The sequence below is a fragment of the Microtetraspora fusca genome (genome assembly GCF_001570365.1).
GTDB lineage: Bacteria > Actinomycetota > Actinomycetes > Streptosporangiales > Streptosporangiaceae > Microtetraspora > Microtetraspora fusca.
In genome coordinates, this window is the sequence record NZ_BBYK01000039.1 from 455,493 (window position 1) to 502,516 (window position 47,024).

The window sequence follows — 47,024 nt, forward strand, 5'->3', positions numbered from 1 at the left end:
AACTGACGGACCGGCTCGACTGGCCAGAGTGCCGGGCGTCCGCGCTCAGTGCGCTCGGCAACCTGCACCTTGAGCGGGGCCGGCTTGAGCGTTCGGCCGGCTGCTACCGCCAAGCCCTGAGACTGAACCTGGACCGCGGAAACGTGGCGCTACAGGCAGTGAACCTGGCCAACCTCGCAGTCGTGGCCCTGCATGCGGGGAACCTGGAGCAGGCCGTGGCGTACTGCGAACACGTGCTGACGCGATACGACATGGCCGGTTCGGGTGGGCACCCCGCCGTCCTCAACACCCTCGGTCACGCCTGCCATCTCCTTGGCAGGTCCGAGGAGGCACTCGGCCATTTCGAGCATGCTCTGGAGATCTACCGAAAGATGGGGAACTCCGTTGACCAGCCTCTCGTGCTGGCCGCCTGCGCCACCGTGCACCGTGACGCCGGACGCCGGGAGCAAGCTCTGCGGCAGGCCGAGTCGGCCGTCCACGCCGCGTGCGGCGCCGGGGAACGGATTCAGGCCGGCGTCCTGGGCGATCTCGGCTCGGTGCACCGGCACTTCGGGCGCCTGCCGTCCGCGCTCCGGTATCTCCAACAAGCTCAGGCTGCGGCAGAGGTCGTCGCTGACCGGTTGCTGGGCACGTGGATCCGGATCGAGCTCGCCGCGACCCGCCTCGCGGCAGGCGACGTCGCCGCGGCCACGGCCGATGCGGAGCATGCTTTGGCCCTGGCGAAGGACGCGGGATATCGCCTGTGGGAAGGCCGGGCGCTGCTCGTCCTCGCCGAGGCCGACCTCATTCTCGGAAGGGTCGAACGAGCCGCGGAACGCGCCGCATCGGCGCTCGCTCTGCACCGCGAGACCGGCCACAGCCTCGGCCAGGGACAGGCTCTGCTGCTGCTGGCCGACGCCGCCCGCCGGGGCCGGGCCGATTCTTGTCGTTCCGCCTCCTACCAGGCCGAGGCGGAACGCATCCTCACCGAGATCGGGTCGTTCCCGGGCCTCTCTTGTCACCGATCAGAAGCCGGGACATGAACGGCATCAACCCCTTTCCCTTGGCCCGAGGAGTGGATCTGGCCCGGTCGGCACACTTATCCGGACGGCTGAGGCGTACAAGCTGACCGGCGCCATCTTCACGACCATGCGGCTGAAGACCCTACGCGGTATGGCGACCGTGCCCGCGTGGCGTCTGTACTTCTCGAACCTTGCTGGCCCGATTGACCACGTCGCGGTCGACGCCCGCCTCCTTGGCGCTCTGGCCCTACCTGACGCCTGTGAAACTCCTTTGCGGTGCTTGATGTCGCGTGGATAGCGTGGCCGTTCGTGACTCCGACCCTTCGCACCGAGCGCCTTGTCCTGGACCCCTACACACCCGAGGACGAGGAGGGTTTCGTCGCCCTCTTCCAGGACACGCGGGTGACCCGATGGATAGGCGACGGCCCCGCTTCCGAGGCAGAGGACCGGGCCCTGTTCGGGCGGATCTTCACGAAGGTGTACGCCCAGGACCTGTTCGACGTATGGGCCGTGCGCCGGGACGGACTGTTGATCGGACATGCCGAGATCAAGCCGACCGATCAGGTCCAGGGCCACGAGATCGTCTATGCGCTGACGCCCACGGCATGGGGATCCGGCCTGGGCACAGAGCTGGCGGAGGCGATCGTCGCCTACGGCTTCGACGTTCTGGGGCTGGCAGAGGTGCATGCCACTGTGGCCGCGGAGAACACGGCCTCGCTGGCCCTGCTGGAGCGGATCGGTTTCGAGCACGTCCGGGACATCGTCGAGGACGACGGCAGCATCACCCGCGTGTTGACCCGTCGTTCAGTTCGACGGTGACCGCCGCGCCTTCGCTCAGCCGATAGAGCCGGCACCTGGGGCGGTCAGGCAAGGCGAGCCACGTGCAGCACGAACGCCGCGTCATTTCAGCGCGTCGAGGCCCGCGTAGGCGCGGCACTCCGCGTGTGTGCTCGGCAGATTCCAGGCCCGCAGGATCTCGATGAAATCGCCCCAGCGCCACGTCTCGGGACCCAGCTCGGCCAGGACGCGTACGACCCGCTGCCGCGGCTCGGTCAGCTCCTCGAACGGCGGCAGCGGACGAGGCGCGGCTTCCTCGAACGTGAGCCGTAGCGCCGCCGTGGCCATCGAAAAGACCGCGATCTCCGAGCTACGCGACAGGCCCTCCAGGACGGCGTCGACAGACTCTGCCGGCAAGCGGACGTCCAGCGCGGCCAGCGTCTGCGACGCGTAGGCGCGCCCATCGCCCTCCATGAAATGCACCCCGGGCACCACGTCCGCTTCCGGCGGGTCGATGCTGGCCGACGCCAGCGCGCCGATGACGTCAGGGTCGAGGACGTCGAGCCGGGCGAGGGCCACTGCGGCGGCCCAGCGCAGCAGCGGCTCGGGTCCGCTGAGGTGCTCGCGCAGCCGCGGAATCAGCTCAACGTCCGACAGCAGCCCGGCGGAGATGATCGCGTTGGCGACGACGCCGGTGACGGTCTCGGATCCGAGCAGGGGCCGGAGCGCGTGGATGGAATCGGCTGCTTCCTCCGGGAACCAGCCCAGCAGGTACGCGGTGGCGGACCGGATCTCCGGATCGTCGTCACCCAGCAGCCGGCGAAGCCCGGGTACCTCGGCTCGGACCGCGTCGTAGACGCCCAGCTCGTCCTGCGCGTATTGGAGCTCTGCGGCGTGGTCGTACCAGTCCCGCCGCACGCTCCGGGCCCGCCGCTCGCCCTCGTCCCGGGCCGCCGCGACCCACTCGACGATCTTGCGTAGCTCCTCTGCCGGGTCGGCGGCGCTCATCCGCTCGACCTCGGCCCGCCAGCCCGCGATGTCGACGCCGCGTGGCAGGTGCGCCTCGTCGTATCCGATCGCGACCGAGGCGAGCAGATGCACGATCTCCTGCCGATCGGGTGTCGCCGGATCCACGGCGAGCCGGGCCAGGAACGGCACCGCATACGCGGTCGCCTGGTATCGGCTGCCCTGGTGGAAGATGTTGCCGTACAGCTCGGACACGGCGCGTTCGCGCTCGTCGTGAGACTCGGAGCGCAGCGCCCTCAGCAGTCCCGGGACGTCGTCCGCGGGGCCGTAGGCGTGACTCAGCGCCGCCCAGTCGATCTCATCCAGCCCCGCCAGGACATCGCGATCACCCATGGCGTGCAGTGTGCCAGCCGCCACCGACAATGCCTCACCGCGGGGATTCTCCTGCTCAGGCCGGGCCGAGCAGGTCCCAGCGGTTTCCGGCGATGTCCAGGAACACGGCGACCTGTCCGTACGGCTCGCTGCGCGGCGAGGTCACGAACTCGACGCCCGCGGCGACCATCCGCCGGTAGGCGGCGTCGAAGTCGTCCACGCGGAGGAAGAACCCCACCCTGCCGGCCACCTGGTTCCCGACGGCCTTGGCTTGCCGCTCTCCGTCGGCGCGGGCGAGCAGGATGCCGGTCTCCGCGCCCGGCGGGCGGACGACGACCCACCGTTTCGGACGGCCGTCGTTCGTCAAGGAGGGCGAGTCCTCCACCAGGTCGAAGCCGAGGACGCCGACGAAGAACTCGATGGCTTCGCCGTAGTCGTCGACGATGATCGCGACTAATTCGATCTTCACCGTCAGATCGTACGGGAGCGCGTCAGGAGCGGAAGGTCAGGCCGCCTCGCGGGAGCCGACGGCTCCGGCGCGGATGCGCGCCACCTGCGTCGCGAGGGCGTCCACGTCGAACGGCACGGCCGCCGACTCGAACTCCTTGCCCAGCGCGTGCAGCATGTCCATGCCGTCCCAGCTCGCGGCGAACTCGTCGTCGATCGGCTGCATCAGGTCGGCGAGCGCGTTCTCGGCACGGTTGCGCATCACGAGGATCCGCCACTGCCCGAGGAAGCGGCGGAAGTCCGCCAACCGCTCGCCCGCGACGGCGACCTCGGAAACGATCGCGTGCAGCTCCTGGTTCACCTGCTGCGCCCGCGCCGACATCTCCAGGACGCTCTCGTGTACGGCGTCGCAGAGCAGGGGCACCTCGCTGAGCGAGGTCGACGGCGCGAGGCCGTCCACGACCTCGGCCGCGAACGCGGCGACCATGTCGCTGTGCACGCTGGCCAGCGCGATCCGGAACCGCAGGTCCGCGATGTACGAGCGCAGCGCGGTGAGCCGGGGCACCAGCCGCTCGAGCGTGTCCACGGCGGTGCTTGTCGGCGTGGCCATCACCCGGGCGACGTTGTGCAGGACGGGGGCGGTGTCGGCGACCCGCTCGGACGCGGTCTGCGCGGCGGCGACGGTGTGGTCGAGCCTGCGGGACATGTCGAGCACCTGGGTGGACGACCGCAGGAGGCGATCGCTGAGCAGGCGGTAGCTCTCCAGTCGCTCCACCAGGTCGGTGAGCATCGCATCGAGCGCGCCGGCCCCGGCGAGCACCTCCGCGATCGGCCCGCGCGCCTCGGGGCGGGCGTACGCCGACGAGGCGAGCCGCCCGCGTGCCGCGATCTCGCCGGCCAGCGCCTCGGTGAGGAAGTCGTCGTGCGAGCGGAACCCGAGCTCGCCCAGGTGCTGCTCGAGCTGCCTGATGCCGACCACCGCGACCTCACGCCGGTTCATCCCGTGGCGTTCGGCCGCTTCGGCCTCGACGTCGGCGACGTACTTGTAGATCCGCTTGACCTCGTCGAACAGCTCGGACCTGGGGGCCATCCGGACCGAGAGGAAGCCCTCCGCCGAGGGCGTCATCGTGGCGAAGACCCAGTAGTTGCTGCCGTCCTTGGCCAGGTTCTGCACGTACGCGCCGGCCGGGCGGCCGGAGAGCAGGCGGTCCCACATCAGCCGGAAGACCCCGGCCGGCATGTCGGGGTGGCGCACGATGTTGTGCGGGGCGCCGGTCAGCTCGTCGAGGGAGAACCGGGAGGTCCGCACGAAGACAGAGTTGCCGCTGCGGATCAGACCGCGCCGGTCCGTGGTGGAGAAGAAGAGCTCCTCCGAACCGATGAACTGCTCCGCCCCTGTGGGCATGCGAAACTCGCCAAGACTCATGGTGACCTCCCCGATCAGCGGAGAGACTATCCGCGGGTGATCGGGGTCCCGAAACCGGCTACGCGATCAACGTCCGCCGGTCGGTGCGGCTCGTCCGACCGTCCCTATGCGGCTCGTCCGACCGTCCCTATGCGGCGGGGCCTGGCCGGGTACGCGTGGTGCGGACGCCTCTATTCGCGGGAGCGTCGAAGGGCGACGGCTATTCCTCCGGCCTCATTTCCGCTGTGAAACCCGTTTCTCTCAGCCGGCTCGCACGCGATCGTATTGCGGGGTCACCTTTCCCGTCTGCCCCAAATCGCGACCCTGATGGTGAGGACGACCAGGGCGACCGTCAATGTGACGATGACCAGCAGGATCGTCCCGATGAGGGTGGTTTCCACGGGGTCGAGATCGCTCACGGTGGACTCTCCTCACGTCACTGTGGGACTCCCCGATCCGCTCGCGATGATGGCACGCTCCACGCGTATTGGGGGTGGAATTCCGCTAAAACCGGCAGGGCATCGGGAAACAAGGATGTGCGGAAGCGGCGAATTCGTTCGAGAGCGGGGACGGGATCCCGCCCAGCCGTGAGCGGGATCCGGCCGGTCGGCTGCGTGATTCCGGGCACGGGTGCGCCGATCAACGTACAGCCGGGCGAATACGGCCTGGTCGCATGGGTAGCCGCCTCACCTGACGAACGGGCACGGCGAGGGGAATGGGCCATGACGCGAGAAGATCCTCGGCCGGATTCACACGGGGTGCCGGAGAGTCCCACGCAACTGCCCAAGAGGTCGTGGCTCGCCGTGCTGAAGCGCACCGCCAAGGAGTTCCAGCGGGACAAGGTCACCGACTGGGCCGCCGCGCTGACCTATTACGCGGTGCTCTCCCTCTTTCCGGCGCTGCTGGCCATCGTGTCGTTGCTGGGCCTGTTCGGCGCCTCCGCGACGCGGTCCGCGACGGCCGACCTCACCGCCCTGGCCCCCGGTCCGGCCAAGCAGACCCTCGGGCCCGTACTGCAGGCGCTGCAGAGCAACCACCAGGCGGCCGGGGTGGCCACCGGCATCGGCATCGTCGTGGCCCTGTGGTCCGCTTCGGGCTACGTCGCGGCTTTCATACGCGCGACCAACGCGCTGTACGACATACCTGAAGGACGCCCCCTGTGGGTCACGTTGCCGCTGCGCGTCGGCATCACCGCGATGCTGATCGTGCTGGTCGTGATCGGAACGTTCGCCGTGGTCTTCACCGGCGGACTGGCGGACAAGGCCGGTCAGGCGCTGGGAATCGGCGAGACGGGGGTCGCGATCTGGAACATCGGCAAGTGGCCCGTCCTGGTGATCCTCGTCGCGCTGGTGCTCGCCCTGCTGTACTGGATGGCTCCCAACGTGCGGCAGCCGCGCTTCCGCTGGCTCACCCCGGGCAGCCTGCTGGCGGTGATCCTGTGGATCGTCGCATCGCTTCTCTTCGCCCTGTACGTGGCGAAGTTCGGCTCCTACAACAAGACGTACGCCACGCTGGCCGGGGTGGTCATCTTCCTGATCTGGTTGTGGATCACCAATATCGCCGTCCTGCTCGGCGTGGAGCTCGACGCCGAACTGGCGCGTGAACGCTTCATCAAGGCCGGCCACGCCGCCGACGAGACTCCGTACGTCGATCCCCGGGGCACTCGGAAGATGAAGAAAGAGGGATGACGCCCGTTCCGGCCCGGCCCAGGTGGTACGACACAGGCCCGGAGGGGCGGACCTCCGAGCCTGTGCCACGTGACTCCGTGGGCCTGATCGGCCCGTCACCCGTCAGAAGGGTCCTGTGTCGCCGAAGTCGTCCCGCTTGCCGCCGGGACGCTCCCCGCGTGACTCCCCGGGCCTCAGGTACCGGCGCAGGCGTGCGCGCAGCGGTTCCCGCGTCCTCTGCTCGGGCTGGATCGGCTCTCCCACCCGACCGGTCTCTCGGGGACCTGTCACCGGCCCGCCCGCCGTCTCTCCGGGGCGTATGGTCCCTTCGGGACGGGTGGCCGTTTCACCTCCGAGGCCACCGGCCAGGCGCTCCCGCTCCTGCTCGCCCGCGGTGTGGGCCCAGCCACGGCCGGGCTCGTTGGCCTGCTCCCAGCTCATGTCGTAGTAGCGGTAAAGCTCGCGCTCCTGCTCCACGGACAGGTGGCCGCCGGCGTCCACGTCGACGTGAGGCGCGCCCTTGACGCGCTCCTTGTCGTACGGGACCTCCACATGGTCTTCGACCAGGTCGGCGTTACGGATCGGGACGAACGTCTCGTGCGTGCCGAACAGCCCGGTCTTCACGCAGAGCCATTCCGGCTGCCCGGTGTCGTCGTCGAGGAAGACGTGTTTGACCTCGCCGAGTCGCTGCCCGCCGGTGCCCTGGACCGGGATGTCCAGCACCCGCGGGATCTGCTCCTGGGTGATCATCTTCTCCTCCGTCCTTCGCTGTCCCCATCGGCCCTACCGCTGACTGTTGACGGGAAACCCGACTTACAGGACGAACCATCTAAAACTTCTGTCGCTGCTCGTGGGGGTCCTCGTCACGGACAGGGGGCGCAGCGGGCACGCCACTTCGCGCATTGCGTCCGGCTACGGGAGGGGCAGGTGTGGGCCGGTGCCCTGAAAGAGGCGTTCGGACAAGGACGGGAGGCGTTCGGACGAGGACGACACGATGCACGCCATCGCCGTGAACCGGATGCAATGCTCATGACGGGCCAGCAGGATCGAATTCCGATTGAATCCCTCGTGAGCCAGGGGGCATGATTCAGGCGCTCTGGCCCCTGCTGAGCCGGCTCCGCGTCGAGCGTCGCCGTGCGCCGAGTTACCGTCGTCGAACCGACCACCCTGATGCGAAGGAGCCATGTGACCGACCAACTGATCTCCGGCTTTCCCGTCCGCCTCCTCGCTATCGACGATCTCCCCGCCTGCCTGGCCCTGGCCCAGGACCGCGAATGGTCTCCCGAGGAGCACAAGTGGCGGCTGCTGTTCGAGGTCGGAGACGTCTACGGCCTGGACGATCCCGAGGGCGGGCTGGCCGCCACGGTGGTGGCCACCAGGTTCGGCCAGGAGATCACCGCGATCGGCATGATGCTCGTCGCCAAGCGGTGCGAGCGGCGCGGCCTCGGCAGCGCTCTCCTCAGGCACGCGCTGGACCGATCGGGGACGGCGAGCGCCTGGCTGACCGCGACCGCGTACGGGCGGCCCATGTACGAGCGGCTGGGCTTCCGCGCGATCGGTGAGTGCGCGACATATGTGGGCGAGCCGACCGGCCTCTCGCGGGACGGGTCACGGCCGGCCGAGCCCACCGGCCTCTCCCGGGACGGGTCACGGCCGGCTGAGCCGACCAGCCTTGCCCAGGACGCGTCCCGGCCGGCCGAATCGACCGGCCGCTCCCGCGGTATGTCGCGCCCGGCCGAGCCGACGGACCTGCCCGCGATCCTCGCCTTGGACGCCGAGGTCTTCGGCGCGCCCCGCGACGCCCTGCTGACCCGGCTGCAGACGTTCTCCGAGCGATTCCGCGTGGTGGACGGGCCGGACGGCGGCCTCGCCGGGTTCGCCGGCGCCTGGCGCAACCTGGGCGAGACGGTGCTCGGCCCGGTGGTCGCCCAGGACGCGGCCACCGCGCGTGGCCTGCTCGCCGACCTGGCCCGCGAGGCCGAGGGCCCGGTACGGGTCGACATCGACACGATCCAGCCCGAGCTCATCGCCTGGGCGAAGGAGCACGGCCTGTCCTGCACCTTCTCCACCACGATCATGGAGTACGGCGCGCCGCTCCCGACTGACCGCAGTCGCCTGTTCGGCCCGGTGATGCTCGCGCTCGGCTGATGGGCCCCTCGCGGGTGAGGTGGCCGCCGATGCGCTCCCTCACTCGTACGGCTCCACCGGGCGTGGGATCGCGGTGACGTCGGTGGCCACGAGTTCGGGAGCCACCGTCCCGTTGGGGATCTTGTCGGACTTGGGACGCACCCATGTGCCGGTGACCTCGACCCACGTGTCCACCGGCGGCTGGGCGGCCTTGAGTACGGCGACCTTCAACGGGATGCCGTCGGCGGCGCAGCAGTTCAACTGGATGCGGGTGACGTACCACCGGTCCTTCTTCTTCGACGGCACCACGAATCCGGTGAGCCGGACCCGCTTGCCGGTGAGGGAGTAGGTGGAGTCCGCCCACGCCCGGCCGATGAACTCTCCGATCGGCATCGCGGTCACGGTCTCGTCGGCGAGCGGGGCATAGGTGTCCGACGTGACTGGCGGGCGCGGCGGAGGCTCTTCCGACCGGGCCGCGAACGCGCCGAGCGCGGGCGGCGCGATGAGGAAGATCGCGAACACCGGCAGGCAGAGCAGCCAGGCCACGCGGGGGCCGCGGGAGTGGTCGTGCCCGTCGTGGTGCGCGTTCTCGTGAGCGTCGTGCCGAACGGCTTCGCCGTGCTCGTCGTATCGAGCGTCGTGCCGGTCGTCGTGACTGCCGCGTCCGGCATGACTCCGATGCGCGTACTCCTGTTCCGTGAGGTACGGCTTGCGCCACTCCTGGATCAGACCGGCGACCCCCAGCGCCAGCACCACGGCGCCGGCCGCGACCAGGAACGGGTGAAAACCGGGCTTCACGTAGTTGAGGTAGGTCGTGGACAGCAGGGTGATCCGCAGGACGGCCCCGCCGAGGAACACCATCACCAGGCTCTGCGACATGCGGTTCACAGCAGGAGACCTCCGACGGCGACGCTCACCAGCACCGCCAACACGAACGTCACGGGGACGAACCGGGCCGCGAACGCGCGCCCGAAGGTCCCCATCTGGAGGGCGATCAGTTTCAGGTCCACCATCGGCCCGACCACCAGGAAGGCCAGCCGCGCCGTGGGAGAGAACGCCGTCAGGGACGCCGCCACGAAGGCGTCCGCCTCCGAGCAGATCGACAGCAGGACGGCGAGCAGCGCGAGCACCACGACGGAGAGCACCGGCACGTCGGCCACCGTCGTGAGCAAGGAGCGCGGCACCACGACGTTGAGCGTCGCGGCGGTCAGGGCGCCCACGACCAGGAAGCCTCCGGCGTGGAGCAGGTCGTGCTGCGCCGCCTCGCGGAACGCCTGCCACCTGGAGCCGGCGGGCGCCGTGCGGGCGGGGACGCGCAGCCAGTCGGAGCGGCCGAAGCGGAGCCACAGCCACCCGACCAGGACGGCCACGACGAGTGACGCGACGAACCGGGCGACGGCCATCATCGGCTGGCCGGGGAAGGCCACCGCGGTGGCCACCACGACCACCGGATTGATCGCGGGTGAGGCGAGCAGGAACGCCAGCGCGGCGGCGGGCGTGACGCCGCGCGCCATGAGGCCCGAGGCGACCGGAACCGACGCGCATTCGCACCCGGGAAGGACCGCGCCCGCCGCCCCCGCCACGGGGACCGCCGCGTACGGATGCCGGGGAAGCGCGCGGGTCCAGAACGAGGCCGGGACGAAGGCGGTGATCGCCGCGGACAGCAGAACGCCGAAGACGAGGAACGGCAGCGCCTGAACCGAGATCGCCACGAAGATCGTCGCCCAGGTTTGGAGCGAGGGGAACGCCAGCAGGGGAGTCAGGACGAAGTGCCCCGCGATCAGCAGGACGACGACGGCGGCGAAGATCCACGGCATCGCGGAAGGGGCCGCCGATCGGCGTCCCCACTCTGAAGGGGGCAACTCCGTCGGGAGATCGGCGAGGGTCCGGTCGGCCATGAGGTCATCTTGGCAGGGCCGCCGCGTGGTGCTGACTGTCCTGTGGACAACCGCGCAGCTGGGCCGGTTCAGCCGATTCAGAGCTGGTTCAACAGCCAGCGAGGCCCGGTGAAGGAGGCACCGAGGGCCTCGATCCGGCGGCGCAGCTCGCGGTCCGCCGTGACGACGAGCACCTTCTCCCAGCGTTTCGCGTCGCGTACGAGTGCCACGATCGCGTCGTCCCCGCTGCCGGACGCTTCGACGATCGAAACGCCGCCCGTGACACCGGCGAGGACGCCACCCGGTACGCCCGCGATACCGTGCGGGCCATCACCCGAACGCCCGGTGCCCTCACCGGCGGCGCCGCGGGCCACGCCCTCGACCACGACGGTCATCCGGGGGAACCACTGGGCCAGGTCGTGCGAGCCCTCCGGAGGGCGGCGCAGGCCGCGCGCCGCGAGAACGCGCAGCTCCCCGATCAGCCGGGCGGCCGCCCCGGCCCGGTCCCGCCACCAGCCGTGCTCGGCCCGCGCGCCGATGATGTTGGCCGCGTCCAGGATGACGATGAGGGGAGCCAGCGCGGGCCGTATCAGCGGCCAGGTCTCGGCGAACCCGGGATGCAGCTTCCTGGCGCCGACCTCGTCGGCCGCGATCCAGCGCATGTCCGTGCTCTCGCCGTTCGCCGGGGAGGCGTCGAGCAGCCCCGCTGCCTGGGCGATGACGGTCTGGAACGACCAGCCGCCGTGATCGTCGAGGTAGACGCCCTGGATCCGGAGCTGGTCACCGGTCAGCGCCGCCTCCTCGCGGGCTTCGCGCAGCGCCCCGCTGATCGCGTCCTCGTGGCTGTCGCGGGCGCCGCCGGGCAGCCCCCACGTGCCGCCGTGATGGCTCCACCAGGAGCGTTTCTGCATCAGGACGTACGGCATGCCGTCCTGGGTGTGGTGGACGGCGAGCAGGCCGGCGGCGCCGTGGACGCCCCAGTGCCGGTGCCCGCGGTCGCACAGTGCCCAGCCGTCCCCGTCGTTGGCCGCCATCACCCGTCTGCCTCGCCGTCTCGGCGGCTCACCACTGATCGGCGGGCACGCTCGCGCCGGAGGCGAGGTCGAAGAGGACCGCCCCGTCCTCGATCCGGATCGCCTGCATCTGCGTCACCAGCCCGACGTCCCTGAGCCGGAGCACGGCCTCGTGCGCGTTCTTCGCGTAGTGGTAGCGGTCCGCCGAGGAGAACTCCGGACTCGCCCGCACGCAACGGACTTCGAAGCGGTCCGCTGGCCACAAGCGGAAGGTGGGGCCTGAATTGTTCCAGCCAGACATGTGGTGCTTCTCCTGTCGCGCCTTCGTGAGACGAGCTGTCGTGATCCCCTGACATGGCCGGCCCGTTGGAACGTGACTGGCCCGATTGCCGATCGTTATGAAGTGGTAAGCGATCCTTCCCGTTTCCCCCGCCATATCCGTTAGCGTGTGAGCCCTCGCTCGCGATTCCCGGCGGCTCCGGGGGTCGCGAGTTCTCATAGCACGAGACAGGAGCTCGCCCCTTTCGGCCGGAGGAGCGGGCGTACGCGTGTCTCACCCGAGGGTGCTCCGCTCGACGCCATCGCAGTGTCAGTCCCCTCCGCATCCGGCCGGACTCCGGCGGCGGCCGGGCCAGACGTCAGCCTGACACGCCTGGTCCCGCTCGCACCAGTGCGATTCACTGTGCGGGCCGCAGCGCGGGTTACCGCGCGGGCCGCCCACCTGCTTGGAGCCGGCCGCCTTCCCGCCGGGGCCGGGCCGCCTACCTGCCCGGCCCCGACGGGAAACGCCGAATCCGGCGCGTCCGATCCGTACCCCCGACGGCGCGGTCCGACGCCCATGATCGCCCTTCCACCGCACCGGTCGCGGGCCGGCTAACGGCCGCTCTTCGAGAAGTGCTGGAGGTCCTTCGCCCCGCTCCAGTAGCCGCCCCAGCCCCAGCCGATCGCGGCGAACGCGCGGACGACCCGGTCGCCCGGATTGATCACGCCCGGCTTGTGCAGCGGGCGCTTGACGTACGCGTCCGCGTTGCGGTGCGCGTTCGACCCGTCCGCGTATATGTACGGGTTCTCGCGAGGGTTGAGGTCGAGGGCCCGGCCGTACGCGTGCTCGGACCAGCTCGTCGATCCCGTGGCGCTCCTGCAGTTGAACGCCGAGGTGTTGCCCGCGTCGATCGAGTCGTAGTCGCTGCCCTTGTACGCGTCCACCGGCTCCATCTTCCTGATCGGGAAGCGGTAGCCGTACAGCTTCTTGAAGACCGACACGACGTCGTCGGCGACGTCCTTGTTGACGACGAGCCGGCCCGTGTGGATCTTGCCGTCGAATCCCCAGTGCGGCATGGTGATCATGCGCAGGTCGCTCACCTCGACCGGACAGCCCGGCCGCCAGGAGTAGCGCACCTGGTCCCGCGTCACCTTCGTCACCTGGGCCGAGAAGGGCGGGGCGGACGGCTTCTCCGTCCCGCTCGGACTCGGGGTCGGTGACGGCGTGCCTTCAGAAGGGACCGCGCCCGGTGACTGCGATGGGTTCTCCGAGGGGCTGACCGTGACCGGAGGGGGCGCCGCCGCCCTGCCCGCGACGCTGCACGCCGACACTCCGGCGATGGCCAACAGCACTGTCGCTGATCTGCGGAAACGTGTGGTAGCCATACGTCAGCGTAACCCGGCCCCGCGGAGGAGGTGGAGCCTCTGGCCGACTCCGACAACAAGGCGAGGCGCCGTCCGGGTCGCGCAGCAGGGCGTGAATTGTCAGACATGACCTAGGGTGGCCCCGTGCTTCCCGAGCTGCGCTTCGGCGGGCTGGCCGTCCCCACCCACGGCTTCTTCGTCGGCCTCGGCGTGCTCGTGGCGGCTGTCGTGTTCGTCCTGGAGGCGCGCCGCAGGGGCGCGCTGCACGAGGACTCGCTGGTCGCGGTCGCGGGCGCCCTGGTGGGCGGCGCGATCGGCATGCGCCTGTCCGGCTGGGCCGAGCACCTGGACCCGCATCTGAACCCCAGTCTTCTCGAAGCCTGGATGTTCGGCTCGCGCAGCATCCTCGGCGGCCTCACCGGGGCCTACGTCGGGGTGCTGATCGCCAAGCGCCTCGTCGGCTATCGCGGCAAGACGGGCGACCTGTTCGCCCCCGCCGTCGCGCTCGGCATGGCGGTCGGCCGTATCGGCTGCTTCCTCACCGAGGCGCCGGGCCGTCCCACCGGCCTTCCCTGGGGCGTTCACGCGTCGGCGTCCGTCCCCGAGTGTCCGGGTTGCCTCGCCGGGCAGGCCATGCACCCGTCCTTCCTGTATGAGGTCGCCTTCCAGCTGGCCGCCTTCTTCGCCCTCGCCTGGGCCCGCGACCGGGTGCGCCGCCCCGGCGAACTGTTCACGCTGTACGTCGGCGCGTACGCGGTGTTCCGCTTCCTCGTGGAGTTCACCCGGGCCAACGAGACGGTCTGGCTCGACCTGACCCGGCCGCAGTGGTTCCTCCTCCCCGGCCTGGTGCTCGTGTTCATTCGGCTGCTGTACGGCTATCACCGTGGTTATTACGACATGCTGGTACACAAGAGGGACAGCCGGACGCACAGAGGACAGGAGGAGGGCGCCCCCCAGGCCCCGCAGACACGATGACCACTCCCCCCGAGCCTGCCGGCGAATCCCCGAACGAGCGGGACCCACAGCCACCTCCGCCGCCCCCGCCACCTCCCCAGGGCCCGTTCTCCGGGCCCCCGGGTCCGCCGGGGCCGTACGGACCGCCGCCCGGCCAGGGCTGGCCGCCACCGCCTCCGCCGCCCCCGAAGACAGGAGGGGTCGTCGTCGCCACGGCCTTCGCCGGGTTCGCGGCCTTCATCACGATCGATTTCGTCGGCGTGGTGCTCACACTGGCCATCGCCGGGAGCGGCAACGGGGAGATCGTGGTCGGTATCGGCGCCGCGATCCTCGCCTTGATCGCGCTCGGCGGCGGCCTCGCGCTCATCCTCCTGCGAAAGCCCTGGACCAAGGGCCTCGGCCTCGGCCTCATGATCGGCTGGGCGCTCGTCTCCATCGTGTCCGCCGGCTTCTGCACCGGCGTCAACCCGAGCCTCTACGCTGGCGGAACACTTTGAGCGGTATGCCCCTGCGCGGTGATCGCATCCTGCGCTACGTCAACGCGTTCTGTCCCCTCTGCCATGAGGAGGACCCGGACCGTCCGCTCGACCTGGTGCCACGCCTCTCCGGCTGGCTGGCCGCCCGGAACGGCCGGGTCTACCTGGAGCGCGGCTGCCGCACCCACGGCATGGTCCGCACCATGTACGACGAGGACCCCGAGATCCTCGCCTATCTGGAGGAATGGACCGCTCCCACGAAGGCCCACATCCCCGACGTGCCGGGAAACTTCGCCCCGATCCCCGAGGCGTACCTGCAGGGCCTCCCCGAGATGCAGACCCAGCACACCTGCATCCTGCTCGAGGACATCGCGGAGACCTGCAACCTCCGCTGCCCGACCTGCTTCACGGATTCCTCGCCCGACCTGCGCGGAGTGGTGCCGGTCGACGACATCCTGGCCAGCGTGGACCAGCGGCTCGGCCGCGAGAACGGCCGCCTCGACGTCCTCATGCTGAGCGGGGGCGAGCCGACCCTGCACCCCGCGCTGCCCGAACTGCTCGCTGCGCTGGTGACCCGGCCTGTCACCCGCATCCTGATCAACACCAACGGCGTCCTCGTGGCCAGGGACGACGCCCTGCTCGACCTGCTGACCGAGCACCGCGAGCGGGTCGAGATCTACCTCCAGTACGACGGCGTCAGCGCGGAGGCGTCCCGCCACCACCGGGGCGGCGACCTGCGGCGCTTCAAGCAGGAGGCGCTCGCCCGCCTCTCCGAGCGTGAGATCTTCACCACGCTCGTGATGACCACCGCCCTCGGTGTGAACGACGGCGAGATCGGCGACGTCGTACGGCTCGCGCTCGACACGCCCTACGTCGGAGGCGTGTCGATCCAACCGCAGTTCGGCTCCGGCCGTTCGGGCGTGATCGACCCGATGGACCGGCTCACCCACACCGGCGTGCTGAAGCGGCTCGGCCCGCAGACGGACGGCCTGGTCACCTGGCGGGACCTGACGGCGCTGCCGTGCTCGCACCCGCACTGCTGCTCCGTCGGCTACATGATCAAGGACGACTCCGACCGGTGGCGCTCCCTCACCGCGCTCATCGGGCACGACCGCCTGAAGGAGAACCTCGGCCTGGTCTCCAACCGGATCGCCGACTCGGAGATCCCGCGCGAGCTGCGTCTCGCCGTGCAGGAGTCGCTCCTCGGGCTGCTGTCCGAGCAGTCGTCGCTGTCCCATCCCGAGATCGGCAACATCTGGCGCGACATCTGCGAGAACTGCGACCTCGGCCTGTCCACGCTGCTGACGCTCGCCTCCTCGGTGCTGCCCGGACGCAAGAAGCGGCTGCGGCGGCTGCTCGGCGAGCGCGTGGTCCGCATCACCGTGAAGCCGTTCATGGACATGTCGACCATGATCGAAGAGCGGCTGACCCAGTGCTGCGTGCATGTCGGTACCCGCTCAGGGCAGCACCAGTGCGCGCCGTTCTGCGCCGTCCAGGCGTGGCCGGCGCTCGCCCGCCAGCGCCTGTCCGCCACCGCCTCAGTGGACGGCGGCGTACGGCTCCCGCTGGTGGAGATCACATGAAATCGGCAGAGACGAGGGGAGAGATGCCAGGAGAACGGAGGCCGCCGCTGACCGGGGTGGCCTACGAGGAGGCGATCGCGGCCCAGGCCGCCGCCAACGGATTCACGACCGACGGATTCACTTCCAGCGGATTCGGGGCCAACGGGTCCGGGACGCACCGGACCCGGGTGAACGGGGCCGGGGTGAACGGAGCCGGGGTGAACGGACACTCGCCCGGCGAACCGGAGGCGAACGGGTTCACCGCCACCTTCGCCGAGGACGGTACGGGAGACGGTGAGTCCGGCGGGTACGGCAATGGGACCGGCGCGCACGGAGCGGGCGGCCCGAGGCCGGGTGGGCCGTGGCCGGGTGGGCCGCGACCGACCGCCCACAGCGGCAGGAGCGGGCCCGTCATCGTGACGCCGTTCGATCCGCTGCGGCTGTGCGTCTACGCGACCGTGGCCCTGCTGGGCTGGGTGCTGGGCCCGTTCGCGGTGATCGCCTTCGCCGGGGTGGGGTTCGCCGGGTATGTCCGGGCCCGCCGCGCCGGGCTGGTGCGGAGCAAGTGCCTCCTGCGCGACACGCGGCTGGTCCTGGCTTATCTCGGACTGATCGTCGTCGCCGCGATCGCCGCGATCGTGCTGAAGTTCTTCACCTAGCGGTACGGCAAAGCGTCGTTCCCCGGCGTGGCTTTTCCGGGAAGACGTCGCGCACATGTTCGAGGGAGCGCTACAGTCTTGGGCATCCGATCGAACATGGGTTCGGTCGCCGACTCTGCAGGTGAGGTGTGCCATGGCGCTGCTCGCGGCACCGCTGGCGTCTCCGCGGCGCGCGCCGGCCACCTCCGGGCGATGTGTCCCGCTCCGGCCGGGAGCGACACGCCGTAGCGCTTTCTACGGAAATCTACGGCGGCCGCTATATCCGGTCATAAAGTCCGAGAGCGTGGACCCCGTGCGCAACCCCTATGCCCCCGGTGCGGGGCAGCGCCCACCCGAGCTCGCCGGGCGCGATCGTGAGCTTCAGCAGTTCGAAGTCGTGTTGGAGCGGGTGGCCCGCGGCCGGCCGGAGCGGAGCATGGTGCTCACCGGGCTTCGCGGCGTCGGCAAGACCGTCCTGCTCAACACGTTCAAGTCGATGGCCATGCAGCGGCTGTGGGGCACCGGAAAGATCGAGGCCCGGCCCGACCAGTCGATCCGCCGCCCGGTCGCCGCGGCGCTGCACATGGCGATCCGGGAGCTGGCGCCCCGGCACCGCGCCCCGGACCGCATCGAGGCGTTCCTCGGCGTGCTTAAGGCCTTCGCGATGCGCGACCCGGCGGCGGCCAAGGGCACCTCGCACTGGTCGCCCGGCATCGACGTCCCGGCGTCGCGCGGCCGGGCCGACTCCGGCGACCTGGAGATCGACCTGACCGAGCTGTTCGTCGACGCCGCCGGGGTCGCGACCGATCTCGGCGTCGGCATCGCGCTGTTCATCGACGAGATGCAGGACGTGCCGGCCGCGGACGTCTCCGCGCTCTGCGCCGCCTGCCACGAGCTGTCGCAGAACGGCGGGCCGCTGATCGTGGTCGGGGCCGGGCTGCCGCACCTGCCCGGCGTCCTGTCCGCGAGCAAGAGCTACTCCGAGCGCCTGTTCCGCTATGCCCGCATCGACCGGCTGGACCGGGAGGCCGCCGATCTCGCCCTCATCGCCCCCGCCGAGCGCGAGGACGTCGAGTTCACCCCCGAGGCCCTCGACGCCCTCTACGAGGCGGCCGACGGCTACCCCTACTTCGTCCAGGCGTACGGCAAGGTGGCCTGGGATCTCGCCCCGCGCAGCCCCATCACGGCCGACGACATCAAGGTGTCCGCGCCCGAGGCCGAGGAGGAGCTCGCGGTCGGCTTCTTCGGCAGCAGGTACGAGCGCGCCACGCCGGCCGAGCGCGACTACATGCACGCGATGGCCCAGCTCGGCGACGACCCGGTGCCCACGGCCGACGTCGCCGAGGTGCTCGGGCGCAAGCCGTCGAGCCTGTCGCCGGCCCGGGACAGCCTCATCAAGAAGGGCCTGATCTACAGCGCGGAGCGCGGTGTGATCGCCTTCACCGTCCCCCATTTCGGGAGGTTCCTGCGTGCGCAACCGCTGTAGCGACCCCCGCCATTGACCTCTCTACGGCTTTCTAGAGGGGAAGCTAGAGAGCCGTAGAGAGCTGAATTCACTCATTCCCATTGCGGAATCTAGGGCTGTCTAGCGTGTAGCCGATACAGGGATAGATTCCGCTAGCGGCTCGATCGGGTTGCCGTCCTGCCCCACGACGGCGACCCGGACCGTCGGCCGCCGGCCGCTCATATGGACGGCGAAGACGACGTCGGCCCCGCCCTGACCGGGAAAGACGAAGAACCGCCAGCACAGCTCGCGCCACGAGTCGTCCGGCTCGCCGGACTCGAGGACGGCGGCGTGGGTCCGCCAGGCCGCGCTTGCCTTGAGCCGGGCCAGCGCGCGGCCGGGCGGCACCGGCCGCTCCTCACAGGGGGCCCGGTGTCGCAGCCGCGACATGATCTCCTCCACCTCGGGCGAGAGCGCCAGCAGCAGTGCGAGGTAGCCCGCCGCCCAGGCCGCCGCGGTCCAGGACACCCCCGCGACCAGGTCGGCCACGCCGACGTCCGCCGCCGCGACGGCCACCGCCATCCCGGTCAGCACCGCCGTACGCGCGACCGAGCGCAGGCCGACCGGCGTGGAGCTGACCTCGCCGAAGCAGCCGCACCCCACATCCGGCCGGCGGCGGCGCAGATCCCACAGCACGTATGTCGAGATCGCGAAGAACGCGACGGTGAGCAGGCGGGCGACCACGAGATCGGCGGCGAGCTGACCCGCGACCAGCGCGAACTCCCCGACGGCGCAGGCGAGCATGGCCGCCTTCCTGAACCGCTCCGGCACGAGGACGGCGGGGCCGAGCCGGCTGAGCGTGTCCTGCCCGCCGCCGTCGTCTCCGGCGGTGAACAGCTTGGCCACGCCCCCCATGATCAGGAGCAGGGTCAGGATGGGCAGGGCGGCCACCGCCGCGGTCACCAGCACACGTCACCTCAATCCGACCTGGGCGTTGAAGCAGCCCTTGGTCAGGTCGCCACCGAGTCGTACGTACGAGAGCGGGGACAGTTCGACGATCCGTCCGCGCGGAGAGGTGTCACAGTCGACGCACCGGTCGCAGAAGCGGCCGGCCATGCAGCCGCAGGCCACGATCGGCACCGCCGTCGACCGTCGGCCGCAGACGTTCCGGACGAAGAGCATCGACCCCAGTGAGAGGTACGGCAGCCGGGCGCACGGGACGACGCCCTGGTCGCAGCCGGTGTCGGAGCTCTCCAGCATGGGATAGGCCGCGCCGTCGTCGTCGAGGTCGGACCACACGGCGGTCCCGGAGATCCTCGACTGAGCCCCGCCGAATGCCGGAGGCGGCGCGGGCGTCGCGTTGGCCCGGTACGGCGGCTGCGACGTGGCCGGGACCTGGGCCAGGGCGGTGCCGTCCTGGATCGTCCCGATGGCGTCGAAGAGATAGCCGGGCTCCAGCTTCGGGTGCCGTACCAGGAGGCGGCCGGTGGCCTGGTACGGGATGACGACCGAGCGGCGGCCCCGGTGCGGGCCGCTGTCGATCTCGACGGTGAGGTCGCGTCGGCCCCTGACGTCGAGGATGGTCCCGGTCATCCGGGTCATGTCGGCCCATACGCAGTCCGCGACTCGCCCGGACCGCGTCCTGACGATCACGCGGGAGCCCAGGGGCAGCCGGTCCGGAGGGACCGGGCCGCCGCGCCAGGCGGTGGCCCACGGCGCGATGACGAGGCGCTCCTCCTGGCCCTCGTCGTCCTCTATCACCAGGAGGTGGGGTGTGGTGTCGAGGATCCGGCCGCTGAGCGCGTCCAGCGCGGGGCCGTCGTCGTCCTCAGCCGGCTGGGGCGGCTGCGCGGTCCGGCCGAGGGCGGCCGCGGACAGCAGGTGCCGGCGCTCGACCCGCGCATGCGGCATGGGAACTCTCACCCGCCCAGCGTCACATGAGACCGATGACCGATAGGGACGCATTCGAGGCCGATGGTGCTTTCGGGAGCAATATTCCTCCACTCGGTGGAAGCTGTTGTCTCCTGATTTCCCCCAACCGGGCCGTCCGATGGCGACGAGGGCCGAACCGGTCCGCCACCGATCTGCCGTCTCTTTGCACTTGACGGTACGAAACCTGGATGGCGGTTCAGCCGGATCGCGGGTCCCAACTGCGATTCTGGCGACGGAAGCAGCCTCTCCACGGCCGGACCGGTGATCGTTTTATGGGGAATCATGAGGAGTTCCGCGAGTATGTCGTGACGCGCGGGCCGGCACTGCTGCGCGCCGCTCACCAGCTCACCGGGAACCCCTCTGACGCCGAGGACCTGCTGCAGGCCGCGCTGGCCAAGACCTATGTCGCCTGGGACCGGATCCAGGACCGCTCCGCGCTCGACGGGTACGTGCGCCGGGCCATGGTGAACATCAACATCTCCTGGTGGCGGCGGCGCAAGCTCCAGGAGTTCCCGTCCGAGGAACTGCCCGAGGTCCCCGTCCAGCCGGACGCGCGGCACAACCACGAGGAGCTTGAGCGGGCGCTCGAACGGCTCCCGGTGCGGCAGCGCACCGCGATCGTCCTCCGTTACTACGAGGACATGACGGAGCCCGAGATCGCCAAGGCGCTGGGCATCAGCATCGGGACCGTCAAGAGCACGGTGTCGCGGGGGATGGCCAAGCTGCGCGGGGACATGGCGGTCCAGCACTCGCTGAACTGATCCCTCCTTCCGGTTACTCGACCTTGGCCGGCTCGGTGACCCCCGCCGTGGCGCAGGGCCGTACGACGTCACGGATGAGGCGGAGCGTGGACAGGAAGTCGGCGAGTTGCTCGGGGGGGAGCAGGCCGGTGAACCACGTTTCGATGTCGTCGAGGTGCTGGGGCAGCACGCCGAGCAGCCGCTGCCTGCCCTCGTCCGTGAGCACCGCGTACGACGCGCGGCGGTCGCTGTGGCAGGCGCGGCGGACCACGAGGTTCTCGCGTTCCAGCCGGTCCACCACGCGGGTGATCCCGCTCGTCGAGAGGGAGGTCTGCGCGGCGAGGTCGCTCATCCTCAGGCCGTGTTCGGGAGATCGGGCGAGCCTGATCAACGTCTCGAACTCGACGTCGGACAGCCCGGCGCCCGCGAGAGCGGGACTCATCTTCTCGGAGATCCCCGCCATGACCTCGGCGAGCAGTCCCATCGCGGTGAGCCGGGGATCATCAAATGGGCTCATAAGTAGGCAGTCTACCGCGTCTTAGTTGACATGCGGAATATTCCTCCGGTAGAAAGTTGTTCGCTCAGACATCCACACGGCAAGTACATCGGGAGACCAGCATGAGCATCCGTGAGTGGGAAGGCATCAAGATTCCGACGGCCGGCGCCTTCGCCCTGGACGTCGCACACACGCGCGTCGGGTTCGTCGTCAAGCACATGATGGTCAGCAAGGTCCGGGGCAACTTCGCCGAGTTCGAGGGTAAGATCACCATCGCCGAGAACCCGCTGGAGTCGAGCGTCGAGGCCGTGCTCAAGGCCGGAACCATCCACACCGGCGTCGGCGACCGGGACAACCACCTCCGCAGCGACGACTTCCTCTCCGCCGAGAAGTTCCCCGAGATCACCTTCCGGAACAGCCGGGTGACCGAGCACTCCGGCGACGAGTTCGTCCTCGTCGGCGACCTCACGATCCGTGACGTCACCAAGGAGGTCAAGCTCAAGGTCGAGTTCGGCGGCGCCGCGCAGAACCCGTGGGGTCAGGAGATCTTCGGCTTCAGCGCCGAGACCGAGATCGACCGTGAGGACTTCGGCCTGACCTACAACCAGGCCCTGGAGACCGGCGGCGTCCTGGTCGGCAAGAAGGTCAAGATCGAGATCGAGGGCGAGGCCGTACGGCAGGCCTGAGCGTTTCCCCAGCCTTACACACAGCCCTTGTCCACAGCCTGTGGACAAGGGCTGTGTGTTTCTCACCTGGTCGAACCGTCCCCGATGCGATCGGCCGCCCACGCCGCCACGATAGGCGCGGCGGGGGTGCTCGATCGGCAACGGGTATGGCAGGCTTGCCCGGTTCGAGCGTGGGGCCAGGTCGGCGGGGCAGGCGGTCGAGAGCGGACCGTGATCAATCAGAGCTCGTTTCGCTTTGCTGGCTGGCACAATCGCCGGTACTCTGTCTTGAGCCAATCGGCAACCAGGAGGCTTCGCCTAGTCAGGTCTATGGCGCCGCACTGCTAATGCGGTTTGGGTTTACCGCCCATCCGGGGTTCAAATCCCCGAGCCTCCGCAGGTCAGAGCCCCTCTCGCGACTTCAGCGAGGGGGGCTCTTTCGATCTCCACAGGCGCCGTGGTTGCAGTTTGGGTTGCAGTTGCTCTCAGGACTCGCCCCACAGGGCAGCCCCCAGGCACCGCGGCTTGCACGGCCAGCGGTGCCACTCCTTGCCGCACTCCTGGAGATCGTCGCAGCCGTGCCGCCAAGGGGACCGCTGCGCCTGGTACCAGGCTTTGATCACGCCGGTTTCGAGGTCGACGAAAGACCAACGGAGACCGAGCGCTTCGCCCTGCCGGATGCCGAGAGCCAGGGCGACCGACCACCGGGCGGCGTTCCTGCGCGGCTTGGCGGCCTCCAAGATCTTCCGTGCCTCGTTGCGGGTCAGCGGTGCGAGGTCAGGGTCAGCGGCGACCGGTGCGAGGTCAGGGTGGCGACGTTCCTCGTGACCTTCCCCCGGCGCATGGCGATCTTCAACGCACGCGACAGGATGCGATGGACCTTGAGAACCGTGCTGGAAGAGCGGCCCTGTTCGAGCATCGTGGCGTACGCCTTGTCCAGGTGCTCCGGGGCGAGCCGGTCGAGGCGATGGCGGCCGAGCAGCGGAATGATCCAGTGGCGGGTTTTGGACCGGTAGTCCTCCAGCGTCCGAGGTGCCATCTTCCCGGAGGCGACGAGGCGATCACAGATCTCGTCGAGGTACTCCGTGATCCACTCCGTGACGTTGGGAATGCGGCCCGGCTTGCTGACGTGCCCAGCCTCTCGCTTGCCCTCCAGTTCGCGAACCCTGCGGGTGACCTCAGCTTCCGTCTTCGCCATGCGGTGGCGACGATCGGGGGAGCCGTCCGGCTTGATGCCGATGGTGACCCAGCCGTGCCAGTAGCCGTCGTTGCCGAGATAGATGGAGGAGCGGCCGTTCGGCTTGCGGTCGGCCACTATGCCACCTCTTCCAGGTGACGCGGTGGTGCGGCCGAGGACGGTGCCGCGCATCCCGGTTCGGTTGATCTCGTCGTCCAGGTCGCCTATCGCGGCGTCCAGGTCGGTGGTGTCCTCGCCGGCCTTTTCCGCCTCATCCCGCCAAGCTTGGGCGTCGGCGCGGAGTTCGACGAGGTAGCGCTGATAGTCGTCGGCCTCGTCGGGGGTGTTGACCGGCTCGTGGTCGAGGTGCCAGCCCTCGCGGCACTGGGCCATCCGAAGCTGGCGGTTCCGCTTGGCACACGGAGGGCACTTGCTCTCCAAGGTCGCTCCGCACGGCACGTCGATGGTTTCGACTTTGCCGGTATAGGTGTCGAGCGGCCGCAAGGCGATGGGGCGGATGCAGACGTCGTACTGTTTGGCGATCTCTTCGACGACCTCGCGGGCGAGTGGTTGGGCCATGCGCAGTGCGCGGGGTGTCGCCCGGTTGGTGGGGTGGGAGGAGGGGCTGGGGGAGATCGCCTGGTCTCCCCCAGCCTGGTTGGCGTCGGTGGTGTCGGTCAACTGTCCTCCTTTCCGATCTCGGGGAAGGTGAGCGCGGTCTGTCCGCATTCGTGGCACTCGATCAGGCTGCGTACGGGGTCGAGCCACAGCACGTCGAGCAGGCCGCAGCCGGAGCAGCGCAGGCCGTGAAGGAGGTGAGCCAGGATCACGGGGCCACCTCCCCTATCACCGGCACGCGGGTCGTGATGGGCATGGGGCTCGGGGCCATCGCCTGGTCCGGGACCAGCACGGTGTCTACAGCCTGTGCGTACTCGGCGACCATCGCGCGGATGTCGTCATCGGAGACGTATGCGGCCCGCACCGGATCCGGCGAGGTCTCCAGTCGGACGTATCCGACGCCCGCCCCGAGTTCGGGAACCGGTGAGATGTGGTCAGCCAGTGCACCGCGATCACGTGCGCCATCACCGAGGACCATGTCCACCTGTTCGGACTCATCGAGCCGGAGCGCGATCTTGCCGGGGAACGGCGGTACATGTCCGCGGACACGGCTGCGGGCAGGCTGTCGCCGCGACCAGGATCGAGGTCTTTTTCTCTCCTGATCTATCGGGGTCGGCGGTGTGATGCGCAGGAACCCTTGCGGCCTTACGCATGTAAGGATAGCGTCTGCAGCAGCCTTACAGGTGTAAGAGACGAGCGGCCCGCCGCGGCGACATACAGGGGGAGAAGTGTCATGAATACAGCCAGGCGAGCAACTAAAATTGCCGGCGCACTAGTCATCGTGGGCATGGTCGTCGGCGTGTTCAGTGTTGTTCCCGCCATAGAGGAGCCGCACTATCTCGATCTCATTTCTGCGCATGAGAGCCAGATCATCATCGGCGCAGCTTCTCAGTTCATCATGATCCCCGCCTATGTCGGGTTTGCGTTGTACCTGTACCCGACATTGAGAATGGCGAATGAAGCGCTCAGTCTGGGCTTCCTTGGATTCAGAATGATCGCAGCGACGTTCCATCTCGCAGGTGTGATTCTCTTACCATTGTTCCTGGTGCTGGGTCAGGAATTCACTCAAGCCGGCGCTGTGGGCGCATCTCACCTCGGAGCCTTGGGCGAGTTGTTGCGGACGGCGCGCGACCTGGTCAATCATGTCGGCGTGATCATCTCGCTGAGCCTCGGAGATCTCCTGCTGTTCGCCATTCTATATCGGTGGAGATTTGTCCCTCGCTGGCTGTCTGTATGGGGAATCCTTGGGGCTGTATTAGCCATGTTGGCGAGCTTCTTGGTGCTGTTTCGTGTGACTGACGTCGTCACGCCGCTCTACCTGGCCATGAACGCACCACTAGCCCTACAAAGCTTGGTCCTGGCCGTGTGGCTGATCACAAGAGGCTTCGATACGGAGGCCTTGACTGCGGGGGCTGAGCGGCGAGGAGTTGGCGGTGCTGCCTGACAGCGCCGCCGGCTAAGCCCTCGCGGAGGCGGGCCAGGCGCGGCCGTGCGGATAAGCGTGCCGGATAAGCGTTGCCGGGGTTGCGTCCACGACCACCAGGCGGTGTTGGTCCAGGTGGAACGGATGGGGACGGCCGTGATCCGAGCTGCTGATGCGGTTTGGGTTTACCGCCCATCCGGGGTTCAAATCCCCGAGCCTCCGCAGGTCAGAGCCACTCTCGCGACATCAGCGAGGGGGGCTCTTTCGATCTTCGCAGGCGCCGTAGTTGCAGTTTGGGTTGCAGTCAGTCGTCATCGCCCGAGAGCTGGCCCCATGCGGGTCCTTCGCCTGTGGACTGGTGACATGGGCGCTCCGTCGTGATCTCACGAGGATGCCCGCGGATCTCCTGAACGACGCTAACCCTGGTGATAGATCTCTGGGAGGGGTGCTCGCTGTGGTGCTCGCTGCCTCTTACGGCGCAAATCGCCAGGTTTCAGGAGCCGCTTGAGGTCAGCACGTCCGGCACCGGCACGCCGAGGTGATCGAGCAGAGCCGCGAGCTTCCTGTCGAGCTCGATGCCGACCTCGGTGATCGCGGGATCTCCGAAGCTGGAGAAGCGGGTGCTCGGCTGGTCGACGGCGAACCAGGTTTCGCCCTGCGCGTCTTCGTAGATCGCGGTGCGGAGCGGGGCGTACAGAAGGATGGCCGGATTGTGGTGGAACATCCGCTGGGCGATCGTGTGGTTTCCCATCAGGTATTCCATGCAGCGCCGCCGCTCCCCGGCCAGCCGCAGGAGCGGGCCGAAGTCCTGGCTCCAGTACGTGATGAAGTCGTGGGGCGCGTTTTCGGCCGTCGCCCGCACGACGGCGTCCCAGCCGGCGTTCTCCTCGACCAACCGGCCGAAGCGTTCCGTCTCGAACTGGGGGACGGCCTCCTCGTAGCGGGCGCGGAAGGAGTCGTATGGTTCGCCGACGGCGATGGCCAGGCGGTTCACCTCATGCGGGACGCTCTCGATCTTGGGGTGTGTCGGCCGGGCCATGATTCCTCCGTGGTGTTCACTGTCGAACCGGGGAAACACGTACCTCCCCACTTCGCGGCCCGGTGACGATCCGGAGCCGGTCAGGGGTGCAGATGTCAGATGCAAAGGTCGTGCTGGCAGTGGTCCCACATGGCCGATGCATCACTTGGGGCATGTCCTCGTCAGGCAGACGTGGCCGTGTTTCTCGCAGTCCTGTGGACAGTTGGGGTCGTGCTTGTGGGTTTTGCATCGCGGCTTACACGGCCAGCGGTGCCACTCCTTGCCGCACTCCTGGAGATCGTCGCAACCGTGCCGCCAGGGGGAGGGCAGTGCCTACCGTTCCACTCAACGAGCGGAAAACAGCTCCCAGCCCGACAGCAGCCGCGCAATAGCATCCGAGCATGGACACGCCGCCTGATCTCGACCGTGCGTTGGACGCTCTCTACGCGGCCTTCTCCCGGTACCCGCTTCCAGCCAAGACCGACGTGTGTGACCACTGTGTGTCAGCTGAGCGGGTTCGTGCGGCGCGTGCGGCACCACTTCGGATGCTAACCGCATCTGCGCTGGAGCCCTACGCCTGGAATGGCCTGTCCACATGGGGAGACGTCGAGGAGTTCAAGCACTATCTGCCCCGGTTAATGGAGCTGCTCATCCTCGAAGAGCTCGACGGCCTGCACGCCCCCTCCTTGATGCTGCGACTCGGCGTCAGGTGGCACAGCTGGAGAAAGATCGAGCAGGAAGCCATCACCGCCACCATCGACGCATGGTGGCGGCACACCCTGAACCACTATCCACGCGACGTCGACGTCATGACGATGATCGAAATTATCGCTGACAGTCTGGAGCTGGATCTGGCTCCCTACCTGGCCGAGTGGGAATCGAACACCACCGAGGCGGCGGCCCGTCACATGGCGTGGCTCATGCACGACTTCACTGTCAGCATCGCCCGCAACACCGAGTGGGATGCGCTCCTGGACAACTGGATCAGGGGGCCGGCTCCCGCGGCGATCCTGGAGCGCGGATTCTTCTCCGCCAGCTCACCGGAAGCGGCCCAGAAACTCTCCGACGCGCTTGAGACCCACCGCATCTGGAGACGACACTGACCCGCCATGAAGGCGCCTCCGGCGGGGGCGCTCTGGCTCCGGGATGCCGGGCCTGTTCTCCGACCGTCGGCGACCTGACTCTGACGGCGAGTTCTGACACTTCCTGAACTTCGGCGGGATTTCGGTACTCCAACCGATTGATTCCTCGCAGGAGAAAGGGAGAACTCGCGTGAAGAAGGTCCTGATGGCCACATTCATGACCGGGCTGGCGCTCGCCACGGTGGGCGCGGGGACCGCCGTCCAGGCGTCCACCGTCTCCTCCACCAGGCCCTGGGCGTACATCGACGATGGACACGGTGGCGTGCTGGCCGAGGCCGAGTTGATGGGCAAGAACACGATCATCATCTGCGACCGCTCCACCGACCACCGCTACGCCATGGCGAAGGTTCGCTACAACGGCCACACCTACCAGTACGCGAACTACTACAAGAACCAGGACTGCATCGAGCAGAAGACGAAGAACATGGCCCACGGCAAGATCGAGCTTTGGGCGTGTGTGAGCAAGCCGTACAAGGTCAAGTTCGCCCGCTGCGGGGCGAAGACGACCGTGGTGCGCCCGTAGTACTGGGCCGGTCGGCTCCTGACGGGAGGCCCGCTGCGCCGAACCGGGACGCGGCGGGTGAGCGGTCACCGCGCCGCTTGGGCGGCCGCGACGAAGCCGGCCCGGCGCCGCTCACCAGGGCGGGCGACGCCGGGCAGGAGGTTCAGCGAAGGACGTGAGGCGCTTCGCGCGAGCATGGCACTCACGCCGGCGCCGTCGCCGGTTTCCCGAAGCGGAGACCTACGGGGTCGGACCCTCCGTTGTGGTGACAAGGCCAAGCAGGGTGGCGGCGCCTGCGGCCTCACCGTTGCCGCCGTTGCCGCCGCGGGCGTTGTTGTTGTTGCCGCCGGCGATCGCGCCGCCGTTGCCGCCGTTGCCGCCGCGGGCCGCGACGAGTTGGGCGAGAAGGGCGGCAGCCGGGATGTCGAAGCCCCGGTCCTCCTCCTCCCTGACCTCACGCTCGCGCCGCACCTCCGGCTGGCGGATCTGGATGTTGTTGATCACGTTCTGGCGCTGACGCTGGTGCTGGCGCTGGTCGTCGCGCTGCTGCTGGTGGTCGCGGTTGTGGTTGCGGTTCCAGTTGCGGTTGCGGCTGCTGCTCCATCTGGGGAAGCTGACCGACGGTGCCACCGCGACCGGCTTCGCCACCGGGGTCGGTGGGGGGATGTAGCCGCCGGCCTGGACGATGGCGGCGCTCGCCGCGGTGGCGGTGGTGGCGGCGCCCAGCGCGACCGCCCCACCGGTCAGCGCAGCGCTCACGGCGAGCAGCCCGACGAGACTCTTGAACGTTGGCATAGCGATTCTCCCCCGAAAAGAAATCGATTCCTCTGGACGCTCGGGCATCTCCGCCATCCGTGCGGAAGAATGCTCCGGATAACCCCCGATGGGGCTATTTCCGTATCGTCTGGATCTCCAGAACCGCGAGACGACAAACACCGCTATGCCTTTCTTAGGCAGCTCCTGTCGTGTCATTGATGCCCGTCGGTGCACCGGCTCCCGCAGGCTCCGCTTGCGGATCGGGTCGCATTGGAGGGGGTCGGCCCGCCTCGATTATCCCCCGCTATGTAGCTATTTCTTCCGTTCGCCAGAATTCTCGCTGCTTCAAATGTTATGACTATAGGTCATAACAAATCATGACATCGTGGCCGTCGTCGACTCGCGGGGCGCGGTGAGCCCCCGATCGGGGACGGTGAACGTGGTGATCTACAACGACATCGTCAGCCCATCGCCTTCGATCAGATGCGATGTGGAGTACACGTCCTGGCCGTGGGACGGCGGCATGACCGCGAGCATCGGGATCACCGACACCGGCCCCACGACCATCGCCTGGATGGCGGCTCACGGGGATCGCATTGATTGGCCGTCTGGCCGCGCAGGCCGCGAAGTACGATCGGTGAATGACCGAAATGACCGAAACCACGCCCGGCTGGCTCTCTCCTGAGGAGCTGGAGTCCACCCGCGCGCGGATGCCGATCCTCTACGTCGACGCCGTGCCGGTACGCGTCGATGACGCCGGAGTGGTCACGCGCGTCGGCCTGCTGCTGCGGATCGGGTCGGACGGGACGGTCAGCCGCGCTCTCGTGTCCGGCAGGGTGCTCCACCATGAGCGGGTGCGTGACGCGCTCCTGCGTCATCTGGAGAAGGACCTCGGCCCCACCGCGCTGCCGCGCGTTCCCGCGTCTCCGCAGCCGTTCACCATCGCCGAGTACTTCCCGACGCACGGCGTCACGCCGTACCACGATCCGCGGCAGCACGCGGTGTCCCTCGCCTACGTCGTGCCGGTCGTGGGGGACTGCCGGCCCCGGCAGGACGCCCTCGATCTCGTCTGGTTCACCCCCGAAGAGGCCGCGTCGCCGCTGGTCCAGCAGGAGATGACCGGCGGTCAGGGCGTGCTGCTCAGGCAGGCCCTCGCGTACGTCGGCTGCCTTCCCTGACCCGCGGCCGATCATCGGCGAGATGACCGGCCGCGCCGTCACGCGAGGTCAGGTACGGGGACGCCGCCGGAGGAAGCGCCAGCCGACGAAGGCGAGTGCGGCGGTTCCGGCCCCGGCCGCGCCCGTGTAGATCCCGACGGGCGTCCGGTCGTCCTTCAGGGTGCCCGGGGTCACGGTGACCGGCGACGGAGTGGTCGTGGCGGCCGGCGCCCGCGTCGGCGTGCCGAGGGCGGTGAGCAGCGCCTTGCTCAGGCGCGCCCCGCCCTGGCCGTTCTCGTCGCGCACGATGCCGTCCCGCGGGCGGAGCGGGCCGGTGCCGGGACGCACCACGACGTTCCCGGAGCACAGCGAGGTGTACAGCGGAACGCCCGGATCGGTGTCGAACAGGCCGCTCTTGCCCGCGGAGGCGAACACCAGGTAGCGCGAGCCGACGGTGAAGTTGACGCCGCACGCGGCGCTGTCGGCGTTGGTGGCGACCTCGTACGTCGCGCTCGGCGTGCCCTTGTAGATCTGGTCCGCCCGGAAGGTGAAGACGAGCGGCGGCGGCGGGCCGAGCGGGTCGCCGCCCTCGACCCGGCGCACCGCCGTCACCGTCCCGGTGAACACGGAGGCCGAGCCCTTCATCAGCTCGGACGGCGGGCGCAGCGCGCACGAGCAGGCGCACGCGGCGGAGGGGGTGAACGCGACCGTCCCGATGATCAACAGGAGGACGGCGAGCAGTCGGTGTGTCATGCCCCTATCACGTATATGCTCGCCCGCCGGTTCGGCGGCCGCCACGCTGGTCGCCCCCGCGTACGGCGATGCCCGGGGCAGGGAGGCCCGGCCCCGGGCATCGCACGGCGGTGAGCCGCCCCCTTACGGCTTGCGGCCGAGGCCGCCGAACTGGAACACGGAGCGGTCCTGGAAGCTGGTCTCCGGCTCGGGGCGCCACCTGGGCAGCGACACCAGGCCGGGCGAGAGCAGCTCCATCCCGGCGAAGAACTCCTCAAGCTGTTCGGGCGTACGCAGGGTGAGCGGGGTGGCGTTGCTGGCGTTCCACTTGGCCGCCGCGTCGTCCATGGAGGCGCTGTGGACGCTGTGCGCGATCGCCATGTAGCTGCCGGAGGGCAGCGCGTCCCGCAGGGCGCCCACCGCGGCGTGCGCCAACTCGGCGTCGGGGACGAACTCCAGCACGCCCATCAGCATCAGCGCGATCGGGCGGGAGAAGTCGAGGGTGCGCGCGGCCTCCTCCAGGATGGGCTCCGGCTTGCGCAGGTCCGCGTCGATGTACGCGGTGGCCCCGTCGGGGGTGCTCTGCAGCAGCGCCCGGGCGTGGACCAGCACGATCGGGTCGTTGTCCACGTACACGATGCGGGCCTTGGGGTTGACCCGCTGGGCGACCTCGTGGGTGTTGTCGGCGCTGGGGATGCCGGTGCCGACGTCGAGGAACTGGTCGATGCCGGCCTCGTCGGCGAGGTGGCGGACGACGCGCCCGATGAACTGGCGCTCCGCCCGGGCGTTGACCGGCAGGTCCGGCATGACCTTCACGATCTCGTCGCCGACCTGGCGGTCGGGGGCGTAGTTGTCCTTGCCGCCCAGCCAGTAGTCCCAGACCCGAGCCGAATGCGGGACCGAGGTGTTGATGCGGGCCAGCACCTCGTTGTCGATCTCCCGGGATTCCCCACCCATCACTGCCTCCTCATCGGCGTCACAGCACACACGCCCAGGAGATCAACTTAGACGATTTCGGCTTGCCAGGCGGGCAAATCGGAACAGATCAGGGTATTTCACCGCATTGCCGTCAAGTTGTACGACTGGGTGGTGTCGAAGGCACGCTAACCCGAGTAAAGGAATCCGAAGCGTGAGCATGGCGATACAAAGGGTGAAGTAGGGAAATCGCCGGGGTACAGGTGACCTATCTTCCACAACTCGGTTGGAGGGACCATGGGTCGCTTCGGGGTTGTCCGTATCGGCGTGGCGTGTGCGGGCTTGGTAGCACTCGCCGCCTGCCAGTCCAATGAGTCCAACACGGCGGCGAAGGCGACGCATGCCAAGGCGGCGGCGGCTTCCGCGGAGCTGACGCGGAAGGCGAACATGGCCGCCGCCGCCAAAGTGAAAGCGAACGAGCTGGGCAACATCCCGGTGATCATGTATCACCGCGTCACCGACAAGCCCGGAGGCACCGACGACCGCACCCCCGCCCAGTTCCGGGCCGAACTGGAGCGTCTCGCCTCCGAGAACTACGTGCCGATCACCGCGGCCGAGTACGTCAGCGGAAAGATCGATATCCCGGCGGGCACGCACCCGGTCGTGCTGACCTTTGACGACTCCTCGCCGTCGCAGCTCACCCTGGACGCGATGGGGACGCCGCAGCCGAACACCGCCGTGGGCATCCTGCTCGACGTCTCCAAGAAGCACCCGGGCTTCCGGCCGGTCGCCACCTTCTTCGTGATCCGCGACATGTTCGGGAAGTTCACGCCGGAGGAGCGCGCCCAGGTCCTCGGCTGGCTGCGCGACAACGGGTTCGACATCGGCAACCACACCCGTGACCACCTGAACCTGCTCGGGAAGTCCGAGAAGGAGGTGACCGAGCAGATCGCCGCCGGCCAGAAACTCATCAGCGATCTGGACAAGAAGGTCCAGGTCCACACGCTGGCCCTGCCGTACGGCAACCAGCCGCGGGACAAGCAGTGGGCGCTGCACGGCTCCGCGAACGGCGTGCGGTACGACTACCAGGGGGTGTTCCTGGCCGGCTACACGCCCGCGCCCTCGCCCTTCACGAAGGAGTTCAACCCGGTCGGCATCCCGCGGATCAGGTCGATGGACAAGAAGGGCGACTGCGTCAAGTTCTGCTCGACGGCCTGGCTGGACGAGCTCAACGCCCACCCGGACGAGCGCTACACCTCGGACGGCAACCCCACGACCGTGGCGTTCCCGAAGTTCAAGACGCCGTTCGTGGCCAAGAACGTCACCACCAACGCCCTGCCGTACTAAAGGTCGTGGGCCTGGCGGCGGCCCTCCTCCAGGAACGCCGTGACCGCGTCGGCGCCGCCCAGCTCGGATATCGGGCGGGCCGCGCCGAAGGGCATGTTCCAGAACCCGCCCGGCCTGGGCCGCCAGGGGCCCACGTAGGCGTACGGCTCCTCGATGTCGGCGTTGCCGAGGGAGACCCCGTAGTTGACCTCGTCGCTGGTGACGCCCAGGTCGAAGTGCTCGGGCCACAGCACGGGGATCAGCTCGGGGTCGAGGTGGCGCAGCGCCGTCTCGCCGATGGCGAGGCAGTCCGCGATGTATTCGGCGGCGGCCGGATCGACCTCCACGGGCTCGTCGGGCTGGACGCCGGACCCGCCCCGGTAGAGCCCCTCGGGGGCGCCCGCCCGGACCCCGGCCGCCTCGGCCAGCCCGGCGAACGTGACGTCCCGGAGGGGGAGGCGCAGTCCGTCGCCGGTCACCAACGTGTCGCAGTCGATCCGCAGCACGGGCGCGGCGATCGTGGCGAAGCCGCCGGAGACCGGCCGGAGCCGGATGGTGCCGCTCAACCGGTACTGCGGGCCGGCCAGCACCAGCTCGGCCACACCGTGCAACGCGCGCCGCGTTCGCGGCAGATCCTGGACGTGCATCGCGGTCTCCTCCTCCGCTCGGCCGTACCCGCTGCGCCGCAGGGGGATCGGTCGGGGGAGTGTCTTCCACGCGGAGTAGGGTTCCTAACGAAACCATAACAGGGCAGTGATTACCTGCCGGGTGATCCGGCAGTCCGCTCGCTACGCATGATGGGGGGCGGGCCGATGAAGACCAGTGAGCCCGTGTGCGAGCTTCATCTCCGGATGGTCGGGCAGTTGCACGATCTCGTGTTGCGTGTGCACCGACCGACGCTGACCGAGGACGAGGTGGCCCGCTGGATGCAGTCGGGCGCGGTCGTCCGGCTGGAGGTCTCCGAGATGGGCACCCAGGTCGCGCACAGCATGCTGGTGAATTTCGGGAACGTCGGGTTCGCCTGGCTGCAGCCCTATCGCGGAGGACGCGGCCTGAGCTTCTGAGCGCTCACTCCTCCATCCCCTTTCCGAGATGCGCCGGTCCGTGCGGGTCGGCGCAGTGGTCCGGGTGCGGGTCCTCCGCACGCCCGATGGACAGGACGTCCGGCGACGCGTGGTCGACCTGGAGCGTCGTGTGCTCGATGCCGTACTCCTCGCGCACCAGACGCTCGGCGGCCAGCCGTACGGCGTGGCAGTCGGCGCCGGGGGCGACGAGGATGTGCGCGGACAGCGCGGGATAGCCGGAGGTCACCTCCCAGACGTGCAGGTCGTGCACCTCGACCACGGTGTCGAGGGCGGCCGTCCTGCGCCCGATCTCGGCCGGGTTGATCCCGGTGGGCGCCGCCTCCATGAACACCCGCGCCGACGCGCGGACCAGCCCCCAGCCGGCCTTCAGCATCAGGGCGGCGACGAGCAGCGCGGCGACGGCGTCGGCCCGGTTCCACCCGGTCACCCAGATGACCACGCCGGCGATCGTGGTCGCGATGAACGCGTAGAGGTCGTTGAGTATGTGCTGGAAGGCGCCCTCGACGTTGAGGCTGGCCCGGTTGGCGCGGGTGAGCAGCCAGGTCGCGGCGATGTTGACGCCGATGCCCGCCAGGCCGGTGACGACGACGTAGACGCCCGCGACCGTGGGCGGTGCGATCAGCCGCCGGGCCGCCTCGTAGACGAAGTACGCGCTGAGCAGCAGCAGGGTGATGCCGTTGATCTGCGCGGAGATGATTTCCGCCCGCTTGAGGCCGTAGGTGAAACCGCCCTGCGGCGGGCGCGCCGCGATCCGCATGGCGACCAGCGCGAGCACGATGGCGATGGCGTCGGTGAGCATGTGCCCGGCGTCGGAGACGAGCGCGAGCGAGTGGGCGATGAGGCCGACGGCCACCTCGGCGACCATGAATCCGATGATCAGAAGCAGCGCCGCCGTGAGAAGGCGCCGGTCGGCCGTGGCGCTGACGCCGTGCCCGTGCCCGTGTCCCTGACCGTGGCCGTGCTCCGCCATCGTACGGATACCTCTCGTTTTGTCCGCTATGCGAGCGTAGCTCGCGGGCATGGAAATAATCGAGCCGTTGTCAACGATTTGTAAGTTAACGACTACAGAACGTGAGCATCATAGGTCGTATGGCAGTCGGCCTTCCCAACGCGCTCGGCACAGCGCTCCTGCTGATCACGATCTTCGACCCCCGGCCGGGGCGCACCCAACTGGCCACCACGTCGTCCTGTCCCGCTCCGAAGGTGGTGTCCCATCGGGGGTACGGGGGCGACGAGAACACGCTCTCCGCCTTCGCGCACGCGCTGGACGAGGGCTCCGGCCGGGTCGAGCTCGACGTGCACTTCACCCGCGACCACCACCCCGTGGTCATGCACGACGCCACGGTCGACCGTACGACCAACGGATCGGGGCGGGTCGCGGACATGACACTGGCGCGGTTCCGCGCGCTGCGCACCGCGGGCGGCGAGCGGCCCCCGACCCTCGCGGACGCGCTGCGGCTGGTCCGGGACCGCGGCGGGCGGGTCCTGGTGGAGCTCAAACAGGTCCCGGACGCTCGTGACCTGCGCGAGCTGCGCGAGATCTACGCCACGCTGGACGCGCGCCGGTGGGCGAGCCTGATGTCCTTCTCCGCCGCCGCGCTGCGGGCGGTGCGCACCATCCCGGCCGCTCACGGGTTGCTCTCGTCCACCGCGCCCAGCCCCTCGGCCACCGAGGGGCTCTCCTTCGTCGGCGTACGGTACGACCGCCTGACGCCGGCGCGGGTCCGGGAGTACCAGGCGGCCGGCCTGTCCGTGTACGCGTGGACCGCCGACGACCGAGACGCCTGGCGGCGCCTGGCCGGCTACGGCGTGAACGGTGTCGTGACCGACCGGACGCCCGCCTATCTGGCCTGGGCGAGATCCGTCTGCTCGGTCCCGATCACGGATTGAGCAGGACCTTGATCGCGCCGTCGCGCTTCTTCTGGAAGATCTCGTAGCCGTGCGGCGCCTGGTCGAGCGGCAGGCGGTGCGTGGCGAGGTCCATCACGCCGAGCGGGTCCTTGTCGTCGTTGACCAGCGGAAGCAGCGTGTCGATCCAGCGCTTGACGTGCGCCTGGCCCATCCGCAGCGTGATGCCCTTGTCGAACATGCGCAGCATGGGCATCGGGTCGGTCATGCCGCCGTAGACGCCGATGATCGACACGGTGCCGCCGCGCCGTACGGTCTCGATCGCGTGGTGGAGCGCGGAGAGCCGGTCGACCCCCGCCGTCTCCATCAGCGGCGCCGCCATCCGGCCGGGCAGCATGCCGGTGATGGTCTGGGCGATCTTGGCGAATGGGGAGCCGTGCGCCTCCATGCCGACGGCGTCGATCACGGAGTCGGGGCCGCGGCCCGCGGTCATGTCGCGGATGGCCTCGGCGACGTCGGTGTGGCTGCCCGCGTCCACGGTCTCGACGCCGTGCCTGCGCGCCATGGCGAGCCGCTCGGGGACGCCGTCCACGCCGATGACGCGGTGGCCGAGGTGCCGGGCGATGCGGCAGCACATCTGGCCGATCGGGCCGAGGCCGAAGACGGCGACGGTCCCTCCCTCGGGGATGTCGGCCCAGTCGACGGCCTGCCAGGCGGTGGGCAGGACGTCGGAGAGGTAGACGTACCGCTCGTCGGGAGGCCCCTCGGGCACCTTGATCGGACCGAAGTGGGCCTGGGGGACGCGTAGGTACTCCGCCTGCCCGCCCGGCACCTCGCCGTACAGCTTGGTGTAGCCGAACAGGGCGGCCCCCATCCCGTGGTCGCGGCACTGGGTCGTCTCGCACTGCGCGTAGAGCTGCCGATCGCACATGAAGCAGTGCCCGCAGGAGATGTTGAACGGGATGACCACCCGGTCGCCGGGCTTGATGTTCTTGACGTCGGTGCCGACCTCCTCGACGATGCCCATGGCCTCGTGGCCGAGGATGTCGCCCTCCATCATGAACGGCCCGAACAGCTCGTAGAGGTGCAGGTCGGAGCCGCAGATCCCGGTCGTGGTGACCCTGATGACGGCGTCCGTGGATTCCTTGAGCGTCGGGTCGGAGACCTCCTCGACCCGTACGTCGCGTTTTCCGTGCCAGGTGAGTGCCTTCATGCGGCCCCGCTAACCGCGCCCTTCGCCGCCAAACAGGACCAAGGGCGTTCTTTGCGAGAAAACGCCGCAGGGTCGCCCTGGCGTCAGCGGTCCGTGGACGGCGCCGGATCGCCGAGGGGCGTCAGCCGGAACCCCGTGACGACCTCGGGACGGATCCGGATCACGTGGTCCATGTTGCCGAAGACCCACGGCCGCAGCATCTCGCTGTACCGCTCGATCTCGCCCCGGTCCCTGACCAGGCGGGCGGTGCCGACGACGATCACGCTCCAGCCGAGGTGGTCGTGCGGGTCGATCGCGTCCGCCTCGTACGCGACCACGGTGCCGTCGCCGTCGGCGGCGGCGGACGTGATGGCCGCGCCCAGGTGGGTGCGGATGATGATGTCGCCGTTGTCGAGGATGTGGTTGACCGGCCGGATCGCGGGGAGCGCGTGCAGGGTGAACACCACGCGGCCCATCGCCACCGAGGCGAGCAGCCGCAGCGACTCGTCCTGGGGGAGTTCCCGGAGTTCTCGTTCGTTCATGCCGGATCGCCGCGATTCACGAGATCCACCATGCCATTGGTAACGGCATGTCCCGCTAGGGACCAAAGTCCCGGAGTAAGGGTCATTCCTCCCTCACCGATGCGATCGGGCCGAAGGTCCCTGCGGGCCGGGACCTCGGGGCCGCCGAGCCCGAGCCGTACGGCACTGCCGCCGATCCCGCGGTCACGGTGCACTTAAGACAGCACAGACAAAAGGGAAAGGGGCTCACGATGGCGATCACGGAGCGGCGCGGCCGGCAGGACACGCATGTGGTCCCGGGACCCGGCGCGCACGCCATGACGGCGCGCAGGCCGGTGGAGTACGTCTGGGGGATCGCCCGCATGGCGATCGGCTGGATCTTCCTCTGGGCCTTCCTGGACAAGCTGTTCGGCCTGGGGTTCGCCACCCCCGGGAACAAGGCATGGATCAACGGCGGCAGTCCGACCACCGGATTCCTCAAAGGGACGGCCGAGAACACGCTGGGCGGCTTCTTCTCCTCGCTCGCCGGGCAGGGCTGGGCCGACTGGCTCTTCATGATCGGCCTGGCCGGGATCGGCGCCGCGCTGATGCTCGGCGCGGGCGTCCGCGTCGCCGCGATCACCGGCGGCCTGCTCCTCATGCTCATGTGGGCGGCCGAGCTGCCCCTCGCGACCAACCCCTTCCTCGACGAGCACGTGATCTACATGGTCGTCCTCGCCGGGCTCGCCCTGGCGAACGCCGGTGACACCCTGGGCATCGGCCGCTGGTGGGGCGGCACCGCGCTCGTCCGGCGGTACCCCATCCTCAAGTGACCGAAGTTACGTCCCCCTCATCCGCCCGTCCTCGCGAAGAGGACGGGCGGTGTGCTATGCCCGGAGTGGTACCACTTTGAGAGGGTAGAGATGGCGGACACCGAATCAGGATCGTTTCTTCCGCGAATGCGGCTGGACGATCTGCTGGCCGAGCTGCAGAACCGGCTGGAGGCGGTGCTCGCCACTCGCGACCGCGTCCACTCGCTGCTGGAGGCCGTGGTCTCGGTCGGCAGCGAGCTCGACCTGGAGAGCGTGCTCCACCGCATCGTCGAGTCCGCCACCGCCCTGGTCAACGCCTCGTACGGCGCGCTCGGCGTGATCGGCGAGGAGAGCACGCTGGTCCAGTTCGTCCCGGTCGGACTGTCCGAGGAGGAGATCGCCAGGATCGAGCACTGGCCGCACGGGCTCGGCCTCCTCGGCCTGCTGATCAAGGACCCGCAGTCGCTCCGGCTGCGCGACATCGCCGACCACCCCGATTCGTACGGCTTTCCGGCCGGGCACCCGCCGATGCGCTCCTTCCTCGGCGTCCCCATCCGCGTCCGCGACGAGATCTTCGGCAACCTCTACCTGACCGAGAAGCGCAACGGCGAGTTCGACGAGGAGGACGAGGCGATCGTCACCGCGCTCGCCACCGCCGCCGGTGTCGCCATCGAGAACGCCCGGCTGTACGAGGAGACCCGGCGCAGGGAGGCGTGGCTGGAGGTCTCCTCCGAGGTGACCACGAGCCTGCTGTCCGGGGCCGACCCGCACGACGTTCTGGTGATCCTGGCCCGGCGCACCCGGGAGATGACCGACGCGGACGTGGTGACGATCTCCTTCAGCGTGGCCCCGGACACGCTGCGCGTCGAGATCGCCGAGGGGCACGACGCGGAGGAGCTGCTCGGCATCGAGCTGCGCGCGGGCGACACGGTCGCCGGCCAGGTGCTGCGCAGCGCCGAGCCGCAGATCGCCGACATCAGGACCTGCCCGGACGCCCACGCGGGCGCGCCCAAGTCCGGCCCCTCGCTGTCCGTCCCCCTCGGGAAGGGGCGGAACGTGCGCGGCGTGCTCGGCCTCGGCAAGCGCACCGGACGCCTGCCGTTCAGCTCCGCCGACCTGCGGATGGTCCAGGCGCTCGCCGGCCAGGCCGCCGTCGCGCTGGAGCTGGCCGAGGCCAGGCAGGACGCCGAGCGCCTCGGCCTGCTTGAGGACCGCGACCGCATCGCCAAGGACCTGCACGACGTGGTGATCCAGCGGCTGTTCGCGGCGGCGATGACGCTGATGAGCGTCGTCAGGCTGGTGGAGAAACCGGAGGTCAACGGGCGCATCCAGCACGTCGTGGACGAGCTCGACGCCACGATCAGGCAGATCCGCTCCACCATCTTCGCGCTGCACACGCCGCGTGAGGACAAGGCCGCCACCGTGCGCGGCCAGCTCATGGACCTGGTGGAGTCGGCGCGCGGCCACCTCGGCTTCATGCCGGGCGTCCTCCTCGAAGGGGCGCTGGACACCCTCGTCACCCCCAAGATCGCCGACCAGGCGCTCGCCGTCCTGCGCGAGGCGCTGTCCAACGTCGTACGGCACGCGCACGCGACCGAGGTGAACGTGACGGTGGACGCCCGCGACGGCGTCCTCGTGCTCGAGGTGGCGGACAACGGCGTCGGCGTGCCGGAGGAGGGGCGGCGCAGTGGGCTGCGTAACCTCGCCGAGCGGGCCGAGCTGCTCGGCGGCACGTTCGAGGTGCTGCGGCGCGAGCCGCGGGGCACCTGCCTGTCCTGGCGGGTCCCGCTCGGCTGAACCGGGCCCTCAGCTCAGGCGGCGTCCGGTGACCAGCTCCGCGCGGACGGCGACGAGCTGGTCGTGGTGGCCGGGCGCCCACGGGACCAGCGGCAGCCGGGCCAGCCGTACGACCTCGCCGGGCTCCTCGACGACGCGCGCCGGGCCGACGGCGGTCACCGACCAGCCGGTGCGGCTCGTCTCGTCGAAGTCGTCCGCCTCGAAGGCGACGATCGCGCCGCGCGCGGCCTCCGACAGACGCGAGCCCGCGGCGGTGCGGAACACCACGTCCTCCCCCTCCAGCACGTAGTTGACGACCTGCACGGCCGGCAGCGCGCGCTCGGTGAACACGACGCGGCCGATCGGCGTCGAGGACAGCAGGGAGAGGCACTCCGCCCGCGAAAGTTCCTGGAGCCCGGCCATGTCGATGTTCATGCCTCCAGGGTCACCCACGCCCCCTGCCCGCCCGCAGGGACGAAGGTCCCGGGTGTCTCGGCGTTCGGCTCGTTCGGGGACGTTCCGGCCCATCAAACCCCCGCTCCCGGGTACAGGGGTGGTCATGGATGAAATCGCGCAGATCGACGCATTCTGGCGTGCCGCGAACTACCTGTCCGTCGGGCAGATCTACCTGCTCGACAACCCGCTGCTCAAGGAGCCGCTGTCCCCCGCCGACGTCAAACCTCGGCTGCTCGGCCACTGGGGGACCACCCCCGGGCTGAACTTCTGCTTCGCGCACCTCAACCGGATCATCCGCCGGCGCGACCAGGACATGATCTACATCGCCGGCCCCGGCCACGGCGGGCCCGCCACCGTCGCGCACGCCTGGCTGGAGGGCACGTACAGCGAGGTGTACCCCTCGGTGTCGCAGGACGCCGACGGCATGCGCCGGCTGTTCCGGCAGTTCTCCTTCCCCGGCGGCATCCCCAGCCACGTCGCGCCCGAGACGCCCGGATCCATCCACGAGGGCGGCGAGCTGGGCTACGCCCTCGCGCACGCGTACGGCGCGGCGTTCGACAACCCCGACCTGGTCGTGGCGTGCGTCATCGGCGACGGCGAGGCGGAGACCGGGCCGCTGGCCGCGAGCTGGCACTCGAACAAGTTCCTCGACCCGGCCCGGGACGGGATCGTGCTGCCGATCCTCCACCTGAACGGCTACAAGATCGCCAACCCGACGGTCCTCGCCCGGATCCCGGAGAGCGAGCTGATCAAGCTCATGGAGGGGTACGGCTACCACCCGTACGTCGTCTCCGGGGACGACCCCGCGCTCATGCACCGCCTGATGGCCGACACCCTGGACGAGGTCTTCGACCGGATCGCCGAGATCAAGGCGGGGTCGGGCGACCGGCTGCCGATGATCATACTGCGCACGCCGAAGGGCTGGACCGGCCCGCGCGAGGTGGACGGCCTGCCCGTCGAGGGCACCTGGCGGGCCCACCAGGTGCCGCTGGCCGACGTGCGGGACCGCCCCGAGCGGCTGGCCGCCCTGGGCGAGTGGATGCGCTCCTACCGTCCGGAGGAGTTGTTCGACGCCGAGGGCCGCCCGCTGCCCGAGGTCACCTCGGGCGTGCCGTACGGGCCGCGCCGGATGAGCGCGAACCCGCACGCCAACGGCGGTGAGCTGCTGCGCCCGCTGGTGCTGCCGGACTTCCGCGACTACGGGGTCGAGGTGAAGGCGCCGGCCACCGCCACCAGCGAGCCCACCCGAATCCTCGGCGCGTTCCTGCGGGACGTGATCGCCGCCAACCCGCGCAACTTCCGGCTGATGGGCCCGGACGAGACCGCGTCCAACCGGCTGCAGGCGGTGTTCGAGGTGACCGACCGGGCGTGGGACGCCGAGCGGCTGCCCACCGACGAGCACCTCGCGCCCGGGGGCCGGGTGATGGAGGTGCTCTCGGAGCACCTGTGCCAGGGCTGGCTGGAGGGCTATCTGCTGACCGGCAGGCACGGCCTGTTCAACTGCTATGAGGCGTTCATCCACATCGTGGACGCGATGTTCAACCAGCACGCCAAGTGGCTGGAGTCGTCGCGCAAGATCCCGTGGCGGCGTCCGGTGGCCTCCCTCAACTACCTGCTGTCCTCGCACGTATGGCGCCAGGACCACAACGGCTTCAGCCACCAGGACCCCGGGTTCCTGGACGTGGTCGTGAACAAGAAGGCCGAGGTCGTCCGCATCTATCTGCCGCCGGACGCCAACACGCTGCTCTCGGTCGGGGACCACTGCCTGCGGTCGCGTGACTACGTGAACGTCGTGGTCGCCGGCAAGCAGCCGACCCTCGACCTCTTCACCATGCCGGAGGCGGTGGCGCACTGCACCCGGGGGCTCGGCATCATCGAGTGGGCCTCCAACGACGAGGGCCTGGAGCCCGACGTGGTCCTGGCCTGCGCCGGCGACGTGCCCACGATGGAGACCCTGGCCGCCGCCGCGCTGCTCCGCGAACACCTGCCCAAACTGCGGGTCCGCGTGGTCAACGTCGTGGACCTGATGCGCCTGCAACCGCCGAGCGAGCACCCGCACGGCATGTCGGACGCCGAGTACGACACGCTGTTCACCACCGACCGGCCGGTGATCTTCAACTTCCACGGCTACCCGTGGCTGATCCACCGGCTCACCTATCGGCGGGCGGGCCACGACAACCTGCACGTACGCGGATACAAGGAGGAGGGCACCACGACCACGCCCTTCGACATGGCGATGCTCAACGACATCGACCGGTTCCACCTCGTCCTCGACGTGATCGACCGGGTCCCCGGCCTCGGCGCGCGCACCGCCCACCTGCGCCAGCGGATGCTCGACGAGCGGCTGCGCTGCCGCGTCCACACCCGGGAGTACGGCGAGGACGCGCCGATGATCCGCAACTGGGTCTGGCCGTACTGAGCGGTCGGGGTCAGCCGCCGAGCAGGCGCAGGGCCAGGGACGCGATCTCCCACTCCTCGTCGGTCGGGACCACCATCACCGCGACGTCGGAGCCGGGCGGCGAGATGATCCGCGCGCCCTCGCCACCCTGGTTGCGGGCCGGGTCGACGGCGATGCCGAGCCGTTCCAGCCCGCTCATGGAGCGGGCCCTGGTCCGCGCGTCGTGCTCGCCCACCCCGGCGGTGAAAACGACGGCGTCGAGGCGCCCGAGCACCGCGTAGTACGCCCCCACGTACTTGCGTATCCGGTGGCAGTACACGTCGAGCGCCAGCCGGGCGTCCTCGTCGCCGGCGTCGGCCTTCGCCCACACCTCGCGCATGTCGCTCGCGCCGGCCAGGGCCAGCATCCCCCCGGCCCGCATCAGCGCCTCCTGGCTCTCAGCCACGCCGAGGGCGGCCGTGAGGTACAGGAACGAGGGCAGCGAGGGATCCACGTCGCCGGAACGGGTGCCCATGACCAGCCCCTCCAGCGGCGTCAGGCCCATCGAGGTGTCCACGCTGCGCCCACCGCTGATCGCGGTCGCGCTCGCGCCGTTGCCGAGGTGGAGCACGATCATGTTCGTCTCCTCAAGGGGGCGGTCCAGCAGCTCGGCCGCCAGCCGGGAGACGTACGCGCATGACGTGCCATGGAAGCCGTACCGCCGCACGCCCAGCTCGTCGGTCCAGGCGCGCGGCACCGCGTACGTGTAGGCGTGCGGGGGCAGCGTCCGGTGGAACGCGGTGTCGAACACGGCGACCTGCGGGACGCCGGGGAACGCCGCCCGCGCCACCCGGATCCCGTCCAGGTTGGCCGGGTTGTGCAGCGGCGCGAATCTCGCCAGCTCCTCGATGGCGGCGATCACGTCGTCGTCCACCAGGACCGGCTCTGTGAACCGGTCGGCGCCGTGGACCACCCGGTGCCCGACCGCCCGCAGCGGGATCCGGCCCAGGTCCGGGCCCGCCTGGGCGAACGCGTCCAGCGCCGCCCGCAGCCCCGACTCGTGGTCGGGGAAGGCACGGTGCAGCTCGTACGGCTCCGCTCCACCGACGGTGTGGGTGAGCGCGCCCTGCCCGTCGCCGATCCGCTCGATCAGGCCGACGGCGAGCCGGGCCCCGGACTCCGTGTCGATCAGCTCGTATTTGATCGACGACGAGCCGGTGTTGAGGACCAGGACGCAGTTGTCCACAGTTTCCACAGCGCCTTCCACAGAAGTGTCCACAGGGTTATCCACACCTGTGTCCTCGCTTCCGTCCACAGCCACGGGATGCCTCCAGATCGGCGGAACCTGCCGTGATCACCCTCCTTCCCGCAGGGGGAGCGCGCATGCTTTGGGGGAAAATTTCCGGATTTGGCGTTGTCGTTAGGGGGAAGGCGGAAGGTCCCGTTCCATGAGGACCAGCGGCTCTGGAACCCGCTCCGCCGCGGTCGTCTCATGGATATGCCAGGGACGAACGAGGAGGACAACATGATCATCGCTGCCACCGACGGCTCCCCCGCCGCCACCGCCGCCGTGGAGTGGGCCGCCGACGACGCGGCACGCAAGAAGCTCCCGCTGCGTGTGCTCCACGTCGTCGACCGCCTGCCGTACGAGATCCCGCGCTACCCGATCCCCGGCGTACAGGAGTCCATCGTGCAGTCCGGCGAGCGGATCCTCCGCGACGCCCGCCAGGCCGTACGGGCTCGGCAGCCCGCCGTCGAGGTGACCACCGAACTGGTCTACGGCGTCCCGGCCCCCGTGCTGCGGCAGGAGGCCGAGCACTCGTCCGAGCTCGTGGTGGGCAGCCGCGGCCGGGGCGGCTTCGCCGGGATGCTGCTCGGCTCGGTCAGCTCCCACGTCGCCGGGCACGTCCACGCCCCGGTCGTCGTCGTACGGCCCGCTCCCGCCACGGCGTACGGCGAGATCGTGGTCGGGGTGAGCGAGTCGGAGGAGTGCGACCCGGCCCTCGACTACGCCTTCGAGGAGGCCAACCTGCGCGGCACCCGGCTGCGCGCGATCAGCGCGTGGGAGCTCCCGGTGCACATCCTCGGGCCCGAGGTCGTTTACGACGTGGACGAGATCCAGCACGCCTTCCGCCAGGCCGCCACCGACAAGCTCGGCGACCTGCAGGAACGGTTCCCCGACGTCGAGGTCACGCTGGACATCGTGCGCGGGCACCCCGTGGCCGCCCTGGTGGACGCCTCGGAGAAGGCCGACCTCGTCGTCGTCGGCTCCCGCGGTCGCGGAACGATCGGCGCCGCCGTGCTCGGCTCGGTGAGCCGCGGCGTCCTGCACCACGCCCGCTGCCCGGTCGCCGTCGTCCGGTGACAGCGCGCTGGGAGAACCGGCGGCGAGGACGGTTGGGTGGGCGTTCCGGGTCCTCGCCGTCGACGAGTGCTGCTGCGCTGTGGTGGCTGGTCGCTCTGATGTGCATCGGGGCGGCTGTGGGGAGCGTTCTGGGTCCTCGCCGCCGATGAGCGCGGCTCCGCCGTGGGGGTGACCGTGTTCGCGCCGCCGGCTACGGCACTGCGCTGCGGCGCGTGGCTGTTCCGGTGTGAATCACGGCGGCTGTGTGGGCGTTTCGGCTCCTCGCCGTTGATGAGTGGCGCTGCGCTGCGGCGGGTGGTTGTTCCGGCGCGCCGTGATAGCGGGCCCCTGGTGAGCCGCTGGCGCGGCGTTCGCGGGCGCGGTGGTACAGGGCACGGTCTTACGCGCGCCTCCACAACCACCCGCACTCCGCTCCGCTTTCCCGCCGCACCGGCTTCCCCCCGTCACGCGCCCTGTCCCGCTCGTGGTGGCCGTCGTCGGCGTACTTCTCAGCCGCTGTGGGGAATCCCGCGCGTGGTTCGCACCGCTGGTTACGGCGCTGCGCTGCGGCGGGTGGTTGTTCCGGCGCGCCGTGATAGCGGGCCTCTGGTGCTGCCGCTGGCGCGGCGTTCGCGGGCGCGGTGGTACAGGGCACGGTCTTACGCGCGCCGGAACAACCACCCGCACTCCGCTCCGCTTTCCCGCCGCACCCGCTTCCCCCCCGTCACGCCCGGGACGTGACACGGTGCTCAGTAAAGGTCCATACCGGATGTGGCGTTCAGAAGGGCGGGATGTCCTCGGCAGGTGACGGGCCCGGCCGAACCCACCAGGCGGGTTCATACCGGTAGGCCGGCACGTAGGGGAGTTCGTCGGTGGCGGGGTATCCCCCCGCCGGCGCCATAGGCGTTAGCGCTGCTTTGCGAGACGGTGTTCGATACCGCCCTCTGGAGAAGTCTCCGGTACCGAGCAGGTCTCCCCGGCGCAAGCCCCTCATCGATCGTCTGAACCGATGAGAGTATGACGAATCGCCAGTGGCGATCGTGTGCCGGTAGATCGGCTTTCTGGTCTTGCCTCTGAAGCCCGGCGCGACAATGAGTCAAGTTCGTCGATCAAGGTAGCGGCGGTGAACGCGGTCAGCGTCATCAGTGCCGCCACGGTGCTCGCGATGGCGAGCGCACTACGAGGGATTCCTGCAGCTCGTGTACCGCGTGCCGTCGACGACCTCGCGCGCTCGGGTGGCGGTGTGGCGCGAGCTGAAGCGCCTGGGCGCCCTCCAGATCCAGCCAGGCGGTGTGCGTATTGCCGGACCGTCCCGGTGTACGGGAACGCCTCTCGACAAGGTCCGCGAGCGCATCGAAGAGTTCGGGGGAGAGAACATGATCTTCATGCTGACCGGGGGCGAGGAGCGCGTGCACCAGACGCTGGTCGAGTCGTTCCGCGAGAACTCGGCGAAGGAGTACGCCGAGATCGTGGAGGAGTGCGAGACGAAGTTCTTCAAGGAGATCGGGTTTGAGCGGTTCCGCGAGAACTACACGTTCGAGGAACGCCGAGGAGATCCGTCAGGACCTGGAGAAGCTGCGGCGTCGGCTCCGCAAGGTCGAAGGGCGTGACTGGATGGGCGCCCCCGGCAGGGAGCCGGCCCGCGAGAAGGTCGCGGAGTGCGAGTGCCTCCTCGACCAGTTC

General features: G+C 69.5%; 51 protein-coding genes, 1 tRNA gene and 1 pseudogene (1 of these 53 only partly in view). 26 read left to right on the forward strand and 27 right to left on the reverse strand.

From position 1 onward, the window contains the following. Positions 1 to 1,022: the 3' portion of an AfsR/SARP family transcriptional regulator gene (locus AWQ68_RS05220; protein WP_066935357.1), read on the forward strand. 2,215 nt of this gene lie to the left of the window's left edge; only the last 1,022 of its 3,237 coding nucleotides appear in the window; its start codon lies off the left edge, out of view; its stop codon occupies positions 1,020 to 1,022. 288 nt (positions 1,023 to 1,310) lie between these two features. After that, a complete protein-coding gene (locus tag AWQ68_RS05225) occupies positions 1,311 to 1,820 on the forward strand; it encodes a GNAT family N-acetyltransferase (RefSeq protein ID WP_066935360.1) in 510 nt (169 codons plus the stop codon). Positions 1,821 to 1,901: 81 nt separating this feature from the next. Here the strand turns inward: AWQ68_RS05225 and AWQ68_RS05230 are convergent, their stop codons facing one another. From AWQ68_RS05230 to AWQ68_RS45615, 4 genes are all read right to left on the reverse strand, one after another. Then, positions 1,902 to 3,137: a HEAT repeat domain-containing protein gene (locus tag AWQ68_RS05230; RefSeq protein WP_066935363.1), complete on the reverse strand. Its 1,236-nt coding sequence runs from the start codon at positions 3,135 to 3,137 to the stop codon at positions 1,902 to 1,904. Between the two features lie 55 nt (positions 3,138 to 3,192). Beyond that, on the reverse strand, positions 3,193 to 3,585 hold the full coding sequence (locus AWQ68_RS05235; protein WP_066935366.1) for a VOC family protein: 393 nt from the start codon (positions 3,583 to 3,585) through the stop codon (positions 3,193 to 3,195). A gap of 36 nt (positions 3,586 to 3,621) precedes the next feature. Beyond that, positions 3,622 to 4,989, reverse strand: a complete 1,368-nt coding sequence (locus AWQ68_RS05240) for a PAS domain-containing protein (protein WP_066935369.1) — start codon at positions 4,987 to 4,989, stop codon at positions 3,622 to 3,624. A 272-nt stretch (positions 4,990 to 5,261) separates the two neighbouring features. Next, the gene (locus AWQ68_RS45615; RefSeq protein WP_281217592.1) at positions 5,262 to 5,387 is read right to left on the reverse strand and encodes a hypothetical protein; all 126 of its coding nucleotides are present in this window, start codon (positions 5,385 to 5,387) and stop codon (positions 5,262 to 5,264) included. 339 nt (positions 5,388 to 5,726) lie between these two features. On the opposite strand from AWQ68_RS45615, the gene AWQ68_RS05245 reads away from it, so the two are divergent. Further along, entirely contained in the window at positions 5,727 to 6,656 is a 930-nt protein-coding gene (locus tag AWQ68_RS05245) for a YihY/virulence factor BrkB family protein (protein WP_245655747.1), read from the forward strand. A 102-nt stretch (positions 6,657 to 6,758) separates the two neighbouring features. Here AWQ68_RS05245 and AWQ68_RS05250 read toward each other — a convergent pair whose 3' ends face one another. Next, complete coding sequence (locus tag AWQ68_RS05250; RefSeq protein ID WP_066935375.1) at positions 6,759 to 7,385, reverse strand: PRC-barrel domain-containing protein; 627 nt, start codon at positions 7,383 to 7,385, stop codon at positions 6,759 to 6,761. Between the two features lie 435 nt (positions 7,386 to 7,820). Here AWQ68_RS05250 and AWQ68_RS05255 point away from each other — a divergent pair, with 435 nt between their 5' ends. Further along, positions 7,821 to 8,783 (forward strand): GNAT family N-acetyltransferase, encoded by a 963-nt coding sequence (locus AWQ68_RS05255; RefSeq protein WP_218006767.1) that lies wholly within the window; start codon positions 7,821 to 7,823, stop codon positions 8,781 to 8,783. A 39-nt stretch (positions 8,784 to 8,822) separates the two neighbouring features. Here the strand turns inward: AWQ68_RS05255 and AWQ68_RS05260 are convergent, their stop codons facing one another. The 5 genes from AWQ68_RS05260 to AWQ68_RS05280 form a co-directional block, all read right to left on the reverse strand. Continuing rightward, a complete protein-coding gene (locus AWQ68_RS05260; RefSeq protein ID WP_157544925.1) occupies positions 8,823 to 9,641 on the reverse strand; it encodes a TIGR03943 family putative permease subunit in 819 nt (272 codons plus the stop codon). 5 nt (positions 9,642 to 9,646) lie between these two features. After that, on the reverse strand, positions 9,647 to 10,660 hold the full coding sequence (locus AWQ68_RS05265) for a permease (RefSeq protein WP_066935381.1): 1,014 nt from the start codon (positions 10,658 to 10,660) through the stop codon (positions 9,647 to 9,649). 77 nt (positions 10,661 to 10,737) lie between these two features. Continuing rightward, positions 10,738 to 11,673, reverse strand: a complete 936-nt coding sequence (locus tag AWQ68_RS05270) for an NUDIX hydrolase (RefSeq protein WP_066935384.1) — start codon at positions 11,671 to 11,673, stop codon at positions 10,738 to 10,740. A 28-nt stretch (positions 11,674 to 11,701) separates the two neighbouring features. Further along, positions 11,702 to 11,884, reverse strand: coding sequence for a hypothetical protein (locus AWQ68_RS05275; protein WP_066935387.1), 183 nt, complete (start codon positions 11,882 to 11,884; stop codon positions 11,702 to 11,704). Positions 11,885 to 12,525: 641 nt separating this feature from the next. After that, positions 12,526 to 13,065, reverse strand: a complete 540-nt coding sequence (locus AWQ68_RS05280) for a M15 family metallopeptidase (RefSeq protein WP_245655748.1) — start codon at positions 13,063 to 13,065, stop codon at positions 12,526 to 12,528. Between the two features lie 357 nt (positions 13,066 to 13,422). Here AWQ68_RS05280 and AWQ68_RS05285 point away from each other — a divergent pair, with 357 nt between their 5' ends. The 5 genes from AWQ68_RS05285 (at position 13,423) to AWQ68_RS05305 (ending at position 18,394) form a co-directional block, all read left to right on the forward strand. Beyond that, positions 13,423 to 14,253, forward strand: coding sequence for a prolipoprotein diacylglyceryl transferase (locus AWQ68_RS05285; RefSeq protein WP_066935392.1), 831 nt, complete (start codon positions 13,423 to 13,425; stop codon positions 14,251 to 14,253). Next, the gene (locus AWQ68_RS05290) at positions 14,250 to 14,729 is read left to right on the forward strand and encodes a hypothetical protein (RefSeq protein WP_174554075.1); all 480 of its coding nucleotides are present in this window, start codon (positions 14,250 to 14,252) and stop codon (positions 14,727 to 14,729) included. Before AWQ68_RS05285 ends, AWQ68_RS05290 begins: the two co-directional genes overlap by 4 nt. A gap of 5 nt (positions 14,730 to 14,734) precedes the next feature. Further along, on the forward strand, positions 14,735 to 16,291 hold the full coding sequence (locus AWQ68_RS05295; protein ID WP_066935395.1) for a radical SAM protein: 1,557 nt from the start codon (positions 14,735 to 14,737) through the stop codon (positions 16,289 to 16,291). A gap of 23 nt (positions 16,292 to 16,314) precedes the next feature. Beyond that, the gene (locus tag AWQ68_RS44635; RefSeq protein WP_245655749.1) at positions 16,315 to 16,929 is read left to right on the forward strand and encodes a hypothetical protein; all 615 of its coding nucleotides are present in this window, start codon (positions 16,315 to 16,317) and stop codon (positions 16,927 to 16,929) included. Between the two features lie 283 nt (positions 16,930 to 17,212). Further along, on the forward strand, positions 17,213 to 18,394 hold the full coding sequence (locus AWQ68_RS05305; RefSeq protein ID WP_066935398.1) for an ATP-binding protein: 1,182 nt from the start codon (positions 17,213 to 17,215) through the stop codon (positions 18,392 to 18,394). Positions 18,395 to 18,493: 99 nt separating this feature from the next. On the opposite strand, the gene AWQ68_RS05310 is transcribed toward AWQ68_RS05305, so the two are convergent. Both AWQ68_RS05310 and AWQ68_RS05315 read right to left on the reverse strand, forming a co-directional pair. Continuing rightward, positions 18,494 to 19,321, reverse strand: a complete 828-nt coding sequence (locus AWQ68_RS05310) for a MauE/DoxX family redox-associated membrane protein (protein ID WP_066935401.1) — start codon at positions 19,319 to 19,321, stop codon at positions 18,494 to 18,496. Positions 19,322 to 19,324: 3 nt separating this feature from the next. Further along, positions 19,325 to 20,275: a hypothetical protein gene (locus AWQ68_RS05315; protein WP_245655750.1), complete on the reverse strand. Its 951-nt coding sequence runs from the start codon at positions 20,273 to 20,275 to the stop codon at positions 19,325 to 19,327. A 281-nt stretch (positions 20,276 to 20,556) separates the two neighbouring features. On the opposite strand from AWQ68_RS05315, the gene AWQ68_RS05320 reads away from it, so the two are divergent. Then, positions 20,557 to 21,045 carry a SigE family RNA polymerase sigma factor gene (locus tag AWQ68_RS05320; protein ID WP_066935407.1) on the forward strand — a complete coding sequence of 163 codons (489 nt, stop codon included), beginning with the start codon at positions 20,557 to 20,559 and terminating at the stop codon, positions 21,043 to 21,045. A 13-nt stretch (positions 21,046 to 21,058) separates the two neighbouring features. Here the strand turns inward: AWQ68_RS05320 and AWQ68_RS05325 are convergent, their stop codons facing one another. Further along, entirely contained in the window at positions 21,059 to 21,541 is a 483-nt protein-coding gene (locus AWQ68_RS05325) for a MarR family winged helix-turn-helix transcriptional regulator (RefSeq protein ID WP_066935410.1), read from the reverse strand. A 101-nt stretch (positions 21,542 to 21,642) separates the two neighbouring features. Between AWQ68_RS05325 and AWQ68_RS05330 the strand changes: the two genes are divergently transcribed. Both AWQ68_RS05330 and AWQ68_RS05335 read left to right on the forward strand, forming a co-directional pair. Beyond that, positions 21,643 to 22,206 (forward strand): YceI family protein, encoded by a 564-nt coding sequence (locus AWQ68_RS05330; RefSeq protein ID WP_066935413.1) that lies wholly within the window; start codon positions 21,643 to 21,645, stop codon positions 22,204 to 22,206. Positions 22,207 to 22,492: 286 nt separating this feature from the next. Beyond that, a tRNA-Ser gene (locus AWQ68_RS05335) sits at positions 22,493 to 22,582 on the forward strand. Between the two features lie 88 nt (positions 22,583 to 22,670). Here the strand turns inward: AWQ68_RS05335 and AWQ68_RS05340 are convergent. From AWQ68_RS05340 to AWQ68_RS44640, 4 genes and pseudogenes are all read right to left on the reverse strand, one after another. After that, entirely contained in the window at positions 22,671 to 22,925 is a 255-nt protein-coding gene (locus AWQ68_RS05340) for a site-specific integrase (protein ID WP_066935416.1), read from the reverse strand. Between the two features lie 23 nt (positions 22,926 to 22,948). Continuing rightward, positions 22,949 to 24,043, reverse strand: coding sequence for a replication initiator (locus tag AWQ68_RS43930; RefSeq protein WP_066935419.1), 1,095 nt, complete (start codon positions 24,041 to 24,043; stop codon positions 22,949 to 22,951). Next, positions 24,040 to 24,192 (reverse strand): hypothetical protein, encoded by a 153-nt coding sequence (locus AWQ68_RS42080; RefSeq protein ID WP_157544927.1) that lies wholly within the window; start codon positions 24,190 to 24,192, stop codon positions 24,040 to 24,042. The genes AWQ68_RS43930 and AWQ68_RS42080 overlap by 4 nt, the downstream gene beginning before the upstream one ends. Next, positions 24,189 to 24,506, reverse strand: a pseudogene (locus AWQ68_RS44640) (hypothetical protein); the annotation flags it as partial. The pseudogene AWQ68_RS44640 and the gene AWQ68_RS42080, both read right to left, overlap by 4 nt. Before the next feature lie 207 nt (positions 24,507 to 24,713). Between AWQ68_RS44640 and AWQ68_RS05355 the strand changes: the two are divergent. Continuing rightward, positions 24,714 to 25,424: a DUF4386 domain-containing protein gene (locus AWQ68_RS05355; protein ID WP_066935425.1), complete on the forward strand. Its 711-nt coding sequence runs from the start codon at positions 24,714 to 24,716 to the stop codon at positions 25,422 to 25,424. Between the two features lie 472 nt (positions 25,425 to 25,896). Here the strand turns inward: AWQ68_RS05355 and AWQ68_RS05360 are convergent, their stop codons facing one another. Further along, positions 25,897 to 26,442 carry a DUF302 domain-containing protein gene (locus AWQ68_RS05360; RefSeq protein WP_066935428.1) on the reverse strand — a complete coding sequence of 182 codons (546 nt, stop codon included), beginning with the start codon at positions 26,440 to 26,442 and terminating at the stop codon, positions 25,897 to 25,899. A 380-nt stretch (positions 26,443 to 26,822) separates the two neighbouring features. Here AWQ68_RS05360 and AWQ68_RS05365 point away from each other — a divergent pair, with 380 nt between their 5' ends. Next, positions 26,823 to 27,524, forward strand: coding sequence for a hypothetical protein (locus tag AWQ68_RS05365; RefSeq protein ID WP_157544929.1), 702 nt, complete (start codon positions 26,823 to 26,825; stop codon positions 27,522 to 27,524). 169 nt (positions 27,525 to 27,693) lie between these two features. Beyond that, on the forward strand, positions 27,694 to 28,086 hold the full coding sequence (locus AWQ68_RS05370; protein ID WP_066935433.1) for a hypothetical protein: 393 nt from the start codon (positions 27,694 to 27,696) through the stop codon (positions 28,084 to 28,086). A gap of 219 nt (positions 28,087 to 28,305) precedes the next feature. Here the strand turns inward: AWQ68_RS05370 and AWQ68_RS05375 are convergent, their stop codons facing one another. Then, positions 28,306 to 28,860, reverse strand: a complete 555-nt coding sequence (locus AWQ68_RS05375) for a hypothetical protein (RefSeq protein WP_066935437.1) — start codon at positions 28,858 to 28,860, stop codon at positions 28,306 to 28,308. A 346-nt stretch (positions 28,861 to 29,206) separates the two neighbouring features. Between AWQ68_RS05375 and AWQ68_RS42085 the strand changes: the two genes are divergently transcribed. Both AWQ68_RS42085 and AWQ68_RS05380 read left to right on the forward strand, forming a co-directional pair. Beyond that, positions 29,207 to 29,506 (forward strand): hypothetical protein, encoded by a 300-nt coding sequence (locus AWQ68_RS42085; RefSeq protein ID WP_157544931.1) that lies wholly within the window; start codon positions 29,207 to 29,209, stop codon positions 29,504 to 29,506. Next, positions 29,463 to 29,999 (forward strand): NUDIX hydrolase family protein, encoded by a 537-nt coding sequence (locus tag AWQ68_RS05380; protein ID WP_218006768.1) that lies wholly within the window; start codon positions 29,463 to 29,465, stop codon positions 29,997 to 29,999. Before AWQ68_RS42085 ends, AWQ68_RS05380 begins: the two co-directional genes overlap by 44 nt. Before the next feature lie 48 nt (positions 30,000 to 30,047). Here AWQ68_RS05380 and AWQ68_RS05385 read toward each other — a convergent pair whose 3' ends face one another. Both AWQ68_RS05385 and AWQ68_RS05390 read right to left on the reverse strand, forming a co-directional pair. After that, a complete protein-coding gene (locus AWQ68_RS05385) occupies positions 30,048 to 30,731 on the reverse strand; it encodes a hypothetical protein (protein ID WP_066935442.1) in 684 nt (227 codons plus the stop codon). A 123-nt stretch (positions 30,732 to 30,854) separates the two neighbouring features. Continuing rightward, complete coding sequence (locus AWQ68_RS05390) at positions 30,855 to 31,667, reverse strand: SAM-dependent methyltransferase (protein ID WP_066935445.1); 813 nt, start codon at positions 31,665 to 31,667, stop codon at positions 30,855 to 30,857. 300 nt (positions 31,668 to 31,967) lie between these two features. Between AWQ68_RS05390 and AWQ68_RS05395 the strand changes: the two genes are divergently transcribed. After that, positions 31,968 to 32,972, forward strand: coding sequence for a polysaccharide deacetylase family protein (locus tag AWQ68_RS05395; protein WP_245655751.1), 1,005 nt, complete (start codon positions 31,968 to 31,970; stop codon positions 32,970 to 32,972). Here the strand turns inward: AWQ68_RS05395 and AWQ68_RS05400 are convergent. Next, positions 32,969 to 33,598 carry a hypothetical protein gene (locus tag AWQ68_RS05400; protein WP_066935451.1) on the reverse strand — a complete coding sequence of 210 codons (630 nt, stop codon included), beginning with the start codon at positions 33,596 to 33,598 and terminating at the stop codon, positions 32,969 to 32,971. The genes AWQ68_RS05395 and AWQ68_RS05400 overlap by 4 nt on opposite strands. Before the next feature lie 231 nt (positions 33,599 to 33,829). Between AWQ68_RS05400 and AWQ68_RS05405 the strand changes: the two genes are divergently transcribed. Next, positions 33,830 to 34,015, forward strand: coding sequence for a hypothetical protein (locus AWQ68_RS05405; RefSeq protein WP_157544933.1), 186 nt, complete (start codon positions 33,830 to 33,832; stop codon positions 34,013 to 34,015). Positions 34,016 to 34,019: 4 nt separating this feature from the next. Here AWQ68_RS05405 and AWQ68_RS05410 read toward each other — a convergent pair whose 3' ends face one another. Next, entirely contained in the window at positions 34,020 to 35,006 is a 987-nt protein-coding gene (locus AWQ68_RS05410; RefSeq protein WP_066935455.1) for a cation diffusion facilitator family transporter, read from the reverse strand. A gap of 119 nt (positions 35,007 to 35,125) precedes the next feature. Here AWQ68_RS05410 and AWQ68_RS05415 point away from each other — a divergent pair, with 119 nt between their 5' ends. Beyond that, positions 35,126 to 35,926: a glycerophosphodiester phosphodiesterase gene (locus AWQ68_RS05415; protein ID WP_066935456.1), complete on the forward strand. Its 801-nt coding sequence runs from the start codon at positions 35,126 to 35,128 to the stop codon at positions 35,924 to 35,926. On the opposite strand, the gene AWQ68_RS05420 is transcribed toward AWQ68_RS05415, so the two are convergent. Continuing rightward, a complete protein-coding gene (locus AWQ68_RS05420; RefSeq protein WP_066935459.1) occupies positions 35,916 to 37,097 on the reverse strand; it encodes a zinc-dependent alcohol dehydrogenase in 1,182 nt (393 codons plus the stop codon). The two genes, AWQ68_RS05415 and AWQ68_RS05420, sit on opposite strands and share 11 nt — an antisense overlap. An 83-nt stretch (positions 37,098 to 37,180) precedes the next feature. Further along, positions 37,181 to 37,618 (reverse strand): pyridoxamine 5'-phosphate oxidase family protein, encoded by a 438-nt coding sequence (locus AWQ68_RS05425; RefSeq protein ID WP_066935462.1) that lies wholly within the window; start codon positions 37,616 to 37,618, stop codon positions 37,181 to 37,183. A 230-nt stretch (positions 37,619 to 37,848) separates the two neighbouring features. On the opposite strand from AWQ68_RS05425, the gene AWQ68_RS05430 reads away from it, so the two are divergent. Further along, on the forward strand, positions 37,849 to 38,409 hold the full coding sequence (locus AWQ68_RS05430; RefSeq protein WP_066935465.1) for a hypothetical protein: 561 nt from the start codon (positions 37,849 to 37,851) through the stop codon (positions 38,407 to 38,409). 126 nt (positions 38,410 to 38,535) lie between these two features. Next, positions 38,536 to 40,185, forward strand: coding sequence for a sensor histidine kinase (locus tag AWQ68_RS05435; RefSeq protein WP_245655752.1), 1,650 nt, complete (start codon positions 38,536 to 38,538; stop codon positions 40,183 to 40,185). Positions 40,186 to 40,194: 9 nt separating this feature from the next. Here AWQ68_RS05435 and AWQ68_RS05440 read toward each other — a convergent pair whose 3' ends face one another. Beyond that, complete coding sequence (locus AWQ68_RS05440) at positions 40,195 to 40,599, reverse strand: pyridoxamine 5'-phosphate oxidase family protein (RefSeq protein ID WP_066935471.1); 405 nt, start codon at positions 40,597 to 40,599, stop codon at positions 40,195 to 40,197. A gap of 124 nt (positions 40,600 to 40,723) precedes the next feature. Here AWQ68_RS05440 and AWQ68_RS05445 point away from each other — a divergent pair, with 124 nt between their 5' ends. After that, positions 40,724 to 43,039 (forward strand): phosphoketolase family protein, encoded by a 2,316-nt coding sequence (locus AWQ68_RS05445; RefSeq protein ID WP_066935690.1) that lies wholly within the window; start codon positions 40,724 to 40,726, stop codon positions 43,037 to 43,039. Positions 43,040 to 43,049: 10 nt separating this feature from the next. Here the strand turns inward: AWQ68_RS05445 and AWQ68_RS05450 are convergent, their stop codons facing one another. After that, positions 43,050 to 44,252, reverse strand: a complete 1,203-nt coding sequence (locus tag AWQ68_RS05450) for an acetate/propionate family kinase (RefSeq protein ID WP_245655753.1) — start codon at positions 44,250 to 44,252, stop codon at positions 43,050 to 43,052. A 270-nt stretch (positions 44,253 to 44,522) separates the two neighbouring features. Here AWQ68_RS05450 and AWQ68_RS05455 point away from each other — a divergent pair, with 270 nt between their 5' ends. The 3 genes from AWQ68_RS05455 to AWQ68_RS46085 all read left to right on the forward strand — a co-directional run. Further along, on the forward strand, positions 44,523 to 45,362 hold the full coding sequence (locus tag AWQ68_RS05455; RefSeq protein WP_066935694.1) for a universal stress protein: 840 nt from the start codon (positions 44,523 to 44,525) through the stop codon (positions 45,360 to 45,362). 1,220 nt (positions 45,363 to 46,582) lie between these two features. After that, positions 46,583 to 46,951, forward strand: a complete 369-nt coding sequence (locus AWQ68_RS46025) for a Chromate resistance protein ChrB (protein WP_308418063.1) — start codon at positions 46,583 to 46,585, stop codon at positions 46,949 to 46,951. Then, a partial coding sequence (locus tag AWQ68_RS46085) for a hypothetical protein (RefSeq protein WP_373281499.1) occupies positions 46,917 to 47,024 on the forward strand: 108 nt, incomplete at its 3' end. The genes AWQ68_RS46025 and AWQ68_RS46085, both read left to right, overlap by 35 nt.

Bases quoted from the DNA above. Each gene is read 5' to 3' on its own strand.
- AWQ68_RS05230 (WP_066935363.1), bottom strand. From the start codon at position 3,137: ATGGGTGATCGCGATGTCCTGGCGGGGCTGGATGAGATCGACTGGGCG.
- AWQ68_RS05240 (WP_066935369.1), bottom strand. From the start codon at position 4,989: ATGAGTCTTGGCGAGTTTCGCATGCCCACAGGGGCGGAGCAGTTCATC.
- AWQ68_RS05250 (WP_066935375.1), bottom strand. From the start codon at position 7,385: ATGATCACCCAGGAGCAGATCCCGCGGGTGCTGGACATCCCGGTCCAG.
- AWQ68_RS05260 (WP_157544925.1), bottom strand. From the start codon at position 9,641: ATGTCGCAGAGCCTGGTGATGGTGTTCCTCGGCGGGGCCGTCCTGCGG.
- AWQ68_RS05265 (WP_066935381.1), bottom strand. From the start codon at position 10,660: ATGGCCGACCGGACCCTCGCCGATCTCCCGACGGAGTTGCCCCCTTCA.
- AWQ68_RS05270 (WP_066935384.1), bottom strand. From the start codon at position 11,673: ATGGCGGCCAACGACGGGGACGGCTGGGCACTGTGCGACCGCGGGCAC.
- AWQ68_RS05290 (WP_174554075.1), top strand. From the start codon at position 14,250: ATGACCACTCCCCCCGAGCCTGCCGGCGAATCCCCGAACGAGCGGGAC.
- AWQ68_RS05295 (WP_066935395.1), top strand. From the start codon at position 14,735: ATGCCCCTGCGCGGTGATCGCATCCTGCGCTACGTCAACGCGTTCTGT.
- AWQ68_RS44635 (WP_245655749.1), top strand. From the start codon at position 16,315: ATGCCAGGAGAACGGAGGCCGCCGCTGACCGGGGTGGCCTACGAGGAG.
- AWQ68_RS05320 (WP_066935407.1), top strand. From the start codon at position 20,557: ATGGGGAATCATGAGGAGTTCCGCGAGTATGTCGTGACGCGCGGGCCG.
- AWQ68_RS05325 (WP_066935410.1), bottom strand. From the start codon at position 21,541: ATGAGCCCATTTGATGATCCCCGGCTCACCGCGATGGGACTGCTCGCC.
- AWQ68_RS05330 (WP_066935413.1), top strand. From the start codon at position 21,643: ATGAGCATCCGTGAGTGGGAAGGCATCAAGATTCCGACGGCCGGCGCC.
- AWQ68_RS05355 (WP_066935425.1), top strand. From the start codon at position 24,714: ATGAATACAGCCAGGCGAGCAACTAAAATTGCCGGCGCACTAGTCATC.
- AWQ68_RS05360 (WP_066935428.1), bottom strand. From the start codon at position 26,442: ATGGCCCGGCCGACACACCCCAAGATCGAGAGCGTCCCGCATGAGGTG.
- AWQ68_RS05365 (WP_157544929.1), top strand. From the start codon at position 26,823: ATGGACACGCCGCCTGATCTCGACCGTGCGTTGGACGCTCTCTACGCG.
- AWQ68_RS05375 (WP_066935437.1), bottom strand. From the start codon at position 28,860: ATGCCAACGTTCAAGAGTCTCGTCGGGCTGCTCGCCGTGAGCGCTGCG.
- AWQ68_RS05380 (WP_218006768.1), top strand. From the start codon at position 29,463: ATGACCGAAATGACCGAAACCACGCCCGGCTGGCTCTCTCCTGAGGAG.
- AWQ68_RS05385 (WP_066935442.1), bottom strand. From the start codon at position 30,731: ATGACACACCGACTGCTCGCCGTCCTCCTGTTGATCATCGGGACGGTC.
- AWQ68_RS05390 (WP_066935445.1), bottom strand. From the start codon at position 31,667: ATGGGTGGGGAATCCCGGGAGATCGACAACGAGGTGCTGGCCCGCATC.
- AWQ68_RS05400 (WP_066935451.1), bottom strand. From the start codon at position 33,598: ATGCACGTCCAGGATCTGCCGCGAACGCGGCGCGCGTTGCACGGTGTG.
- AWQ68_RS05410 (WP_066935455.1), bottom strand. From the start codon at position 35,006: ATGGCGGAGCACGGCCACGGTCAGGGACACGGGCACGGGCACGGCGTC.
- AWQ68_RS05415 (WP_066935456.1), top strand. From the start codon at position 35,126: ATGGCAGTCGGCCTTCCCAACGCGCTCGGCACAGCGCTCCTGCTGATC.
- AWQ68_RS05420 (WP_066935459.1), bottom strand. From the start codon at position 37,097: ATGAAGGCACTCACCTGGCACGGAAAACGCGACGTACGGGTCGAGGAG.
- AWQ68_RS05425 (WP_066935462.1), bottom strand. From the start codon at position 37,618: ATGAACGAACGAGAACTCCGGGAACTCCCCCAGGACGAGTCGCTGCGG.
- AWQ68_RS05430 (WP_066935465.1), top strand. From the start codon at position 37,849: ATGGCGATCACGGAGCGGCGCGGCCGGCAGGACACGCATGTGGTCCCG.
- AWQ68_RS05435 (WP_245655752.1), top strand. From the start codon at position 38,536: ATGCGGCTGGACGATCTGCTGGCCGAGCTGCAGAACCGGCTGGAGGCG.
- AWQ68_RS05440 (WP_066935471.1), bottom strand. From the start codon at position 40,599: ATGAACATCGACATGGCCGGGCTCCAGGAACTTTCGCGGGCGGAGTGC.
- AWQ68_RS05445 (WP_066935690.1), top strand. From the start codon at position 40,724: ATGGATGAAATCGCGCAGATCGACGCATTCTGGCGTGCCGCGAACTAC.
- AWQ68_RS05455 (WP_066935694.1), top strand. From the start codon at position 44,523: ATGATCATCGCTGCCACCGACGGCTCCCCCGCCGCCACCGCCGCCGTG.